Below are 55,091 nucleotides of genomic sequence, written 5' to 3'. Positions count from 1 at the left end.
CAGGCTCAGGAAGCCAGGACCTCGTCGAGGACGGTCGATGCCTTGTCCTCGTCGGTCTTCTCGGCCAGCGCGAGCTCGGAGATGAGGATCTGCCGGGCCTTGGCCAGCATCCGCTTCTCACCCGCGGAGAGCCCGCGGTCCTGATCGCGCCGCCAGAGGTCGCGGACGACCTCGGACACCTTGATGACGTCACCGGAAGCGAGCTTCTCGAGGTTCGCCTTGTAGCGGCGTGACCAGTTGGTGGGCTCTTCCGTGAACGGCGCCCGGAGGACCTCGAACACCTTGTCGAGTCCTTCCTTGCCGATCACGTCGCGGACGCCGACCAGGTCGACGTTGTCCGCCGGGACCTCGATCGTCAGGTCACCCTGCGTCACCCGCAGTTTCAGGTAGACCTTTTCCTCGCCCTTGATGACGCGAGTCTTGACTTCAGAGATGGTTGCCGCCCCGTGATGGGGGTAGACGACGGTCTCGCCGACCTCGAATTGCATGTATCAGGCTCCGTTCCCAGACATCCAGTTTACCACAAGGGCCGTTCCGGTAAGGGGACCCTCAACGCTCACCCCTCCCGGTGATCGCTAGGATGGGCGCGGGGACCGCCCGGTCTCCATCGTGACTTACGGAGGAATCTCTTGCGACCTCGGGTACTCGTGTCCGTCGCCGTTGCGGCAACCATCGCGCTCGGCGCCACCGGGTGCGAGTTCATGTCGCCGGCCCACACCGTCGACATCAAGCAGATCACCGACGGCGTGGACGTCTCGACCGGCAAGGTCGACGTGCGGAACGCCCTCCTGATCTCGGACGACGGTGAGAGCGCCCGCTTCATCGGCACGCTGGTGAACAACGACGACCAGGACGACTACACCGTCTCGATCGAGATCGGCGGCGACACCCAGACCGTCGACGTGCCGGCCAACACCCACGTCGACCTCGCCATGGCCGCGGGTGCGGGCAGCGACGACGAGTCGAGCGTGCAAGAGGGCGACACCACGCAGGGCACGACCGCCGGTGACGCCGAGCCGATCGTGTTCGACAACGCGGACGCCAAGCCCGGTTCGCTCGTGAAGGTCTACTTCAGCTACCCCGACGCCGAGGGCACCTCGGCCAACGTGCCGGTGCTGACGAGCTCGCAGGAGGAGTACCAGACCCTCGCGCCGAGCCCGACCCCGACGCCCACCTCGACGTCCCCGTCCGAGAGCGGCGCACAGTCGACCGGCGAGGCCGTGCCCGGCACGCAGCCGACGGACTCGCAGACGGATTCGTCCGAGGGCGACAACGGCACGAACTGACGCCGACGGGCGCGGCTGACACCGCGCCCGGACCGTTCGCACAGGAGGCCCGGTGCGAGTCCCAAGGACTCGCACCGGGCCTCCTGTCCGTCCGCCTCAGGCCTCGATGCGGTACCCGAGACCGCGGACCGTCACCAGGATCTCGGGGGTCGACGGGACCCGCTCGATCTTCGAGCGGATGCGCTTGATGTGCACGTCGAGGGTCTTGGTGTCGCCGAAGTAGTCGGAACCCCACACCCGGTCGATGAGCTGCCCGCGGGTCAGGACACGGCCGGCGTTCCGGAGCAGCAGCTCGAGGAGCTCGAACTCCTTGAGCGGCATCGGGGTCTCGGACCCGTCGACCGACACCGTGTGCCGCTCGACGTCCATCCGGATGCCGCCGACCTGCAGGATGCCGCTGTCCGCCGGGTCGTCCTCGGTCCGGCGACGGAGCACGGCACGGATCCGGGCCAGGAGCTCCCGGGTCGAGTACGGCTTCGTCACGTAGTCGTCGGCGCCGAGCTCGAGCCCGACGACGATGTCCACCTCCGAGTCCTTCGCGGTCAGCATGATGATCGGCGCGTTCGACCGGGTCCGGATCTGCCGGCACACCTCGGTGCCGCTCAGGCCCGGCAGCATGAGGTCGAGGAGCACCAGGTCGGGGTTCTCCGCGTCGAACTTCGACAGCGCGGTGACGCCGTCGGCAGCAACGGAGGTCTCGTACCCCTCGCGCTGCAGCAGGAACTCCAGGGGCTCGCTCAGGGCCGGCTCGTCGTCGACGATGAGGATCTTGGTCACGATGGCTGCTCTTCCAGTTGCTCTTCGAGTGCTGTGGTCAGTTCGGGGTCTGCCTCGGGCAGACGGATGGTGAAGGTCGAGCCCTTGCCGGGCTGCGACCAGACGCGCACGTCACCACCGTGGTTGCTGACGACGTGCTTGACGATCGCGAGCCCGAGGCCGGTGCCCCCGGTGGCGCGCGACCGTGCGGGATCGACACGGTAGAACCGTTCGAAGACGCGGTCGAGGTCGGCCTCGGGGATGCCGACGCCCTGGTCGGTGATGGCGATCTCGACGAAGCCCTTCGACGACCGGACGCCCACGCCCACGCGGGTGTTGTCCGGCGAGTACTTCACCGCGTTGGCGATGAGGTTCGACACCGCGACCTGCAGCAGCCCGCGGTCGCCCATCACCCGCAGCTTCGACTTCTTGGCGCGGATGATCTCGATCGAGCGGGCGCGGGCGACGACCTCGTTCGCGTCGATGGCGGCCTGCACGATCTTGTCGATGCCGGTCTCCTCGCTGTTCTCGAGCGCGTCGACGGACTGCAGCCGGGACAGCTCGATGATGTCCTTCGTCAGCGCTCCGAGCCGCTCGGACTCGGTGATGAGCTGCGCGGCGAACTTCTTCACGTGCACGGGGTCGTCGGCGGCGAGGACGAGGGTCTCGGACAGCAGGCCGATGGCGCCGATCGGCGTCTTCAGCTCGTGCGAGATGTTGGCGACGAAGTCGCGGCGGACCTCGTCGATGCGCCGGCTCTCGGTCAGGTCGTCCGCCGTGAGCAGGACGTACCGGTTGCCGAGCTGGGCGGCACGGAAGCTGAGGTAGCCGATGAGCTCCCCGTGGCGACCACGCGGCAGCTCGAGGTCCTCCGACCCCATCTCCCCGCTCTTGCGCACCCGGTCGATGAGCTCGAGCAGTTCGTGGTGCACCAGGCGCCGGCGCACGACGAGCCCCGCCGTGAGGGCCTGGGGGGATGCCGCGACGACGGTGTTCGACGGGTCGATGACGACCGCCGGGTTGTGCATCGTCGCGATGACCGCTGCGACGCCGTCCGGCAGGGTCCGCTCCGCCACGTCGGCAGCACGTGCCGTCCGCTCGGCGGTGATGATCAGCACCACGACGCCCGCGCCGAAGACCCCGCCGAGGAGCATCGACAGTGGCACGAGCCACGCGTTGTCCATGCCGCCAGTGTAGGGATGGTCATGCGGGGTTCCGGTACCGTTCACCGTCTGCGGAAGGCCAGAACGCGAAGCGTTCAGCCCCGCGTCACCGTTCGTTCACCTGGGCTGACGACACTCGTCCGGTACGCAGAGAGAGGTACTCCCCCATGCGCGAAGTCTTCCAGCAGGAACTCCAGGACGTCCAGGAGCGACTGACCGAGATCGCCGGGCTCGTCGAGTCCGCCATCACCCGAGCCACGCAGGCCTTCAGCGACTCCGACGTCGCCCTCGCCGAAGAGGTGATCGCCGACGACGAGAAGATCGACCTCGCCGCGAACAGCCTCGACGAGATCGCGATCGACATCCTCGCCCGCCAGGCCCCGGTCGCCCGCGACCTGCGCGTCGTCGTCACGGCCCTGCGCGTCAGCTCCTCGCTCGAGCGCATGGGCGACATGGCCGAGCACATCGCGCAGCTCGCCCGCCAGCGCTTCCCCGAGAAGGTCGTGCCGAAGGGCCTCCGCAGCACCTTCAAGGAGATGGGCCGGCACGACGTCGCGATGGCGCAGAAGCTCACGCGGCTGCTCGCCACCGAGGACATCGCGCTGTCGGCCGAGATCCGCGACGAGGACGACGCCGTCGACGAACTGCACGCCAGCGTCTTCGACTTCGTGCTCGGCGAGGCCTGGAAGGGCGGTCCGATCGACACCGTCGACGCCACCCTGGCCTCCCGCTACCACGAGCGCTTCGCCGACCACGCGGTCTCGATCGCGAAGAAGGTCGAGTACCTGGCCACCGGCGACTGGACCGGCGCGTCCACCTCGACCGCGGCGGTCTGACCCGGCCCGATCGGTCTGACCCGGCCCGATCGGTCTGACCCGGCCCGATCGGTCTGCGAGGATCGTGGCATGGCCCAGGTCGCGATCATCGTCAACGGCATGCCCGGTTCCGGCAAGAGCAGCATCGGCACGGCACTCGCCGAGGTGCTCGGCTGCCCGTTCCTGTCGAAGGACCGCATCAAGGAGCCCCTCGCCGACGTCGTCGGCCCGATGATCGCCTCGCGGCCGCTCGGCGGTATCGCGATGGACACGATGTGGTCCATGGCGCGGGCCGTCGAGAACGGGGTCGTCCTCGACGCCGTCTGGCTGCCGTCCCGTGACCGCGACCTCCTGGAGGCCGGACTCGCGTCCGCGGGGTCGCCTCGCGCCGTCGAGGTGTGGTGCGACACGGACCGCGCCACCGCCGAGGAGCGGCTGCGCGACCGGTACGAGCCGGGCACCGTGCCGGTGCGGCACGAGGTGCACGGGGACCTGGCCGACGTGCTGGCCTTCTGGGACGAGCACGGCGACGACGCCCGGCCCGTCGGTCTTCCCGGCGTGCCGGTGATCCGGGTCGACACGACGAAGCCCTACGACGTCGGGGCGCTGGTGCAGGAGATCGCGTCGCACTTCGTCTGACCAGCCACGGCTCGTCGGGCCGACCACGCTGCCGAAGCGACAGGTCGTCGACGGGGCGATCCGTTCCTCCTGGCAGAGCGACAGGAGTCGGCGGAACGTTCGCGGCCCACTGTCGCTTCCGCGAAGCCCCGCACACGCACGAACGCCCCGCCCGGATGCCGGACGGGGCGTTCTGCGTGGGTGCTACTTCTTGGCGCCCTGGGCGGCCACGGCGGCGGCGCCGGCTGCGGCGGCCTCGGGGTCCAGGTAGTACGCGGGCTTCGTCGGCGTGAAGTCGTCGTCGAGCTCGTACACCAGCGGGATGCCGGTCGGGATGTTCAGGCCGGCGATGTCGTCGTCGGAGATGCCGTCGAGGTGCTTCACGAGCGCCCGCAGCGAGTTGCCGTGGGCCGTCACCAGCACGGTCTTGCCGGCGGCGAGGTCCTTCGTGATGTCGGACTCCCAGTACGGCAGCAGACGGTCGATCACGAGTTTGAGCGACTCGGTGCGGGGCAGCCGGTCGCCGAGCTCGGCGTAGCGGCGGTCACCGAACTGCGACCACTCGGCGTCGTCGGCGATGGGGGGTGGCGGGACGTCGAACGAGCGGCGCCACTCCATGAACTGCTGCTCGCCGTACTCGGCCAGGGTCTGGGCCTTGTCCTTGCCCTGCAGGTCGCCGTAGTGGCGCTCGTTGAGGCGCCAGTCGCGCTTCACCGGCAGCCAGGCCAGGTCGGCCTGCAGCAGCGCGATGTCCGCCGTCTGGATCGCACGGGTCAGGAGCGAGGTGTACAGGACGTCGGGGACGATGCCGGACTCGGCGATGAGGTCGCCGGCGCGCTTCGCCTCCTTCTCGCCCAGCTCGCTGAGCCGGACGTCGACCCAACCGGTGAACAGGTTCTTCTGGTTCCAGTCACTGTTGCCGTGACGGAGCAGGACGAGCGTGGAGGTCATGCCTCCGAGTCTACCGAGCGGTACCGGCCCCGTACCCTTGACGCATGCCCATCGGGAACGTGACGCGCGGGACGACCGGGTACAACCGGCTCCGCCGCGTCGACCGGTGGATCGCGACCCTGCCGGTGCTGCGCCGGACGGACGACCCGCTCGTCGCCGACGTCGGCTACGGAGCCTCACCGACCACCACGCTCGAACTGCGCGACCGGCTGGCGGCCGTCCGACCCGACGTCGAGGTGACCGGCATCGAGATCGAGCCCTCGCGGGTCGCGCTCGCGAACGCAGGCACCCGCGACGGCGTGACGTTCCGCCTGGGTGGCTTCGAGACCCCGACGCCCGGGCAGCGCCGGCCCGCCGTCATCCGGGCCTTCAACGTGCTGCGGCAGTACGACGAGTCCGCGGTGGTCGGGTCGTGGCGGATCATGCAGGACCGGCTGCAGCCCGGCGGTGCGCTCGTCGAGGGGACCTGCAACGAAGTCGGTCGGGTCGCATCGTGGGTGACGCTCGACGACGTCGCGCCGCGGACCTTCACGGTGTCGCTCCGGCTCGCCGGGCTCGATGTGCCCTCGATCGTCGCCGAGCGGCTGCCCAAGGCCCTGATCCACCGCAACGTGCCCGGCGAACGGGTGCACGCGTTCCTGCGCGACCTCGACCTGTCGTGGGCGGTCGCCGCTCCGCTCGGCACGTACGGGCCCCGGCAGCGGTGGATCGCCACGGTGCGCGGGATGCGTGACCGCGGCTGGCCGGTGCTGCACGGGGTGACGCGCTGGCGGCTCGGTGAGCTCAGCGTCCCGTGGGCGGCCGTCGAGCCCGCCTGACGCTGCGACGCAAGACACCGGTGTTCGCGCTCCGAACACCCGCAAACCGCGGTGCGACCGGCGAACACCGGTGTTTTGCGACCGTCAACGGGGAGCTAGGAGCGCTTGACGGCTCCGAGGCGGGGCAGCCGCGGGACGTTCGCCGTCGCACCGGCCTCGGGCGGGACGATGGTCTCCTGCGCCGCGGTCACCACGACGTCGTCGGCCTCGAGCCGCAGGGTCGCGGTGGGGTCGAGGGAACGCTTCACCACGGCGAGCCCGATCGGACCGAGCTCGTGGTGGATCGCGGACGCCGAGAGCCGACCGACCTGCTTGTCGTCGAGCAGCACCGGGGTTCCGGGCACTGGCAGCACGCCGTCGGACCCGTCGAGGTGCAGCAGCACGGCCCGACGCGGCGGGTGCCCGAGGTTGTGGACCTTGGCGACGGTCTCCTGCCCGCGGTAGCAGCCCTTCGACAGGTGCACGGCGGAACGCAGCCAGTCGAGCTCGTGCGGGATCGTCCGCTCGTCGACGTCGGACAGGGTCGGGCGCCAGGCGGCGATCCGCAGCGCCTCGTACGCGAGCAGCCCCGCGACGGGCACGTCGGACGCGGCGATCGCGGTCGCGGTGCCGGGGGTGACCACGGCGATGCGGAGGGTCCAGTCGGAGCCGGGGTGGGCCTCCTGGTCGGCGTAGCCCCATCCGCCCGGCGTGACGGCGCCCCACGGGTCGACCCACTCGGCGACGGGCGGTTCCGGCAACTCGACGGACGCGAACGGGGCGTCCGCCCCGAACCAGCCGAGGGTGACGAAGTCGTCGGAGCGGTCGGCGACCTCGACCCGGAGCATGAAGCGCATCGAGTCGAGCCACCCGGCGAGCGGCGCCGCGTCAGCGCGCTCGGTGAGCAGCCAGACCGTCGCACCGTCGTCGACGACGCGGGCCGCGTGCTCGACGCGTCCGGCCTGGTCGAGGACGAGCGTCTCGGTGCTGACGCCGGTCGACAACCCGGTGAGCTGCTGCGAGGTGATCGAGTTGAGCCACGACAACCGGTCCGGTCCGGAGACGGTGACGACACCGAGTCCGAGCTCGACGACGGCACGCCCCCGGGTCAGCAGGCGCTGCTCCCCGATCGGGTTGCCGAAGTGCGCGGCGACCGAGTCGGCCGCGACGAAGCCGTCACGCGCGGCGAACACCGACATCAGTCGACCTTCGCGAGCTGCCCCGAGGCGTGCGAGGTGAGTTCGCGACCGAGCGCGGCGATGTCCCACGCCCAGAAGAGCTTGCCCTCGACCAGCCCGTACAGGCGGGTCGCGGCGGAGTAGTCCTTCGCGTTCGGCGAGCGCAGCACGGCATCGGTCGACAGGTCGATCCGGCCCTTCAGCACACGGCCGACGTAGAGCTCGTTGACGCCCGTCGGGTGGATGATCGCGGCCTCGACGTCGAAGCCGTCCGTGGTGTTGCGGAGCGCTTCGACGCTCTCGACCGTGCTGAAGGGCGTCGGCCCGTCACCCAGGAGCATCGCGGGGCCGCGGTCGCCCGGCTCGGTCGGACGGTCGATCCGCCAGTAGCCCATCTCGGCGGCGAGCGGGGTGTGGTCGTCGTCGAGCAGCCACGTGGTCGACGAGTAGTTCAGGTACGGCAGGCCGTCGTGGCTGAAGCTGACGCGCTGGCCGAACTCGTAGTTCCGGACCTCGTCGTCGTCACCGACCGGGTACTCGACCACACCGGTGCCTTCCCACACGCCGACCAGCCACGACAGCGGGACCAGTTCGGGGGCGAGGCCCTCGGGCAGCTCGATCAACGCTGGCCCTTGAACAGCTTCACGACGACGACCACCGAGATGAACGCGATCGCGAGCGACGCCAGGCCGAGGAGGCCGACGTAGAAGAGCTCGAGCGCAAGCAGCGAATCCATGCTCGGAGTCTACGCGGCTCGGCTCAACGCGCCAGGAGCACCACCGCGGTGACGAGGACCACGACGAACGCCCCGGACGAAGCGATGCTGATCCGTTCGACCAGACCGTCCTTCGTGGCGGTGATGAGCTGCAGCACGAAGCTGACCATCACGCAGGCGACGAAGACGAGCAGCAGCCAGGCGAAGGCGTCGCGCTCGGCCACGGTCAGCACGAGCACGGCCCCGACGACCGCCAGCACCCAGACCGGCAGGACGGACGTCAGCCGAAGGCGACGCTGGTCGGTGGGGTGCACGGGCTCGGTCACGCGCTCCATCATGTCAGGGACGTGCGGAACGCACGCATCGTGCAGTGCGGTGCTCGCGCCGAGCGGTGCGCTGCTCGCGCCGTGCGGTGCGGGATGACGCGCAATCCGTCCGGCCGGATGAGTCCTTCCCGAGCATCACTAGGATGTCTCCACGACGTCATCCACCTCCGGAGGTCCTGTGGCACAGCTCCTGGTACTCACCTCGACCGCGCCCGGAGACGTCCTGCCGAGCCTGGGCCTCCTGAGCCACCGGATCCGCCACGTGCCGGCCGAGGCCGCACAGCTGGTCAACGCCCCGCAGAGCGACCTGATGTTCGTGGACGCCCGCACCGACCTGGTCAGCGCGAAGGCCCTGTGCAAGATCCTCGCCTCGTCGGGGTCGACCACGCCGATCGTGCTCGTCGTCACCGAGGGCGGGCTGACCGCGGTGAACAGCGACTGGAACGTCGACGACGTCGTGCTCGAGAGCGCGGGACCGGCCGAGATCGACGCCCGCATCCGGCTGTCGGCCGGTCGTGCGGCGAAGGGCCAGACGAGCTCGAAGATCCAGGCGTCCGGTGTCGTCATCGACGAGGCCAGCTACTCCGCCAAGGTGCGCGGCCGGCCGCTGGACCTGACGTTCAAGGAGTTCGAGCTCCTGCGCTTCTTCGCCACCCACCCGTCACGCGTCTTCACCCGCGAGCAGCTGCTCAGCGAGGTCTGGGGCTACGACTACTTCGGCGGCACCCGCACGGTCGACGTGCACGTCCGACGACTGCGTGCCAAGCTCGGCGACCTCGAGTCGCTCATCGGCACCGTCCGCAACGTCGGGTACCGCTTCAACGTCTACGACGACGAGGCCGAGCGCCTGATGGGGCAGTAGTGCTGCCCGACCTCGGCAGCTTCGTCGCCCCCGGCGAGGCTCCCCCGTTCTCCGACCAGACCCTGGTGGACGTCCGCGCGGGGCGCGCGACCGTCCTGACCGTCGACCACGGGGTCACGGTGGTCCGTGACGGCGAGCTGGAACTCGTCGTCGCCCAGGAGGCCCGTGGCCAGGGCATCGGCACGGCCCTGGTGACGCAGGCACTCGCGCTGGGCGGCGGGGCCGCTCCGCGGCTCGCGTGGGCGCACGGGGACCACCCGGCAGCGCAAGCGCTGGCCGACCGGTTCGGCTGGCGCGCGGTCCGCACGCTGCTGCAGCTCCGGGCGCCCGTCGCCGACTCCGATGTGGACGTCGCCGCCGACGCTGATGCCGACGTGGCGCTGCCCGACGGCTACTCGCTGTCGGCGTTCCGCCCCGGCACCGACGACGAGACCGACTGGCTCGCCCTGAACGCCGCCGCCTTCGCCCACCACCCCGAGCAGGGGCGGATGACGCTCGACGACCTGCACGCCCGCGAGGCCGACGACTGGTTCTCCGGCGAGGACCTGCTGCTGCTCCGCGACGCCTCTGGGCAGCTCGCAGGCTCGTGCTGGCTCAAGGTCGAGGACGGCATCGGCGAGTTCTACGCCGTCGCCGTTCGGCCCGACCTGCAGGGGCAGCGGCTCGGCGGAGTGCTCATGCGTGCGGGCACCGCTCGGCTGCGCGGCCGCGGGCTGACCGCCGCCGCGCTGTACGTCGAGGGGGACAACGAGCCGGCGCTGGCGCTGTACCGGCGCTCGGGGTTCACGCAGCACGCGATCGACGTGCAGTACGCGGCGCCGGAGCAACCCTCAGGTCACTGATACGCTGCGCCCATGATCCAGGGGGACCAGGGCGGATCGCCCATCGAACGACGACGTCCCGACGCACGGTCGGGGGCAGGGCGGTGAACTTCAACCCGTCGCCGGTGTTCCTCGCGATGGCCGCGATGGTCGCCATCCCCGCCGTCGTCACCGCACTCGTCCGCCAGAGCGACCGGAAGCGCCCCCCGTCGGCGGTCGTCGGGGACGAGGCGTACGGCGTGCTCTTCACCGTCCGCGCTCGCCGGTGGAACTACCTGCTGCTCCGGATCATCGGGATCGTCTTCATCGTGGTCGGCGGGTTCTTCCTGCTGGCCGCACTCGCCCTGCTCGACGACCCCGAGGCGATCGGGATGCTCCTCGGCGGTCTCGGCATCGGGCTGTTCGGGCTGCTGTTCGTCTACCTGGGCGTCGGGCAGAAGCGGCGCCGGGTCGAGGCGTACGACTCGCAGCTGGTCGTCACGCCGATGTTCCGTGCCGCCCGGACCGTCGACCCCGCTGCCATCAAGCACATCCGGCCCACGACGAACCGCTTCGGCGGCCTGGACGTCAAGGTGCACGGCCAGCGCGGGGTGATCAGTGTCCTGTCCATCGATGCCGCCTACCCCGAGTTCTGCGCGTGGCTCGAGCAGCGGGCGCCGGCGCAGTGGGGCGCGTTCGTGCAGGTCTTCGCGCGCTGAGCGCAGCACCTCGGTCCGTCGCGGCCGTTCCTGCACAACCGAACGGTTCACCGCCGGTTTCCACAGCGTCCACCGAGGCCCCTCCGGTGGCAGGGGCCGGGTGGCAGGATGTGGGGATGGACACCGAACCGCAGCTCGACGGCGAATCCGTCGCACCCGACCTCGACGACTTCGACGAAGTCGTCGAGATCGAGCACGAGTCACTGCCGACGGACCGCTACTTCGACCGCGAGCTCAGCTGGCTCCGGTTCAACCAGCGTGTGCTCGAGCTGGGCGAAGACCGCACGCAGCCCCTGCTGGAGCGGGCGAACTTCCTGGCGATCTTCGCGTCCAACCTCGACGAGTTCTTCATGGTCCGCGTCGCCGGCCTGAAGCGCCGCATCGACACCGGCATCGCCGTCCCGACCAACGTCGGCCGTGCTCCCAGCGACGTCCTGCGGGACATCGCGAAGAAGGCCCACGAGCTGCAGGACCGGCACGCCCAGGCCTTCATCGGGTCGCTCAAGCCCGACCTGGACGCCGCGGGCATCCACATCGAGCACTGGTCCGACCTCGACGAAGCCGACCGGCAGCGGATGCGGGAGTACTTCAACGAGCAGATCTTCCCGGTGCTCATGCCCCTGGCCGTCGACCCGGCGCACCCGTTCCCCTACATCTCCGGGCTCTCGCTCAACCTGGCGGTGCGGGTCCGCAACCCGAAGTCGCAGCGCCAGGAGTTCGCGCGTCTCAAGGTGCCGCAGAACTTCTCCCGCTTCATCAAGCTCCCCGACGACAACTCCGGCCGGATGCGCTTCATCCCGCTCGAAGACCTCATCGCGAACCACCTCGACGACCTGTTCCCGGGGATGGAGGTCCTCGAGCACCACGTGTTCCGGGTCACCCGCAACGAGGACGTCGAGATCGAGGAGGACGAGGCCGAGAACCTCATCCAGGCCCTCGAGCGCGAGCTCCTGCGGCGTCGGTTCGGTCCGCCGATCCGCCTCGAGATCACCGAGGACATGGACCCGGTGACCCTCGACCTGCTCGTGCGTGAACTCGACATCACCGAGGAAGAGGTCTTCCGGCTGCCGTCGCCGCTCGACCTCGGCGGACTGTTCGAGATCTCCAAGATCAACCGTCCGGACCTGCACTACCCGAAGCACGTGCCGACCACCCCGGTGCAGTTCCAGCCGGGTGAACCGAACACGAAGCCCGACCTGTTCCGCGCGATCAAGGCGAACGACGTCCTGGTCCACCACCCCTACGAGTCCTTCGCCACGAGCGTGCAGGCGTTCCTCGAGCAGGCCGCGGCCGACCCGAACGTCCTGGCGATCAAGCAGACCCTGTACCGCACCTCCGGCGACAGCCCCATCGTCGAAGCGCTCATCGACGCCGCGGCCGCCGGCAAGCAGGTCCTCGCCCTGGTCGAGATCAAGGCCCGCTTCGACGAGCAGAACAACATCACCTGGGCCCGGAAGCTCGAGAAGGCCGGCGTGCACGTCGTCTACGGCCTGGTCGGGCTGAAGACGCACTCGAAGCTGGTGCTCGTCATCCGGCAAGAGGGCGGGACACTCAAGCACTACAGCCACATCGGCACGGGCAACTACAACCCGAAGACCTCGCGCATCTATGAGGACATGGGGCTCTTCACCTCGGACGACACGGTGGGCAAGGACCTCACCCGCCTGTTCAACGAGCTGTCCGGCTACGCCATCGAGAAGAAGTTCAAGCGCCTGCTCGTGGCACCGCTGCACCTGCGGAAGGGCCTGCTCAAGCGCATCCAGACCGAGGCCGCCAACGCCCGTGCCGGCAAGCCCTCGGGCATCCGGATCAAGGTCAACTCGATGGTCGACGAGCAGATCATCGACGCGCTGTACCTGGCGAGCCAGGCCGGGGTGCCGATCGACGTGTGGGTGCGCGGCATCTGCTCGCTCAAGCCGGGCATGGAAGGTGTCAGCGACACCATCCGCGTGCGGAGCATCGTCGGGCGCTACCTCGAGCACTCCCGTGCGTTCGCGTTCCACAACGACGGCGACCCCGCGGTGTTCATCGGCAGCGCCGACATGATGCACCGCAACCTCGACCGACGCGTCGAGGCGCTCGTGCGGCTGGTCGCCCCGGACCACATCAACGAGGTCCAGGAGATGTTCGACCTGGCGATGGCCGACACCGCCAGCTCGTGGCACCTGGAGTCCGACGGCGAGTGGACACGGCACTCCACGGACGATGCGGGCCGTCCGCTCGAGGACGTGCAGAATGTGACCATGCGGAAGATCTCGGCCCGGAAGCGCTCGACTCGGTGAGCGGCGGTCCCTCGGGCCCCGTCGTCGCTGCGGGTGCGGTCGTCTGGCGCGAACAGGACGGCACGCCCCTCGTGCTGCTCATCCACCGCGACCACCACAAGGACGTCTCCTTACCCAAGGGCAAGGTGGACCCGGGCGAGGCCGTCCCGACGACCGCCGTGCGCGAGATCGACGAGGAGACCGGGTACCGCGTCCACCTCGGCGCACCGCTCGGCACCGCCGAGTACGTGCTGCCGAACGGCCGCGACAAGGTCGTGCACTACTGGGCGGCCCGGGTCTCGGCCAAGGAGTACGCCCGCGCCGGTGCCTTCGTGCCGAACCACGAGGTCGCCGCGCTCGAGTGGGTCACGATCGACGACGCCCGCAACCGCCTGACGTACGAGCGGGACGTCGCGATCCTCGACCGGTTCGCCGAACGCGCCGCCGCCGGACAGCACCGCACGTTCGCCCTGATCACCCTGCGCCACGCGAAGACGGTGCCCGGCTCGGACTGGGACGGCCCCGACGCCACCCGTCCGCTGCTGCCCGTCGGCCGTTCGCAGGCCAAGGCCGCCGCGGCACCGGTCGCGGCGTTCGGCCCGAAGAAGATCGTGAGCAGCACGGCGGCGCGGTGCCTCGCGACCGTCGAGCCGCTCTCCGCCGCGACGAAGCTCGGGGTCTCGAGCACCGCCGACATCAGCCAGGACGCCCACGACCGCGGTGCCGCCGACGTCAAGGGCGTCGTCCGGCGCCGGCTCGACAAGGGCAAGACCGCCGTGCTCTGCTCGCACGGTCCGGTGCTGCCCGACATCATCGCCCGGATCGCCACCGCGACCGCCGACGACTCCGGCCGCTTCGACCTGCGCCGCACCGCGATGCTGTCCGTCGGGGACTTCTCCGTCATGCACATCGCGGGGGACACCCTCGTCGCGGTCGAGACGCACCGCAACACGATCCCGGCGTAGCCGGCCACGCGACGGGGCCGCGCCGCGCCCGGGAACGCGATCCGGGCCTCTCGGCCGCTCGTCCGCGATCATGCGTGCGCATCTTCCGAACGAGCGCACAGTGCCCCCGATCCTGCTCCCTGCGCGGGAGCGGCGCACGCCGCCCCGACGTGGACAACCCCTCGTTCACCTCCCGTTCACCAGCGGGGGTGATTGCGGTCACCTCGCGTCCCTACAGTCGCTCCCGGGTCGGCACCGGCCCAGGGACCGCAGTGGTCCCACTGCATTCCATTCCCGAAGGGACCCCTGTGAACATCAAGCGAATCGGTTCGATCGCAGCAATCGCGATCGCCGGCGCAGTCGTGCTCTCCTCGTGCGCGGCGAACGAGGACGCGGGCAGCACCGAGTCCTCCTCCACCAGCGGCAGCGACTACTCGAAGCTCTCCGGCACCCTGACCGGCTCCGGCTCGTCGGCACAGCAGACCGCGCAGGCCACCTGGGCCGCCGGTTTCCAGAACGAGGCCTCGGGCGTCACCGTGAACTACACCCCGGACGGCTCGGGCGCCGGCCGCGAGAACTTCATGTCGGGTGCCGCGGACTTCGCCGGCTCGGACGCCGCGCTGAAGGACGAGGAGCTCTCGGGCAAGTTCGAGTCCTGCAAGGCGGACACCAAGGGCATCGACATCCCCGTCTACATCTCCCCGATCGCCATCGCGTACAAGGTCGACGGCGTCAGCGACCTGACCCTCGACGCGAAGACCATCGCGGGCATCTTCTCGGGCAAGATCACCAAGTGGGACGACTCCGAGATCGCCGACCTGAACAAGGACGCGAAGCTGCCGGACGCCGACATCACGGTCGTCCACCGCTCCGACGACTCGGGCACCACGCAGAACTTCTCGGAGTACGTCTCCGCGAACGCTTCTGACGTCTGGACCGAAGAGCCCAGCCAGACCTTCCCGTACTCGGTCGGTGACAGCGCGAAGGGCACCTCCGGTGTCGCCTCCGCGATGGGCAACGCCACCAACGCCATCACCTACATCGACGACTCCGGTGCGGGCGACCTCGACCGCGCGAAGCTGATGGTCGGCGACAAGGCGACCGAGATCTCGGCCGACGGCGCCGCGCAGGTCGTCGCCGACTCGAAGATCGCGACCGGCCGCGAGGACAACGACCTCGCGATCGACATCGACCGCAAGGACACCGCTGACGGTGCCTGGCCGCTGGTCCTCGTCTCCTACGCCATCGCGTGCCAGGAGTACAAGGACGCCGACAAGGCCGAGCTCGTGAAGGGCTACCTCGACTACGTCGTCTCGAGCGCCGCTCAGGACGCCGCTGCCAAGGAGGCCAAGTCGGCCGCCCTCTCCTCCGACCTCGCGTCGAAGGCCAAGGACGCGGTCGCTTCCATCAAGTAAGGCCCCCTGAGCGCCCGGACGCCGGTCCCACCCACTCGACCGGCGTCCGGGCACTCAGCCGTCCAGGACACCACCCGGACGCGCACCCGTCCAGGACCCACCCGGACGCGCACCCGTCCGGGCCCACGGCCCGGACACCGCACCACCACCCCAGAACCCGTCGCCTCCCCCGGCGTTCCTCCGACAGGAGTACCCCATGACGACCGCACCGGCCCAGCCAGGGGCCACCGTCACCCCGACCAAGCCGAAGCCCGTCGTCCGTGTCGGCGACCGCGTCTTCTCCGCCGCCTCGGTCATCGCCGGCGGCCTCATCCTCTTCGTGCTCGTGCTCGTCGCCGCGTTCCTCGTCTGGCAGAGCATCCCGGCCTTCTCCGCCAAGGTCGGCGAGCTGCCGGGCAAGGCCACGAACTTCTGGGACTTCGTCGGCCCCCTGGTCTTCGGCACCGTCTGGTCCGCGCTCATCGCGCTCGTGATCGCCGTGCCGCTGTCCCTCGGGATCGCCCTCTTCATCTCGCACTTCGCGCCGCGTCGACTCGCGCCGGTCCTCGGCTACGTGATCGACCTGCTGGCCGCGGTGCCGTCGGTCGTCTACGGCCTCTGGGGCATCGCCGTGCTGGCGCCCCTGGTGAAGCCGTTCTACGTGTTCCTGAACGAGTACATCGGCTGGTTCCCGCTGTTCTCCGGCCAGGTGTCCGGCACCGGTCGTACGATCCTGACCGCGTCGATCGTCCTCGCCGTCATGGCGATCCCGATCATGACCGCGGTCATGCGTGAGATCTTCCTGCAGGCCCCGACCCTCAACGAGGAAGCGGCCCTGGCCCTCGGCGCGACCCGCTGGGAGATGATCCGCCTGTCGGTCCTGCCGTTCGCGAAGTCCGGCATCGTCTCCGCGATCATGCTCGGCCTCGGTCGTGCTCTCGGCGAGACGATGGCGATCGCACTGGTGCTGTCGGTCTCGACGAACGTCACGTTCCAGATGCTGACGTCGCAGAACCCCTCGACGATCGCAGCGAACATCGCCCTGCAGTTCGCCGAGGCATCCGGCACGGCCCTGAACGCGCTCATCGCGTCGGGTCTGATCCTCTTCGTCATCACCCTGGTCATCAACATGCTCGCGCGGTACATCGTCCGCAGCCGAGTCAGCTGAGAGGTCGCACCCGATGTCCCTCGCGCTCCGTCAGACCGGCACCGCCGGCAACGTCTACGCCAACGGCAAGCTGCACGCCTCCGTCCCGTGGCTGCTCCTCGTCGGCAGCTGGGTCGCCCTCGTCCTGGTCTTCGCCCTGCTCAACGCCGGTGGCGCCGTCAAGGACTTCAACGTCGTCGCCGCGATCTTCCTCGGCACGGTCCTGTTCGACGTCCTCATCGTCGTCATCTCGCGCATCGTCGAGGGTGGCCGCAAGGCGGTCGACCGTCTGGTCACCTCGCTCGTCATCACGGCGTTCGTCATCGCGGTCCTGCCGCTGGTGTCGCTGCTCTGGACGGTCATCGCCAAGGGCGTCGCCCGCTTCGACGCGAACTTCTTCTCGTACTCGATGCGCGGGGTCATCTCCGAGGGCGGCGGCGCGGTCCACGCCCTCATCGGCACGCTCGAGATCACGCTGTTCGCGGCGCTCATCTCGGTGCCGATCGGCCTGCTCACCTCGATCTACCTGGTCGAGTACGGGCGCGGCGCACTGGCGAAGGGCATCACGTTCTTCGTCGACGTCATGACGGGCATCCCGTCGATCGTCGCCGGTCTGTTCGCCTACGCGCTCTTCGCGCTGTTCCTCGGCCCGGGTGCCCGCTTCGGCCTGGTCGGCTCCGTCGCCCTGTCGGTGCTGATGATCCCGATCGTCGTGCGCTCCACCGAAGAGGTGCTGAAGATCGTCCCGATGGAACTCCGCGAGGCCTCGTACGCCCTCGGGGTGCCGAAGTACCTCACGATCCTCAAGGTCGTGCTCCCCACCAGCCTCGCCGGCATCACCACCGGCGTGATGCTCTCGATCGCCCGCGTCATCGGTGAGACCGCCCCGCTGCTCGTCACGGCCGGCTTCACCGCGAGCATGAACTACAACCTGTTCCGTGACCCGATGATGACCCTGCCGGTGTACGCGTACACGCAGTACTCGCAGCAGGGCGCCAACCCGGTGCCGTTCGTCGACCGGGCCTGGACCGCGGCCCTCGTGCTCATCCTGATCGTGATGCTGCTCAACCTGCTCGCCCGGTTCATCACCCGTCTCTTCGCCCCCAAGCTCAGCCGCTGACCCTCCGCCCCCGCGGAACCAGCGACACCACCCACCCAGAAGGATCAACGTGTCCAAGCGCATCGAGGTCGACGGCCTCAACGTCTACTACTCGAAGTTCAAGGCGGTCGAGGGTGTCGACATCACCATCGAGCCCCGCACCGTCACGGCCTTCATCGGCCCGTCGGGCTGCGGCAAGTCCACCTTCCTCCGCACCCTGAACCGCATGCACGAGGTCATCCCCGGCGCATGGGTCGAGGGCTCGGTCAAGATCGACGGCGACGACCTGTACGGCGCCGGCGTCGACCCCGTACTCGTCCGTCGTCAGGTCGGCATGGTCTTCCAGCGTCCGAACCCGTTCCCCACGATGTCGATCCGCGACAACGTGCTGGCGGGCGTGAAGCTCAACAACAAGCGCGTCTCCCGCTCCGAGGCCGACGACATCGTCGAGCGCTCGCTGCAGGGTGCGAACCTGTGGAACGAGGTCAAGGACCGCCTCGACAAGCCCGGCATGGGTCTGTCCGGTGGGCAGCAGCAGCGTCTCTGCATCGCCCGCGCGATCGCGGTCGAGCCGGACGTGCTCCTGATGGACGAGCCCTGCTCGGCCCTCGACCCGATCTCGACCCTCGCCATCGAGGATCTGATCGAGGAGCTCAAGAAGGAGTTCACGATCGTGATCGTGACCCACAACATGCAGCAGGCGTCGCGCGTCAGCGACAAGACGGCGTTCTTCAACATCGCCGGCACCGGCGCCCCCGGCAAGCTCATCGAGTTCGACGACACCGCGACGATGTTCTCGAACCCGTCCGTGCAGGCCACCGAGGACTACGTCTCGGGCCGCTTCGGTTGATCGGCATCCGTCCGTCGCACTGACGGACGGCCTGGAGGCCCGGTGCACGTCCGCCACGGACGCGCACCGGGCCTTCGTGGTTGCGCCGGAGAGCCGTGCGGACGAAGAACGACGAAGCCGCTGTCGTGTGACAGCGGCTTCGTCGTTCTGCGTCGGTGGCAGTCCAGCAGGACCGCCCGAGGCGTCAGGCCGTGGTGGTGGGGACCGCCATGATCGGCGAGGTGGTCGGCTGCTCGGAACCGCCCTCGGGCTCGACCGTCATCCCGATCGTCGCGCCCTCGGACATCGCGCCCTTGAGCACGGCGGAGTGCACACCGTCAGCCGCACCGTCGACCAGGCCGGCCGACTTGATGGTGCCGCCCTGCTCCTCGGAGCCGATGTACCAGAGCTCGTACGTCTTGCCCTTCGGCGCCTGCTCGACACCGTCGAGGATCACCGCGGACTTGCCGAGGTCGTTCGACCACACGACCGTCGCCGAACCGCCGCCCGCGACCTTGGTCGTCGTGCGCTGGAAGTCCGAGGCGGCGTAGATGCGGTCGAGGCCGCTCGAGGCCTGCGTGGTGCCGGTGCCGGAGCCGTTCGGGTCGAAGATCGACCCGACGCCGAGTCCGCCGAAGAAGACCGCGGCGACGGCAGCTGCGGCCGTCAGCATGACCGCCGGACGCTGGAACCAGCGGCGGCGGGCCTCGGACGATGCCCGGCCACCGGCGGTGGGGCCGTCGGCGATCGAGGCGACGTGCCTGGCGGGCTCGGGACGGGCCTCCTGGACGGAGGTGGTCTCGGCGACCGGAGTCTGGTCGACCGTCCTGTCGGCGAGGGGCGCGGCCTGGGGGGTCGTCGCGATCCGGGCCAGCAGCGACGCCTTCAGCGACGCGGGGGGCTCGATCGGTGCGACGGCGTAGGCGAGCTGCAGCGCGGTCTCGCGCAGCGAGTCGTTCTCGGCCTGCAGCTCGGGGGACGTCCGGAGGGCGTCCTCGAGGAGCGCGCGCTCGTCGTCGGACAGCGCGTCGAGTGCGTGGGAACCCGTCATCAGTGCGGGGTCGTCGTGGCGTTCGGTCATGAGGTCACCCCCATCTCGTCTCGGAGTCGGATCATCCCGTCACGGAGACGGGTCTTGACGGTGCCGATGGGGACACCGAGGTGTTCGGCCATCTCGCTGTGCGAGTAGCCGCCGTAGTACGCGAGTTGCACGGCCTGCCGCTGGAACTCGGTGAGTTTCGCCAGCGCTCGGCCGACGCGCTCGTGCTCGATGCGGATCTCGACGGACTCGGAGACCTGGTCGAAACCGGCCTCGAGGTCGCGGATGCCGATCTTGGTGTCGCGGTCGTGCGACGACTGCGAGGCACGGACCCGGTCGACCGCTCGGCGGTGGGCCATGGTGAGGACCCAGCTGGCGGCCGTCCCACGCTTCCGGTCGAAGCGGGTGGCCTGCTGCCAGACCTCCAGGAAGACCTCCTGTGTGACCTCTTCCGACTGCGCGCGGTCCCGGAGGAGGCGCGTGATCAGACCGAGGACCCGACCGGAGAGTGCGTCGTAGAGGTCCGCGAAGGCGGCTTGGTCACCGGCGGCGACCCGGGCGAGGAGGTCGTCCGGCGATGCCTGAGCTGGCTCTGACGAGCTCCAGCGTTCGGTGTCGCTATCCACGAGGGCAAGCATTGCAGGTTTCCCTCCTCTCGGTTGCTTTCGTTGACCAGGCGGGTAGCACGAAGCCTCCGCATGGGCGGTCGAGACGAGGGGCCGGCGTGACCCACAGGGAATTGACCGGCGGTGCCGGTCCGGGTCACACCGGGCCTCTCGCTTCGTGACGGGCATTCCGTCCGTCACGCAGATGATTCGGTGCCGTCCCCGCTGTGGATTGGATGGGGGTCGGGATTTCTCGGCGGGATGGGCGCGGCGGGCCTGCACAGGGGTGCGCGCGGGCACGCCCGGGGCCGGTTCTGTCCACCATGAGTGAACAGGGTCGAGGGATCAGCCGACGTCTCGTAGACTTGGTCTCGCCGGGCCGCAGCAAGCCCCGGGCTCCAAAATTCGCCGCTTCGAGCGGCCTCGCGCCGAGAGGCGCTTCTGCGGCCCGGTCTTTTTGTGCCCGGACGCGGTCGCGTCCGGGTTTTCTGCTGCGCGGCCCTTGGCCTGGCGCGGCATCGCGCTGCTGCGCGGCCCTGGCCTGGAGGCCCGGTGCGGGTCCGCCCCGCCGCTCGTTCAGTCCAGGCTGTCGCGGCGCCAGAGCGCCGCAGCCTCGGTCAGGTCGGCCGCCAGCTCCGTCAGGCGGAGCGCCCGCGTCGTGAGTTCGCTCGCGCGCTCGGACGCCACCAGGTCGGACTCGTCCGCCACGGCGGTCGCGCCGGCGGCGGTCAGACGGCAGAACGACGCCCCGCGGTCGAGCGCCACCGCGAGGTCGCCCGTGTACAGGCCGTGCAGGATGCGGTCGGCGAGCGTCAGGATCTCCGCCGGGCCCGTCGGTTCCTCGGCACCCGCGACCGCCTGGTCGATCGTGCCGATCTGCGCCGTGCCCCGCTCGAACAGGTACGCGATCTCCTCCGGGTTCTGCCGGATGACGATGCGCACCAGGTACACCCGCCAGAGCGCCCCCGGCAGGGTGTGTGCCCCGACCCGTGCCCACAGTTCCGCGATGGCGTCGATGCCGTGCACGTCGGTGTAGGTGACGAGCCGCTCGACCACGGCCGGGTCCGGGTCCTCGCGCACCCGGTGCAGCAGGGCGTTCGCGGTCTCGTGCGCGACACGGTTCACGAGCGCCGGGTCCTCACCGCCCTGGATGGCGGCGAACTCGGCGTCGGTGAAGTGGACGGGACGGTGGTGATCGCGAGGCACCGCAGCAGTGTAGGCGCGGCCGGTGACACGCCCGCGTCCCGTTCGCCCAGAACGCAACCGCTGCGCCACGCGTACCGTGTTGCGGCAGGGAGGCGCTCCTCCCTGCACGTGAAGGAGAGGACCATCCATGAACGCCCTGCTCATCATCCTGGCTGTGATCGCAGTCATCCTGCTGTTCGTCGGCGGTTTCGCTGCGAGCCTCAAGTTCCTGCTCTACGTCGGCATCGTGCTGCTGATCATCGCGGTCATCGCGTGGCTGCTGCGGACGCTCACCGGACGCCGGGGCTGACCCGGTCAGACGGTTCCGTCCCGGAGGCCCTCACCCGCTAGCCTTGCGGGTGAGGGCCTCTAGCTCAGTTGGTAGAGCACCGGACTTTTAATCCGAGGGTCGTGGGTTCGAGCCCCACGGGGCCCACACCTTCCTGAACGCCGGCTTTTCATCCGAGGGTCGTGGGTTCGAGCCCCACGGGGCCCACCCACTAGCTCCTGTCTAGAATGTCCTCGATGGGCCGACGATCGCAGCGCGAGCGGCCGGGCACCCCCACCGGCCCGGCGACGATGCGTCGACGCCGCCGGAAGCTGGTACCGGCCCTCGCCCTCGGCGCGATGGCACTCGGGGTCTCCGGACTCCTGCTGATCCTGCCGAGCGTCTCGAGTGCCTGCCAGCCGGTGTCCTCGTCGACCTCGGCCTCGGCCGTCGCTGCCCCCGGCGTCTCGGCCGATCGCGTCGCCGCGGCGATCGAGCCCGGGTCACGCGTCCTGATCGTGGGTGACTCGTACACCTCGGGTCGGGGCTCGGCCAGCGGACTCCGCGGTTGGGCGCAGGACCTCAGCGAGGACCGTGGGTGGACGGCCAAGATCGACGGGTACCCGGGCACCGGCTACGTCGACACCGGTCGGACCGGTTCGTCGCACTACACGTACGGGCCACGCCTCGAGCGGCACGCTGCGTTCGACCCCCAGCTCGTGATCGTGCAGGGAAGCCAGAACGATTGGCTCGTCGACTCGGACACCCTCCGCGCCACGGTGGAGCGGACCCTCCGCACGGCGCAGCAGACCTGGCCGGACGCCGTCGTCGTCGCGCTCGGCCCGTCAGCACCGCTGCCGTGGGCGAACTCGACCGTCGGCGTTGCCGCGTCGGTCTCCGCGGGTGCCGCCGCCGCCGGTGTGCCGTACATCGACGCCCTCGCCGGCAGGTGGTTCACGTCGAGCAACAGCCCAGGGTACTCCGCCGTCGACGGCGGCCACCCGAACGACGCCGGCTACCAGTACCTGGCGGACCGCGTCAGCGAGTCCCTCGACGCCCTCGGCGGACCCGTCGGCAGCGCCCGCTGCGTCTGAGGGACGCCGTCTGCTCCCGAACGGGGTACAACCCGTCCCCAGCGGGCTCATGGGAGATCCCCTGCCCACCACAGCCCGCCCTCAGCGGATTGTTGGGCTGCCGCCGATAGTGTCGTTCCCGGATCCGATCACCGGATCCTGCAGCACAGCACCATCACGAACGAACGGGGTACACCGTGATCGAGCCCATCGAAGCCACGCAGACCAGCACCACCGGTGACGCGCGCCGCATCGTCGAGCTCGCAGCAGCGACCAACACGACGATGAGCAACGAGCTCCTGCTCGACACGCTCCGCCGCAACGCCCAGGTCACGACCCGCCACATCCGCAAGGACTTCATCGAGGTCGCGACGGCCACCGCCGTGCTCGGCTACGTCTGCCGGCAGCGCAAGGACTTCATCGCGCTCCGTGGCGACGACCCGGCGTGGGCGCACGAGGTCGGCCGGTACGCGACCGAGTCCCTCGCGGTCGAGGCACTCCGGATGCGCCGCGGCTGACGCCCGGCGTCCGACACGAACACAGAAGGCCCCGCCGGACACCCGGCGGGGCCTTCTTCGTGTCGGTGGTGGCGCCGACCGGAGTCCTCAGGACCAGACGCGGCGGATCCCCCACGAACCGGTCCAGGTCTCGTCCGGCTCGAGCCAGCGCAGGCCCTCGCCCGAGTTCAGGGCGTTCGCGGGCGCCGTCATCGGTTCGACCGCGACGGCGAGGCCCTTCCCGTCGCCCCGCGGGTACTCGCGCGAGGTGAAGACCTGCACGTAGGGGAACGAGGCGTCCTGCCAGAGCTCGACCCCGTCGCCCTCCGGCCCGTGCATCGTCGTGTGGCGGATCCCGTCGGCGTCGGGGGTGACGTCCGTGTAGGCGGTGTCGAGGTCCGAGTCCCCGGCACGTCGCCCCTGGCGCAGGTCGTACGGCGTGCCCTCGACCGGCACCGAACCGTTCGGGACCTTCTGCTCGTCGACGGTGAAGGCGGTCGCGGCGTCGAGCGTGACGACCAGGTCGTCGGCGGGGGTGTCACCGGCACGCAGGTACGGGTGCGCGCCGACAGCGAAGGGTGCGCGCACGCCCGAACGGTTCGTGACCTCGTGCGTGACACGGATGCCGTCGTCGACGAGTTCGTGCAGCACGCGCGTCTCGAGGGTGAAGGGCCACCCGTGCTGCGGGTGGATCGTCGCTTCCTGCTGGATCGACGTCTCGGTCTGCGACACCACCCGGTACGGGGCGAACCGGAGCAGTCCGTGCGACGCGTTGCCGTACTTCGGCTCCGAGACGTCGAGCTGCTGCCGCTTGCCGTCGAGCTCCCACACACCACCGGCGACGCGGTTCGGCCAGGGCGCCAGGACGATGCCGTTCGCCCCCGGCGGCTGCTCGGTCACGGGGAACGGCTCGGTGATGTCGAAGCCGGCGACGCGGAGTTCGCGGATGCCCGCGGCGACCTCGGTGACCACGGCTTCGACGACCCCGTCGGGTCCGGCGTGGTGGAGGCGGTACTGGCCACCCGTGGGTGCTGCGGTCATGGGGTGTTCTTCCTTCCGGCTGGTTCGGTGTGCTGCTCGCCGTCGGCGACGATCACCTGGGCCCCGGCCGCCCGGATCGTGGCGACCGCGGCAGCGTCGGCCTCGGCGGTGACGACGACGTCGATGTCCTCGAGCGCGCGGACGACCCCGATGTGGGCCCGGCCGAACTTCGACCCGTCCGCGACCACGACCGTACGCCGGGCCGTCGCCGCGAGCATCCGCTTGGCCTCGGTCTCGGGCAGGTTCACGTTCGTCAGGCCGTGGTCGACGTCGAGTCCGGTCCCGCCGAGGAACACGAGGTCCGCGGCGATCATCGGCAGGACCGCGCCGTTGAAGGGGGCGACGAGCGAGTGCTGCAGGGGCCGGAGGGTGCCGCCGGTGACGATCACGGTGAAGCGCGGGACAGCTCGCTCGAGCGCGAGCGCCGTGGTGAGGGAGTTCGTGACGACCGTGACGCCGGTGAGCTCGGTGCGCGCCACGAGGGCCTCGGCGACGGCGGCCGGCGTGGTGCCGACGTCGAGGACGACGCACTCCCCCGGGCGGACCAGCGCAGCGGCCGCACGGCCGATGGCGGCCTTGGCCACCTGGTGCTCGACGGCGGTCTCCTCGAAGGGGCGCTCGGTGGACCCGGCCCCGAGGCGGACCGCGCCTCCGTGCACCCGCCGGATCCGGGCCTCCTGGTCGAGGACGGCGAGGTCCTGGCGGACCGTCACCTCACTGGTGCCGAGGGACGCGGCCAACGCGGCCGTCCGGACCATGCCGGGGGCGCCGTCGACGATCGCGACGATGCGGTCCTGCCGCAGGGGCGCGGGCAGCGCGCCGGCGAGGAAGGAGAGGTCGGCGTCCGTCATGTGGACAGTTTCGCTTGCTTCCGATGTCTTTCGCAACGCTTCGGATGGGCGCTAGGCTGTTCCGGTGATCACCAAGCGCGTGACGAAGCTCGCGGACGGCCGCGACCTCTTCTACTTCGATGACGCCGACTCGACGCTGCCCGCAGAACGCAGCATCGACGAGCGCGTGCTCGACCCGCGGCCCGAGACGGCGCGGATGCGGCAGGACGTCCTGACGGGCGAGTGGGTCTCGATCGCGGCGTCCCGGCAGAACCGGGTGTTCCTGCCGCCGGCCGACCAGGACCCGCTCGCGCCCCAGAGCCCGGCCAACCCGTCCGAGATCCCGAGCCGCTACGACGTCGCCGTGTTCGAGAACCGCTCGCCGTCGTTCGGCCCGCTGCTCGAAGCCGACGACGCTCCCGAGTCGCTCGAGTCCCTGAGCGACGTCGGCCTGAACCGCCAGCTCCGCTCGGTCGGCCGGTGTGAGGTCGTGTGCTTCTCGCCCGAGACCTCCGGGTCCTTCGCCTCCATCTCCGAGTCGCGTGCCCGCACCGTCGTCGAAGCCTGGGCCGACCGTACCGCCGCACTCTCCGCGATGCCGGGCATCCAGCAGGTGTTCCCCTTCGAGAACCGGGGCGAGGCGATCGGCGTCACGCTGCACCACCCGCACGGGCAGATCTACTCGTACCCGTACATCACACCGCGCACCCAGCGCCTGCTCGCGAGCATCGAACGGTTCGGTCCGGACCTGTTCGAGCAGCACCTCGCGAACGAGCGGGGTTCCGAGCGGGTCGTCCTCGCTGGCGAGCACTTCACCGCCTTCGTCCCGTTCGCCGCGCGCTGGCCCATCGAGATCCACATGCTGCCGCACCGCCACGTCCCCGACTTCGCGGGCCTGACCGACGCCGAGAAGGACGAGCTGGCCCACATGCACCTCCGGCTCACGCGTGGGCTCGACGCGCTCTACGGCGACCCGACGCCGTACATCGCCGCGTGGCACCAGGCACCGGTGCACACCGCCCGCGACACCGTGCGGCTGATGCTGCAGATCACCTCGCCGCGACGTGCGGCGGACAAGTTGAAGTTCCTGGCCGGCAGCGAAGCCGCCATGGGCGCCTGGATCGGGGACCTCGTGCCCGAGAAGGCGGCCGAGTTCATCCGACAGGGAGTCGAGCGCGCATGACGTTCCAGCAGGTCTACGGGTACGAGCCGACGGTGCGGTACTCCGCCCCGGGTCGCGTCAACCTGATCGGTGAGCACACCGACTACAACGACGGCTACGTGCTGCCCTTCGCGATCGACCGTCGCACCACCGCCTCCATCGCGCAGCGTGACGACCGGACGATCCGCGTCGCCTCCGCCTTCGACGCCTCGAGCGAGCCGATGGCGCTGTCCCTCGACGACCTGTCGCCCGAGGCCATGGACGGTTGGTCGGCCTACGTCTTCGGGATCGCCTGGGCCCTGCGCGAGCAGGCCGGTGCCGATCTGGACGACAAGACCGGGTTCGACGTCTTCATCGAGTCCGACGTGCCGGTCGGTGCGGGCCTGTCGTCCAGTGCGGCGATCGAATGCGGTGTCGCGCTGGCCTTCAACGACCTGTGGGAACTCGGCCTCGACCGGAAGACCCTGGCGCGCGTCGGGCAGTACTCGGAGAACCACGCCGTCGGTGCCCCCACCGGGATCATGGACCAGTCCGCCTCGCTGCTCGGCGAGCAGGACGCCGTCGTGTTCCTCGACTGCCGCACGCTCGACACCGCCGTCGTCGACCTGGCGCTCGAGGCGAACGGGCTCGAGGTCCTGGTGATCGACACCCGCGTCGAGCACGCCCACGCGACCGGTGGCTACGCGGCTCGTCGGGCCTCGTGCGAGAAGGGTGCGCGGGTGCTCGGTGTCGAGGTCTTGCGTGACGTCAGCGTCGAGGACCTGCCTCGTGCGCAGGAGCTCCTGGACGACGAGACCTTCCGCCGCGTACGGCACATCGTGACCGAGGACCAGCGCGTCCTCGACACCGTCCGCACGCTGCGCGAACAGGGCCCCCGGGCGATCGGTTCCCTGCTCGTCGCGTCGCACGAGTCGATGCGCGACGACTTCGAGATCTCCGTGCCGGAGCTCGATCTGGCCGTCGCGACCGCGGTCGAGCAGGGTGCCGTCGGTGCGCGCATGACCGGTGGTGGGTTCGGCGGTGCGGCGATCGCGCTGGTCGACCAGGAGTCACGCGGGGCGATCACCGCCGCCGTCACCGTCGCCTTCGCCGACGCCGGGTTCCGCGAGCCGAACGTGTTCACGGTGCACGCCGCGCAGGGCGCCCGGCGCGACTGACGGGTGCAGCGCGCGCGTGCGCGCTCAGCCGCTCGCGCGCTCGACGTTTCGCGCTCAGCGACAGTTCACGCGGCGATCAGCCCGTGGACTGTCGCTCAGCGCGAAAGAACGGCAGCGCCCGGCCGCGCCCGCGCCGACTCAGCCGAGGTAGTCCGCGTACCGGACGTACTCCACCACGTTCCCGAGCACGAACGGGTGCGTCCGACCGTGCTCCACGGCCCACTCCACCCACGCAGTCTGCGCCGGCATGAGCAACCACACCACGGCGGTGGTCCCGAGCACGGCGGCCAGGGTCAGGCCCATCACGGTGTGCTCGTCGAACCGGGCTGCACCACGGCGGGCGATCGCGACGACGAACCCGGCGACCGCGAACCCCACCGTCGCGAGCGTCCACCCGAACCAGGGGCCCGACGTGAACGTGTACTCCTGGCCGGCGTGCGCGAGTGTCATCGACCAGGTCGACCCCGGAGCCTGGAACAGCGCGCAGAGCACCACGATGACGACCAGCCACCGGGCGTCCTTGGTCAGTTGCGACGGCTCGGGCCGGGCTCGCATCACCGGCGCCGTCTGCAGTCGTTCGTCCCCCATGCCGCGACCGTAGCACCGGCGGGCCGCACTTCGTGAGCAGCAATGGTCGGGTGCGACGACGCCACCCGACCATTGCTGCACACCATCGGCACGCGCGACCCCGCGCGCTACGACAGCTGGCGCTCGGCGGCCTCGACGACGTTCTTCATGAGCATCGCGCGGGTCATCGGCCCGACGCCACCGGGGGTCGGCGACAGGAAGCCCGCGACCGACGCGACCGCGGGGTCGACGTCGCCGTGCAGCTTCGCCTTGCCGGTCTCCTCGTTGACCACGCGGGTGATCCCCACGTCGATGACGGCGGCTCCGGGCTGGACCCAGTCCGGCTTGACGAGCCCGGCGACCCCGGCTGCGGCGACGATGATGTCGGCGCGACGGCACTCCGCGGCGACGTCGGCGGTCAGCGAGTGGGTCAGGGTCGCGGTCGCCTCGAGCCGCGTGAGCAGCAGGCCGAGCGGCCGTCCGACGGTCAGCCCCTGCCCGATGATCGTGACGTGTGCGCCGCGGATCGGGATCTCGTACGCGTCGAGCATCGCGACGATGCCCCGCGGGGTGCAGGGCAGCGGTGCGTCGATCGTGCCGGCACCACCGGGCACGGCGAGCACGAGCTCGCCGAGGTTCGTCGGGTGCAGGCCGTCGGCGTCCTTCGACGGGTCCATCAGCTCGAGCATCGGCGTCGGGTCGATGCCCTGCGGCAGCGGGAGCTGCACGATGAACGCGGTGACCCGGGGGTCGTCGTTCATCTGCAGGATCGCGGCCCGGATGTCGGCAGCGGACGCCGTCTCGGGCAGGTCGATGCGGTGCGAGTCGAGCCCGATCGACGCCGAGTCGCGGTGCTTGCCCGCGACGTAGGACATCGAGCCGGGGTTCGAGCCGACCATGATCGTGCCGAGGCCCGGACGGATGCCGTGCTCGTGCAGGCGGTCGATCCGGCCCCGGAGTTCGTCGAGCGTCCGGGCGGCGAGGGCCGTGCCGTCGATGCGGACGGCACTCCCTTCACCGGCCCAGAGCTCGCGCGGGAGCGCCGCGCTGACCGAACCGCTCACGCGTAGAGCGGGAACGCGTCGGTCAGGACCTTCACGCGGGCCGAGAGCGCTGCGACGTCCGGGTTCGGCATGAGGGTCAGCGCGATGATGTCGGCCACCTCGGTGAACTCGGCGTCGCCGAAGCCGCGGGTCGCCAGCGCCGAGGTGCCGATGCGGACACCCGAGGTGACCATCGGCGGGCGCGGGTCGAACGGCACGGAGTTGCGGTTCACGGTGATGCCGACCTCGTGCAGCAGGTCTTCGGCCTGCTTGCCGTCGACCTCGGACGCGCGCAGGTCGACGAGCACCAGGTGCACGTCGGTGCCGCCGGTGAGCACGTCGATGCCCGCGGCCTTGGCGTCGTCAGCGGTCAGACGGGCGGCGAGGGCCTGGGCGCCGCGGATGGTGCGCTCCTGACGGTCCTTGAACTCCGGGGTGCCGGCGAGCAGGAACGCGGTGGCCTTCGCGGCGATCACGTGCATGAGCGGGCCGCCCTGCTGGCCCGGGAAGACCGCGGAGTTCAGCTTCTTGAACAGGGTCTCGTCGTTCGACAGGATGATGCCCGAGCGGGGGCCGCCGAGGGTCTTGTGGACCGTCGACGAGACGACGTGGGCGTGCGGCACCGGGGACGGGTGCAGCCCGGCGGCGACGAGGCCGGCGAAGTGCGCCATGTCGACCCAGAGCTTCGCGCCGACCTCGTCCGCGATCTCGCGGAACTTCGCGAAGTCGAGCTGGCGCGGGTAGGCGGACCAGCCGGCGATCAGGACCTTCGGCTGGTGCTCGATGGCCTTGGCGCGGATGTCGTCGTAGTCGACCAGGAACGTCTCCGGGTCGACGCCGTACGCCACGGCGTTGTAGATGCGGCCCGAGAAGTTGAGCTTCATGCCGTGGGTCAGGTGACCGCCGTGCGCGAGCTCGAGGCCGAGGATGGTGTCGCCGGCCGAGGCGATGGCGTGCAGGACGGCCGCGTTGGCCGTGGCACCGGAGTGCGGCTGCACGTTCGCGTACTCGGCACCGAAGAGCGCCTTGGCACGGTCGATGGCGAGCTGCTCGGCGACGTCGACGTACTCGCAGCCGCCGTAGTAGCGCTTGCCCGGGTAGCCCTCGGCGTACTTGTTGGTGAGCACGGAACCCTGCGACTCGAGCACGGCGCGCGGCACGAAGTTCTCGGACGCGATCATCTCGAGGGTGTCGCGCTGGCGGCCGAGCTCCTGCTGCAGGACGGCGGCGATCTCGGGATCGACCTCGGCGAGCGGGGCGTTGAAGGCGGCGCGTGCGGCGGCCTGCTCGGCCACCTCGGCCGAGTCGGAGACGAACGGGGGCAGATCGGCAATGGACACGGGACTCCTACGGTGTGCGGACGACCAGCTGGTCGCACTCGGACGGTCGGTCGGTGCAGCCCAGGCGTACGGCCGCGCACCGTGTCTTTGTCGCTCCCCGATGGTGACCCATCCAACGCCAGTCGCGACCTGACGATCGTACCGAGCCACCGCACCCTGTGTCACCCTGGATGCATGACGCTGCTCTCGCCCGACGTGGACGAACGGACCACCACGGACGAACGGACCAGTGCGCGGGCGGACACCCCGTGGGTCACGGTGGTGTGGGACGACCCGGTGAACCTGATGTCGTACGTCACCTACGTCTTCCAGCGGCACTTCGGGTTCTCACGCGAGCAGGCCGAGCGGCTCATGCACCAGGTCAACGACGACGGTCGGGCGATCGTGGCGACGGGCCCGCGTGAGTCGATGGAGGCCCACGTGCAGTCCATGCACGGCTACGGGCTGCAGGCGACCGTCGACAAGGCCCCCGAAGCGTGATCCCGTTCGTCCGCCGCGCCGACGGCGTCCACCTCGGCCTGTCCTCCGGCGAGCGCGACCTGCTCGCCTCGCTCACCGAGCAGCTGCAGCAGGTGCTCGGCGGTGACCTATCCACCGACCCGATCAGCGAACGGATGTTCCCGGACGCCTACCCCGGCGACGACGCGGCGAGCGCGGAGTTCCGGAAGTACACGGAGTCCGACCTGCTCACGCAGAAGACGACGAACGCCTCGATCGTGCACGACTGGCTGACGGGTACCCGCGACGGTTCGCTCGACGCCGAGGACGAGCAGGCGTGGCTCCGCACCCTCACCGACCTGCGGCTGACGATCGCCGACCGGCTGGGCATCGAGGACGCCGACGACGAGGAACGCTCGGTCGAGGCCGACGCGGGCGTCGGCCTACGCGACGTCTACGACTGGCTCGGCTACGTGCAGGAACACCTGGTCGTCACGCTCACGTCGCGCTGACGGCCCACGGCCTGGAGGCTCGGATCACCTCCGGTGCGGCGGGTCACCCCAGCAGGTCGTCGCGGTGGGCTCGCGCCCAGTCGGCCAGGCTCCGGGGTGCGGTGCCGGTGATGCGTCGGACGTCGTCGCTCATCACGTCGACGCCGTCGAGGCCGCGGCGGACGACCCGGCCGAACTGTTGCCGGAGCCCCTCGGCCTGCCACGCGGGCACGCCGCTCAGGCGCAACACACCGGCGTAGACCCGGCTCGGCAGGTGCAGGGCGCGCACGGGTCGGCCGAGCCCGGTGGCGAGCGCGGCGGCGACACCGCGCGCGTCGAGCAGGTCCGGGCCGGTGAGCACCGGTTCGGTGCCGTCGTGGCCGTCCTCCATCAGCACCCGGGCGGCGGTCCGGGCGATGTCCTCGGTGTCGATCCAGCCGATCACCCCGCGGCCCGTGGTGTGCGGGAACCACCCCCGTCGGATCGCCGGCGCCGAGGGCTGCACGTTCGTCATGAACGACGAAGGATGCAGGATCGTCCACGCCAGCCCGCTCTCGCGCACCAGCCGGTCGATGTGCCAGGCGGCGCTCGCCCACGACATCGGGGAGTGCTCGGCGGCGTCCCCGCCCGACAGCTGCACGATCCGGCCGATCCCTGCACGCTGCGCCGCACGGACCCCGGTGGTGCCCTGCTCGCGCTGCCGCTGGCTGACCGGCGTCACGAGGAAGAACCGGTCGACCCCCTCGAGCGCCGCGGTGAGCGCGTCCTCGTCGTCCAGGTCGGCCAGACGTCCGTCGATGCCCCGCGCCCGGAGCGCGTCGACCTGTTCGGGCCGTCGGACCACGGCACGCACCGTCACCCCGGCCGCCCGCAGCAGCTCCGCAGTCTTGCCCCCGACGTCCCCGGTCACGCCGGTGACCGCCACGATCTCGCCCATGTCTGCTCCTCGTCCCGCTGACCCGTTCTGGTATCAGTTTTCTGATACCAGAACGTACGCCGGTACGATCACCCCGTGCCCCAGGAACTCCCAGCCCCGCGCGACGACGTCGACGGCATCGTGGCGTGGACGGTGATCCGGGCCGCACGGACGCTCTCCCGCCGGCTCGCGGCCGAGCTGGCGCCGCTCGGGTTGACGCCCGTGGAGTTCGGGGCGCTCATCCAGCTCGCGGCGGCGGGCGAGCTCAGCCAGGCCGACCTGGCGCGGGCGGTCGGCGTCCGACCGCAGAGCATGACGACGCTCGTCGGGGGGCTCTCGACGCGGGGACTCGTGGAGCGGGGTGCTGCACCGGGCCGGGGACGGGCCTCCCGGATGCAGCTGACCGACCAGGGCGAGGCGCTGCTGGCACGCGCCCATCCGATCGTCCGGGCGAGCAACGCGTGGTTCGGCGACGGTGCGGAACCGGTCTCGGCGACCCTGCTCCCGCTGCTCGAGCCGGACGCGGGCGACGACGGGTCCGCCGTTCCCTGAGCGATATCAGAAGGCAAACTTGCAAGGTGGGCTGATGACGGACTAGCCTCCGGGCGTGACCGACGCACCGGAGACCGACCCGACCGACCTGGCCGACGCCGTGCTGACGATGCACGGACGACTGCGGCGGTCGTTGCTGGCCTCGAAGTCGGACGACGTCACGGCGTCGCAGACCGCCGCTCTCGGACGCCTGCTGCGGCACGGGCCGGCCACCATCGCCGACCTGGCCCGAGCCGAGGGTGTCCGACCGCAGTCGATGGGCGCGACCGTCCAGGCCCTGGTCGACCTCGGCCTGGCCGAGCGGCAGGCAGACCCGACGGACGGCCGGCGATCGATCGTCAGCGCGACGGCGGCCGGTCGGGACGCGCGCCAGACCGCCTGGGCCGCGCGGAACCGCGAGCTCGCCGAGCGGCTCGCGACCCTGCCCGAGACGGACCGCCGCGTCGTCGCGCGGGCGATGGACCTGCTCGGGCCGATCGTCGATCCCTGACCCGCACCCCTCGCCCAGTCCTGCAACCGGAAGAAGCACTCTCACGTCCACCACCACGACCCCCGACACGACCACGGGCAGCGGCTTCGGCCCGAAGCTCCTCATCCCGGTGCTCGTCGGACCCCTGCTCAACCCGATCAACACCACGATGGTGTCGGTCGCCCTCACCCCGATCTCCCGCGACCTGGGCATCGGTGCGGCGCAGGCGATCTGGCTCGTCGCGGCCCTGTACCTGGCGAGTGCGATCGCGCAGCCCACGATGGGCAAGCTCGCCGACCGGTTCGGCCCGAAGAAGGTGTTCCTGACCGGGCTCGTCATCGTCGGGATCGCCGGGGTGGTGCCCGAGGTGCTGACCGGGTTCGGCGGGGCCGTGTTCGCCCGGGTGCTCATCGGCATCGGGACGTCGTCGGCGTACCCGGCGGCACTCACCACCCTCCGGCAGCACTCCGCCCGGATCGGGAAGCCGACGCCGCCGCTCGTGCTCGGGGCGCTGTCGATCACGTCGCTCGTGTCCGCCGCCGCCGGCCCACCGCTCGGCGGGGCGCTCATCGCCGCGTTCGGCTGGCACGCGATCTTCCTGGTGAACGTGCCGCTCGCGGTGTTCGGCATCGTCGTGGCGACGCTCTGGCTGCCGTCCGACCGGCTGCGCCCGCGGGACGACGCTGACCTGCCGGTGCTGCAGGCGCTCGACCCGCTCGGCATGGTGCTGATGACCGGGACCGTCTCGGCGCTGCTCGTCTTCCTGCTCGACCTGTCCGCCGGGCTGTGGTGGCTGCTCGCGGTGGCCGTCGTGCTGCTCGTCGCCCTGGTCGCGTGGGAGCTGCGGGCCGTGCGACCGTTCGTCGACGTGCGGCTGCTCGCCCGGAACGGCGCGTTGTCCCGCACGTACGGCCGCCTGTTCCTGACGTACCTGCTCGCCTACACGATGACCTACGGGTTCTCCCAGTGGGTGCAGGACGTCGCGGGCTACCCGAGCGACGTCGCCGGCTACATCCAGCTGCCGGCCGCGATCGTCGCCGGGGTGGCCTCGTTCGTGGTCGCACGCAAGACCGCGATCCGCGGGCCGCTCGTCGTCGCCGCGCTGGTACCGATCGTCGGTGGCGTGCTCCTGCTCTTCCTGCACACCGGGTCGCCCGTCGTCCTGCTCGCACTGACCCCGGCGCTGTTCGGGGTGCCGCAGGCCCTGGCGTCGGTGTCGAACCAGGCGGCGCTGTACCGGCTCGTCCCCGCGGAGTACATCGGCACCGCGGCCGGGCTGTCGCGCACCGCGGTGTACATCGGGGCGATCGCGGCGTCCTCGCTCATCGGTGGCGTGTTCGGCCAGGCCCCAACGACGCCGGACCTGCACGTGCTGGGGTGGGTGATCCTCGGCGTCGCGGTGCTCCTGACCGTGCTGACCCTGGCCGACCGTCGCCTGCGGGACGCCGACGCCGGGTGCGCCGCCGCCGCGCCCGCGCCCGACGCCGAGTGAGCAGAAGATGACGGGTCGCACCCCCGCACCCGACGTCTTCTGCTCACTCGGCGGCCTCCGGACGTCCTGGAGCACCTCGCCACCCGCGGACCGGTAGCGTCGCGGGCATGGCGAACGGCGGCGGGTTCAGCAGCGACACCAAGGCAGGCGCGATCTGGAACGTGGTGATCTGCGGCATCCTCTGCATCGGCATCCCGATCGCGGCGATCGTCAACGCCGACCGGGGCTCCGCGTACGTCGGCATCGGCATCGCGGCGACGGTCCTGGCCCTGTGCATGGAGGTCTACTTCGTCCGTCGTCTGCTCGCGCGCCGGCGCTGACGCCGGGCGCGCCACCGCCGCCGCGCCCGCCACTGACGGTTCGTGAGCACAAATGGTCGAGTCGCCGCGGCACACTCGACCATTCCTGCTCACGAAGCACCTCCCCCGCGGCCGGTACCCTGATCCGGTGACCGACCCGACCCCCACGCACTGGACCCTGACGCTCGTCTGCGACGACCAGCCCGGGATCGTGCACGCCGTCTCCGGAGCGATCGTCGCCGCCCAGGGCAACATCACCGAGTCGCAGCAGTTCTCGAGCGCCGACACGAACACGTTCTTCATGCGCCTGCAGGTGATGGCGCCGGTGGACCGCGCCGCCTTCGAGGCAGCACTCGCCCCCGTCGCCGCCCGCTACGACGCCCGCGTCCAGCTCGACGTCGTCGGTCGTCCGCTGCGCACCCTCGTGCTCGTGTCGAAGGCGGGCCACTGCCTGAACGACCTGCTCTACCGGCAGCGCGGCGGACAGCTGCCGATCGAGGTCCCCCTCGTGCTGTCGAACCACGCGGACCTGTCCGAGCTCGCCGCGTTCTACTCCGTGCCGTTCGAGCACCGCCCGGTCACCGACGCCGAGTCGAAGGAGCAGATGGAACGGCGTGTGCTGCAGGCGGTGGAGGAGCACGACATCGAGCTCGTCGTCCTCGCCCGCTACATGCAGATCCTGTCGCCCGAACTCTGCGCGGCACTCGAGGGGCGTGCCGTGAACATCCACCACTCGTTCCTGCCCGGCTTCAAGGGCGCGAACCCGTACCGGCAGGCGCATGCCCGCGGGGTGAAGCTCATCGGTGCGACCGCGCACTTCGTGACGAGCGACCTCGACGAGGGCCCGATCATCGAGCAGAACGTCGTCCGCGTCGACCACACCAAGGAACCGGCAGAGCTGGTGTCCATCGGGCAGGACGAGGAGTCCCGCACGCTCACCCAGGCGGTGCGCTGGATCGCGGAGGACCGCGTCCTGCTCGACGGCGCCCGCACCATCATCTTCAAGTAGGCAGCACCATGACCAACGCCCCGCAGTCCCCCGTCGACTGGGAATCGGTCCCCGACCCGGCAGCCGTCCGGCAGCCGCGACGGCGGTTCGAGGCCTGGATGATCCTGCGGATCGCCGTGATGGTGTTCGGCCTGCTGTCCCTGGCCTTCTGGGGCTACTGGTCGTGGCAGCTCCCGCTCCCCGGCTACCTGTTCATGGTCGGGGCTCCGCTGTTCGCCGCGGTCGTCTGGTACTTCTTCCGGTCGCCGCGCTCCCCGATCGAGACCGACATCGTCGGCAAGACCATCGTCGAGGTCGCCCTGGTCGTCGCCGCAGGCGCGACCTGGATCTCCATCGGCCACCCGGTTGTCGGGATCGTCTTCATCGTGATCGCCGCCCTGAGCGGCGTGATCGCGTTCCGCAAGGAGACCGCATGAGCACCACGGGCCTCCAGACCGGCCAGGAGGCCCAGCGCACGCTGGTCCGCGCAGCCCGCGTCGTCGACGCGGCCGGCACCACGGCCGACGGCTGGGTCCTGGTCGTCGGCGACACGATCCACGCGACCGGCTCCGGCCCCGAGGCCCCCGTGGCCGACCGGGTCGTCGACCTGGGCGACGCGGTCCTGACGCCCGGCTTCGTGGACCTGCACGGGCACGGTGGGGCGACCGAGGCGTACGAGGACGACTCGTTCGACCGTTCGCTCGCGATGCACCGTTCGCACGGCACGACCCGCTCCGTCCTGTCGCTCGTCGCGAACCCGGTCCCCGCCCTCGCGGCGTCGCTGGCCCACGTCCGCGCCGTGATGGCGACCGACCCGCTCGTGCTCGGCGTGCACCTGGAGGGACCGTTCCTGTCCCCGCACAACAAGGGCGCCCACAACGAGTCGTTCCTGATCGAGCCGACCCCCGCCGCGGTCGACGCCCTGCTCGAAGCGGGCGAGGGTGTCATCCGCCAGGTCACGATCGCGCCCGAGCTGCCCGGAGCGCTCGACGCCGTCCGCCGCTTCGTCGACGCCGGCGTCACGGTCGCCGTCGGCCACACGGTCGGCACGTACGACCAGGCGCGGGCCGCGTTCGACGCCGGCGCGACGATCCTGACCCACGCCTGCAACGCGATGCCCGGGCTGCACCACCGCGCACCGGGGCCGATCGGCGCCGCCGTGTCGGACGACCGCGTGACGCTCGAACTCATCCTGGACGCCGTGCACGTGCACCCGGTCGTGGCGGACACGCTCTTCCGGGCGACGCCGGGTCGTGTGGCGCTGATCACCGATGCGATGGGTGCCGCCGGCGCTGCGGACGGCTCGTACCGGCTCGGGTCGCTCGACGTCACGGTGACCGACGGCGTCGCACACGTGGCGGGGACGGAGACCATCGCGGGGTCGACGCTGACGCAGGACGTGGCGCTCCGCAACGCGGTCTCGCTCGCCGGGCGGACCCTGCCCGAGGCCGTGGCGGCGCTGACGAGCGTGCCGGCCGGCGCGCTGGGGCTCGGCGACCGTCTGGGTCGGCTGGCGCCGGGGTTCGCCGCCGACATGGTGGCGCTGACGCCGTCGCTCGAGGTCGAGCGCGTCTGGGGCGGCGGGCGCGAGCTGCGCTGAAGCGCGCACGGCGCAGACGGCTCGCTCGGACACGTCACGGCAGGTCGGTCGGGCGGGGGTTGAGGGGCTCACCGAACCGTGGGGCCCGGCCCGGGACGCAGTGCCCGTAGATGGACACGTCCGCATGGGACTCGTACGCCTGGAACAGGACGGCGAAACCGTCCCTTGCCGTCCCACCGAGGTAGCCGTTCGGGTAGCTGACGACGGTGCGCTCGGGCGTCAGCGTGTCGTCGTGCTGCACGCGGGCTCCGTCGTACCCGATCGCAGCGAGCGCCTTCGTGACGCGCTGGGCGACCTGGTCGGGCGTGCCCGGGAGCGGGAGCCTGCGTGCGGCCGAGTACGAGTACTGGGCGGCTTCCTGGTCGCCGGTGCCGCAGATGAACCACGCGGGTTCGTCGTCGCCCCAGCCGTCCTGCCCGACGACCGAGCGCACGGCGGCGAAGATGTCCAGGACGTCCTGGTGCGACTGTTCGACGTTCATCGACGTGTCCTTCTGCATCGGGGAGTCCGGGGCGGGGCCGGTGCACCCGGTCAGGAGTGCGGTGACCACCAGGGGTCCGGCGAGTGCCGCCCACGACCGTTCAGAGCGTCGGGTCACCGGTGCCCCCGGTCTGCCAGCCGTACATGAGCCAGTCGTCCTTGGTCTGCTGCCGCATCCGGTCGAAGGGGCGGCCTCGCTCCGGGATCTCGTCCCCGTGTCCCATCGCCGCTCGTGCAGCGTTGTGCTGGGCGGTGGTCCCGTTGTCGAAGTACGAGTACCGGCCGTCGTCGTCATCGCCGTCGTACGGCCCGTGGCGGGTGACGCCGTGCAGGGTGTCCGACCCACGGCCCTCGGTCTCGGAGCTGAACGCGTGCGCGTCCCACGTGGACTCGGTCGGGTCACGCCGACCGGACAGGTTCTGCCCGGTGACGGCCCAGCCGTCCTTCGCGCCCTGGCTGGCGAAGACCTGCCCCTCGGGCACGTGCAGCATGGACGCGTTCGGTACGGCGTCCGTCACACCGGCCGAGCCGAGCAGCACCACGTGGTCGGCGTGGGTCTTCGTCAGGGCGATGGTCGCCACGGTCGTGCCGTAGGAGTGCCCCATGACGGTCAGGTCGGCGTCCCGCCCGGCGACCGCTCGTGCCGCGTGGAACCCGTCGAGGTCGGCGACGAGTCGCTCGGCGCCCGCTCGCGCGCGGTCGTTCGCCAGGACGGACCGGAACGACGGGTCGTCGGCCATCGGCGGGTGGTAGCCGATCCAGGACAGGACGGCCACGTCGCCCGCGCGGGCACCGGACACCCGAACCTGCGCAGCACGCATGCCGATGGCGATCGCGCTGTAGTCCTGCACCGTGCCGTCCTGGTACGTCGCGGTGTTCATGCCCGGCACGATGACGCTGACGTGCGTGGCACGGTCGAGGTCACCCGCGACGATCTGCGCGAGCGGGGGACGGTCGTCGACGAGTGCCACCAGCGAGACCGGTGTCGTGGCGAGGGTGTCCTGGATGTTCCGGTAGGCGTCGCGCTGCCGTTCCCAGACGAGCAAGTGCTCCCGTGCCGTCGCCGCTTCGGCCGGGTTCCGGGCGGCGTCGTGCCGCTCGCGCCAGTGGCGGACCTGCTTCCGCGCGTGTGCGAGCCGGTCAGCCAACACCGTCGTGTTCGCCCGTGCCCGCGCCCAGGAGGCGACACCGTTCAGGTTGCCGATGACCGCCGGCATCGCCTTGACGAACGCCCGCTGGACCGCGGACGGCACACCGTCGACGCCCGACATCGCCTGCCACCACCCGGCCACGTGCGCAGGGTCGACTCCGGCGAGCCGCTTGGCGACCCGTGCGTCGTCACCGAGCGCGGCGACGGTCTCCGGGTCGAGGGTGCCGAGCCAGGTGAGGAACTGCCCGTCGCTCATCGCGGACACGACCGTGGCGGAGACCAGCTTGCCGAGCACCGACCGGTCCTCGAGCGCGGAGGACGCCGCTCGGTCGGCTGCGGCTCGGCGGGCGACGAGCTCGTCCCACTGCGCCGTCAGCCGAGCGTCCAGCGCTGCCAACCACTCGCCGCTGCGCTCCAGCTGCTGCAGGAGCGCACGGTCCGACTCGACCGCATCCGGTCCGGACGCCACCACGGTGGCATCGCGGATCGCCCGCTCGTTGGCCGCGATGTCGTCCGCAGTGTTCCGCCGGGTCGTCTGCAGGCTCGCGGCGTCGTCCTGGATCTCCCGCACCTGGCGCGCGTAGGTGGCGAGTGCGGCCGACGCCGCGTCCAGCCGCGCCGCGACGCGCTGGGCACTCGCCGGCATCGCCGCCGCCGTCACGAGGAACCGCTGTTGCGCCCGCCCCGCCCAGCCGGACGCCGCGTGCTCCGCAGCGACGAGCACGTGCCGGGCGCCGTCACGGACCGCGTCCGAGTGGTCGTCGTGCCGACGGGCGATCCGCTGGATGCCGTCCGGGTCGCCCGCGACCGGGTCCGCGCTCACCGGACCCGCCGGGCGAGGTCGGCATCCGCACGCAGGACCGCTTCGGCGGCGGCGGTCACGTACTCGCGCAGCGTGTCCGCGTCGTCACCAAGGGACCGGATCATCGCGTCGTGCGCCCTGGCCGACGCGACGAACGCGGACTCGACCGCCCCCGAGCCGAACGCACCGCCGTCCGAACCGGACAACGGGCGCTCAGAGCGGAGGTCGGTGACCGCCTGCCCCGCCGCTCGTGCGACCGCCTGCACCGTCGGCAGGTCGACCGTCAGATCCCCCATGGTGCCCCCTCGTGTTCCCCGAGGAGGTCAACATATCACCGCTGAAGTACGGTGTGTCAAGCAGTGTTCAGCGGTCGATCGGGCGCCCCCGCTCGCCGCTCGCCCAGCTCGTGTCCGCCGTGTCCCCGACCCGCAGGGACAACGTTCCACCCCGCGTCACGAAGGACGCCGGCACCCAGGACCGCTCGTGCGTCCACCCGTTCAACCGGGCGCCCTGCACGTACGGCTCGGTCCCCGAGGACCGGATGACGATCCGCTCGCCGCTCGACCGCCGGATGTCGACCGTGCTGAACGTCGGGCTGCCGATGAGCATCTCCGCTCGCCCGGGCGTCTGCGGGAACAGACCGATCGACGCGAAGACGTACCAGGCGCTCATGGTGCCGAGGTCGTCGTTGCCCGGCAGGCCGCCGGGACCGGTCGAGTAGGCGTCATCCACGACCTGCCGCACGGTCTCCTGCGTCTTCCAGGGCTTGCCGAGCGCGTTGTACATCCACGGCGTGTGGATGTCGGGCTCGTTCGTCGGGTCGAACTTCGTGGCGTCTCCACCGGTCACCGCGAACGCACCGGTGCTGTCGTGGAAGAAGTCGTCGAGCCGAGCGGTCGCGGCGTCGTCACCGCCGAGCGCGCTCGACAGCCCCTGCACGTCCTGCGGCACGAGCCAGGTGTACTGCGCGCTCGTGCCCTGCGCGAACCCGGTGCCGGTCGAGGGCGACCAGTCCGGCGTCCACGATCCGTCGGCCTGACGAGCAGCCTGGTACCCGACGGCGGCGTTGAAGGTGTTCTTCCAGTAGGTCCCCCGCTCCGCGAACATCCGGGCGTCCGACCGCAGCCCGAGGGAACCGGCCCAGTACCCGAGCGCGCTGTCGGAGATCGAGTCCTCGAGGGTCTCGGCCGCACCACCCCAGCAGGAGCAGTCGTCGTTCGCCGCGTACTGGCGCTCCAGGTACTCGTCGAGTGCGGGCCGCTGCGCCAGGCACTGCCCCGGGCACCCGATGTCGCTCTCGGCGTCCGCGTTCTCGACCGTCGCCTGGTGCTTGAGCGAGGCGTAGGCGGCCCGGACGTCGAAGTTCCGGACGCCCATGGCGTACCAGGTGGCGAGCGTCGCGGCCGAGGGGTCTCCGGTCATCACGTGCGTCGGCGCTCCGAGGTGCAGCCACCGGTCCCACACGCCGCCGTTCTGCTCGGCGAACCGCAGCATCGACTGCGCCATGTCCCCGGCGACGTCCGGCCGCAGCAGCGCCAGCAGCTGGATCTGCGCCCGGTACTGGTCCCACCCGGAGTACGTGCCGTAGACGGCCCGGTGTCCGCGGTCCATCCGGTGCACCCGCAGGTCCGGGCCGAGGTAGCGCCCGTCGCGGTCGTTCAGCGTGTTCGGCTGCATGAGTGCGTGGTAGACCGACGTGTACAGCTGGGTGGTCCGGTCAGCCGTGCCGCCACCGACGCGCAGGCGCGACAGTTCACGGTTCCAGGAGGCCCGTGTGCCGGCCGCCACGCTGGCGACGGTCGAGCGCCCGGTCACCTCGCCGTCACGGTTGGCGACCGCACCGGCTGCGCTCACGTACGAGATGCCGATCTTCGCCTGCACCGTCGCTCCGCGACGCGCATCGAACCCGACCCACGCGCCGGACCCGCGTCCGGCGCGGTCGGCGCCGGTCAGGTACCCCTCCCCACCGGAGGAGGACGTGCCTCCAGGCTGGACCGTGCCGTCCTTCCAGGTGCCGGTGCTCGCGAACGCCGTGTCGAAGGTCGCGGTGAAGTAGAGGCGGTAGTAGCTGCGGCGGTCCGGGTTGGTGGCGCCGCCACCGTTCGCGCGGCGGCTGCAGAAGCCGCCGGTCAGGACGCTGCCGCTGACCGTGCGGGTGCGGGGGTCGACGCGGGTGGTCGCGGCCTCGCTGCCGTTGATCGAGTTCGACGTGCGGAAGAGCAGGTTCGCGTCCTTGCCGGCCGGGAACGTGAACGCGCCGACGCCGGCACGGGTGGTCACGGCCAGGTCGGTGCGGACGCCGTTGTCGAGCGTGACGCCGTAGCGGCCGGGGCTCGCGGACTCCTGGTCGTGGGAGTACCCGGCGGCGTAGACGGCGTCCTTCGAGTCGGCGGACGGCGAGGTCGTGACCGGGGTCGTGACCGGCATGATCGGCACGTCGCCGGCAGCCCCGGGAGCACACCCGGCACCGTTCAGGTGCGTCAGGCTGAAGCCGCGCAGCCGGTTCACGTCGTACGAGTAGCCGTTCGCGACCGGGGTCGACGTCTGGTCGCCCGCGGTGCCCGTGGGGCTCCACTGCATCATGCCGAACGGCGCGGTGGCCCCGGGCCAGGTGTTGCCGTTGTTGCTCGTGCCGATGAAGGGGTCGACGTACCGCGCGGGATCGCTGACGGCGCGCCCGGCCTGCGTCGACGGCGAGGCCACGGCCGGCGCGGCGACGATCGCCGTGCCCAGCAGTGCGGCGATCGTGGCCACCGCGGCGAGCGGGAGCGGACGGACGAGCGGGCGACGGTGCACGCGAGATCGGTTCACATCGGTGACGCTAGCCCCCTCGGACGGGGGACGCCGCCCGCGTCACCGAGCGCTCTCCCGCTGTTCACGTCGGGTTCGGCGACGGGCCCGGCCCCGCCCGGTCAGACGACGGTGCGGGCGGCGACCTCGTCGACGAAGGTGCGGACCCGCTGCCGGAACACCGGGTCGGTGGCGGCCCCGCGGACGGGCACGACGTGCAGCCGCCGGTCACCACGTCGCAGCGCCGGCCCGACGAACACCCCCTCGGCGACGTCCGGCGCGGTGGCCGACCAGAGCGTCGAGCGGGCGCCGTCCTCCGCGGTCCGGGCCATGCTGCGGGCGATCATGCCGCCGAGGCGCTGCGCGAGGGTCTCGGCCTGGTCGTTCATCCCCGTCGCCGCGATGCCGGGGTGTGCGATGACCGAGCGGACGTCCGAGCCGGCCGCGCGGAGCCGCTCACCGAGGTCGACCGCGAGCGCCGTCGCCGCCGTCTTCGAGTCGGTGTACACGGTGAGCTGCGAGTAGTCGCTCGGATCGTCGACCCCGCCCGGTGCGGGCACGCGGCGGGTGCGCTGCGACAGGTTCGACCCGACGAGGACGACCCGGGGCGACGGTCCGCCGAGCAGCGGGAGCATCGCGTCGGCGAGCACGGCCGGGCCGACGACGTTGGTGGCCCAGGTGCGTTCGATGCCCTCGTCGGTCAACCCGAACGCGCCCAGCGTCGCGCCGGCGTTGTTGACGAGGGCGTCCACGACGATGCCGTCCGCCACGAGCTGCCGGGCGAACGCCGTGACCGAGGCGACCGACGCGGTGTCGACGACCCGCGCCTCCAGGCCGACGGGCAGGACGCGAGCCGCCTTGTCGGGGTTGCGGACCGCCGCGATGACGCGCGCTCCGGCGGCAGCGAGTCGGGTCGCGACCACCAGCCCGAGTCCGCCGGTCGCGCCGGTGACCACCACGGTCTGGCCGCGCTGGTCGGGCATCGCGGACGGTTCCCACTCGAAGGTGTCCATTGGTCGTCTCCTGCTCACTCGTCGCCTGGAATCGGATGATCCATCCGGAACGGTAGCACAAGCGGATAGAGTGTCCGTATGACGATCGCGATGGCCCGGCCGGAAGCGCTGCGCTCCGATGCGCAACGCAACCGGACCGCGCTGCTCGACGTCGCCCGGTCGTTCGTCGAGCGGGGCGAGCAGCCACTCCTCAACGCCGTTGCACACGAGGCCGGTGTTGGTGTCGGGACCGCCTACCGGCACTTCCCGTCGCAGCAGCACCTGCTCGAGGCACTCGCGATCGATGCGCTCGAGGACATGCTCGACCTCGTCCGTGTCGCCGTCGCGCTGCCCGACGCGGCGGACGCGCTCCGGGGGGTCGTGACGGCTGCGTTCGGGAGCATGGTCGACGACGCGGCCCTCGGCGACCTGCTGACGAACGGCGGCTTCTCGTGCGCCGACACCGCGGCGCTCGCGGGCGACCTGGTCGAGTCCGTCGACGCGCTGCTCGCACGGGCACGGGCCGAGGGGCTCGTGCGTGCCGACGTCGACGCGGACGACCTGCGACGACTGCTGTGCGGGATGCGGGCAGCCGCCGTCGCCGGTGGCTCCCGGGTGCACGACCCCGAGCGCTACGTCGAGGTGCTGCTGGCGGGCCTCCGCCCGGCCTGACCACCACCCTCGCGCCCCGCGTGCCTCGCTGTCAGGATGGGCGCATGAGCGTCATGGTGTCCGTCTTCGATGCGTACCGGTCCCGCACGAGCGAGAAGTACACGGCCTACCCGCCGGACGTGCTCCCCATGTTCGTCGCCGAGATGGACAGCATGCTCGCCGAACCGATCCGCGACGCCCTGGTCACGGCGGTGACGAACGGCGACACCGGGTACGTCGGGCACGGACGGGCCCTGCCCGAGGCGTTCGCCGACTTCGCCGAGAGCCGGTGGGCATGGCGGGTCGACCCCGACCTGGTCCGCACCACCACGGACGTGTCGGTCGCGGCGGTCGAGGTGCTGCGCCGGGTCATCGAGCCGGGCGACCAGGTCGTCATCATGCCGCCCGTGTACCCGCCGTTCTGGGAGTACGTGTCCGAGGCCGGCGGCACCGTCACCGAGGTCCCGCTGCTCGCACCCGCGGGCCCGGCCGACCCCTTCGACACCACGGCCGGCTGGCGGATGGACCTCGACGGCATCGCGCAGGCGTTCGCCGACGGAGCCCGCACGGTGCTGCTCTGCAACCCGCACAACCCCCTCGGCCTGGTGCACGACCGCGCGTCGCTCGTCGCACTGGCGAAGCTGGCCGCCGAGTGGGACGCCGTCGTGGTGTCCGACGAGATCCACGCGCCGCTCGTGCACGCCGACGCGGTGTTCACGCCGTTCCTGGAGTCCTGCCCCGAGGCCGCGTCGCTCGGCGTCGCCCTGACGAGTGCGAGCAAGGCCTGGAACCTCGCCGGCACGAAGTGCGCGATGATGATCGGCGCCTCGGAGCGGGCCCGCGCCTGGTTCGACGGCCTGCCGACCGAGGTCGTCGAGCGCACCGGCATCCTCGGCTACACGGCGAGCGTGGCGGCCTTCAGCGAGGGTGGGCCGTGGCTGGCGTCACTGCTCACCGAGCTCGCGGCGAACCGGCGCACCCTGGCCGAGCGGATCGGCGACGTGCTGCCCGGCGCCGAGTACCGGCAGCCGCAGGCGTCGTACCTGGCGTGGCTCGATCTGCGGGCGCTGCCGTGGGGCGACGACCCCGCAGCGGAGCTCGTCGACCGGGCGAAGGTTGCGCTCGGCTCCGGCCCGGCGTTCGGACGGCAGGGCCGGGGCTTCGCGCGGCTGAACTTCGGGTGCTCGGCGGAGACCCTCGACGAGGGGCTCAGCCGCCTCGCCGCAGCCGCCAGGGGCTGAGCCCGAGCCCGACGCCTACTCGAACCGCTGCCAGGCCGGCTTGTTCGCGTACGTGTAGCGGTAGTAGTCGGCGAGCTGCAGCCCGGCGGCGGCTTCCTCGTCGACGACGACGGTCGCGTGCTCGTGCAGCTGCAGGGCAGAACCGGGCACGAAGGAGCTGAGCGGCCCCTCGATCGCAGCGGCGACGGCCGCGGCCTTCGACGGTCCCTGGGCGACGAGGACGAGCTCGCGGGCCTCGAGGATGGTGCCGAGCCCCTGCGTCATGCAGTGCGTCGGGACCTGCTCGGGCGAGTCGAAGAAGCGCGCGTTCGCGTCACGGGTCGACGGCGCGAGGGTCTTGATGCGGGTGCGCGAGGCGAACGACGAGGTCGGCTCGTTGAACCCGATGTGGCCGTTGGCCCCGATGCCGAGGATCTGCACGTCGATCCCGCCCGCGGCACGGATCGCGGCGTCGTACTCCTTGGCCGCGAACTCCAGGTCGGCGGCACGGCCGTCCGGCACCCGCACGCGCGAGGCGTCGAAGCCGAGCGGTGCCACGACGTCGCGGGCGATCACGGCCGCGTACGACTCGGGGTGCTCGAGCGGGATGCCGACGTACTCGTCGAGGGCGAACCCACGAGCCTCGGCGAACGAGATCTCGCCAGCCTGCACCCGGCGCTGCAGGTCGGTGTAGATGCCCTGCGGGCTGGATCCGGTGGCGAGACCGATGACGGCGGACGGCTTCTTGGCGACGACGGACGCGATCTTGGCCGCGGCGACGCGACCGACCTCGTCCGGCGTGGGCAGGATGATGATCTCCACACGGCAAGCCTACTGGTCATGACCAGTCTGCGACAGGGGTCGCATGGGTAGCGTGGAGGCATGCCGACCCCCGACTTCGTCCTGTCCCTGCGCGAGAAGATCGGCACGGCGCCGCTCTGGCTGTCGGGCGTGAGCGCCATCGTGACCCGCGGCTCCGGCACCGATCGCGAACTGCTCGTGGTGCGGCGGGCCGACACGGGCGCGTACACGCCGGTCACCGGGATCGTCGACCCGGGCGAGGAGCCCGCCGTCGCCGCCGAACGCGAGGTCCTGGAAGAAGCCGACGTCGTCGCCGTCGCCGAACGCCTGGCCTGGGTGCAGGTGCTGCCCGAGATGACCTACCCGAACGGCGACCGGTCGCAGTACCTCGACCTGGTCTTCGCCTGCCGGTACGTCTCCGGCACGCCGAACCCCGCCGACGGCGAGAACACCGAGGCGTTCTGGGCTCGGCTCGACGCCCTGCCCGACATGTCGGAGAACATGCGGGCACGCGTCGAGGCAGGGCTGGCCGACGAGCGCGAGACGCGCTTCCAGCGCTGACCCCACCGGCCTGGAGGCGCGGTGCCAGACCGCCACGGGCCTCCCGTCCGCCGTCGGTCGCGCCCACCCCGCCAAAGCGACAGAAGTCCGCGAAGCATCCGCGCCCATCTGTCGCTTTCGCGACGGTGAGCGCGGTCGCGAGCGCGATCTGTCGCTTTCGCGGGGGGGTGGAGCTACGCGAGCGGCGCGACCGCGACCGGTGCGCCGAGCAGGCGCACGGCGACGGGGTCGCCGGTGGCCCGGCGGTCGCCGACCTCGTGCTGGACGGTCACGACGGTGTCGTCGTCCAGGCGGACGGTGGTGCGGCGGATCGACCCGAGGAAGCTCGAGGTGACGACGGTGCCGGTGATGCCCTCGGGGGCGAAGGCGATGTCCTCCGGCCGGACGTAGGCGAGCACCGGCCCGTCCGGAGCCGAGGAGTCGAGAGCCGGCACCCGGAAGCCGTACACGAAGACGTCGCCCCCGCGCAGGTCGCCCTGCAGCCGGTTCGACTGACCGACGAAGTCCGCCGTGAAGGCCGACGACGGGGTGCGGTAGAGCTCCTCGGGCGTGCCGACCTGCTCGATGTCGCCCGCCTGCATCACGGCGATCCGGTCGGAGACGGCGAGCGCCTCCTCTTGGTCGTGCGTCACGAACACGGTGGTGATGCCGAGGTCGCTCTGGATGCGGCGGATCTCGTCGCGCAGCGACACCCGGACCTTCGCGTCCAGGGCCGACAGCGGCTCGTCGAGCAGGAGCACCCGGGGGCGGGTGACCAGGGCACGGGCCAGGGCGACGCGCTGCTGCTGCCCGCCGGAGAGCTGGTGCGGGTACCGCTCGGCGAACTCGCCGAGGCGGACCATGTCGAGGGCCTCGACCACGCGGCTCTTGCGCTCTGCGGCGGGGACCTGGCGCATCTCGAGGCCGAAGGCGACGTTCTGCCGCACCGTCATGTGCGGGAACAGCGAGTACTGCTGGAACACCATGCCGATGTCGCGCTTGTTGACCGGGGTGTCGGCGACGTCCTGGCCGTCGATGCGGATCGAGCCGGCGTCGATGGCCTCGAGGCCCGCCAGCGCGCGGAGCGCCGTCGTCTTGCCGCAACCGGATGGGCCGAGCAGTGACACGAACTCCCCCGGCTCGACACGGAGGGACAGTCCGGCGAGTGCACGGTGTGCGCCGTAGTGCTTCTCGACGGCGTGGAGTTCGACGACGGCACCGGTGGTGGCGAGGGACGCCGGGGCTGCCGGAGCGGTGACGGTCATGCGGACTCCTCGAGGCGGGGACGACGGGTGGTGCGGGTGCGGCGGACGCGGCCCGTGCGACGGGTTCCGATGCGGCCGATGAGGACGAGCAGCACGAAGCCGAACGCGAGCGCGGCGACCGAGAAGATCGCGGCGACGTACGGGTCGGTCCCCTGCACGAGCACGAGCCCGGTCTGGAACGTGCTGCGGGAGAGGAACGCCGCGAGGGTGTACTCGCCGAGGACCACGGTGATCGTGAGGAAGCACGCGGCGGTGATGCCCCGGCGCAGGTTCGGCAGGAGCACGCGCCAGGTGACGGTCCACCACGAGGCACCGAGTGAGCGGGCCGCCTCGGACAGGACGATCAGGTCCGTCGCGGTGATGGCAGCGGCGATCGGGCGGAACGCGAACGGCAGCGTGATGATCCCGATCGCGAACGCCAGCGTCCAGGAGCCGGACCCGAAGACCTGCGAGACGACCTGGTACACGGGGATGAACCCGACGACGAGCACCACGACCGGCACGGTGATCGGCACGATGCAGACGAACTCCAGGACGCTCCGGAGCCTGGGGTAGCGGAGCGCGGTGATGATCTGGGCGGGCAGCAGCACGAGCAGCACGATCCCGACGGTGATCACGGCGATGAGCAGCGACGCCCCGAGCCCGTCGAACACCGGCTGGTAGGTGAACGCGTTGGCCGGGTCACCGATCGCCGCCCAGTGCGCGAAGGTGAGCCCGCCGTCGGTGCCCTGCCGGAAGGTGAACTGCAGCAGGGCGACCAGCGGCACGGCGAACAGGAGCCCGATCACGGTGAGCACGATCGCTGCCGCACCACGGGACGGGGCCGTGCCGAAGCGGCGGACGCGGGACGGGCCTCCGAGCCGAACCGGCTTCGCCGGGCGGACCGGACGGACCGGGGCCGCCGCGCTCATCGCTGCCACCTCGCGGCACGGCGCTGCAGCAGCGAGTACGCGCCCATCACGACCGCCATCACGACGACCATGCCGAAGGCGAGCACCCCGGCGACGTTCTGTAACCCTGCGAGCGTCTCGCTGGTGAGCTGCGTGCGGATCGTCAGCGGCACGATGCCGCCCTGGGAGATGAGGGCCGCGGCGGTGGCGAACGACGAGAAGCCGTTCGCGAAGAGCAGCAGGAGCGACCCCCAGAACGCCGGCGCCAGGACCGGCAACGCGATCCGGCGCCAGTACGTCAGGCGCGAGGCGCCGAGGGTCGCGGCGGCCTCGCCCCACTGGGCCTTGACGCCCTCGAGGGCGGGCATGAACGTGAGGACCATGAGCGGCACCTGGAAGTAGACGTAGGGGATCACGAGCCCGGGCACCGTGTAGAGGAAGGCGCCGTCCGCGTTGAGGTCGACGTGGAAGACCGTGACCAACCACGTCGTGACGAGGCCTTGCACGCCGATCGTGGCGATGAACGCGAACGCGAGCATGACCCCGCCGAACTGGGCGAGGACGCTCGCCGCCGAGTCGATCATCGACCGGACCAGTCCGTCCGGCCGCAGTGCCGAGAGCGCCCAGCAGACGACCGCGCCGAGCACGGCACCGATGACCGCGGAGGCGGCGGACAGGCCGAACGACCCGCCGAACGCCCGCAGCACGGACGGGTCGGCGAAGGCCGCGAGGTTCGCGAACGTGAAGGCTCCGGAGCCGTCGAAGAAACCGCTGCCGATCGCGATCACGGCAGGGACGGCGAGGAACAGCAGGACGTAGGCGGCGAAGGGCGTCAGCCCCAGCCAGGCGAGGCCGACGCGGCGCCGGACACGGGGTCCGGCGCCGCGGCGGTCGGCATCGGCGGACGCTCGTGCGGACGTCGGGCGCACGGGGCTCGTCGCGCTCGTCGCGCTCGTCGCCGGTGCGGCGTCGGTCGCGGCTGCGCCGCTCGCCGCGGGCGCGTCTGCCGATGCGGTGGTCATGCTGCTCAGGACCCCATCGTCGAGGACCACTTGGCCTTGAGCACCTTGGCGGCGTCGGCGACCTGCGCGTCGGTCAGCTCGACGTAGTCCTTCGGTGCGCCACCGGCGGCGTCGAGGGCGTCCTGGTCGACCTTGCCCGACTTCGTCAGCGCGGCGAGGGTGGACGGGAAGGCGCCGGCCTGCAGGTACAGGTTCTGGACCTCGGGGCTGGCGATGTACTCCTCCCACAGGCGGGCGGCCGCGGGGTGCGGGGCGTCCTTGTTGATGGCCTGCGAGTAGTACGACCCGAGCGCCTGCCCCTTCGGGACGACGGTCTTCCAGTCCTGGTTGCCACTCGCGCCCGCCGCCGGGCCCCAGGCCAGGTTGTTGTACGACCACTGGACGACGACCGGGGTCTCACCCGAGGCGACGGTGGCCTGCGTCGGCAGCACGTTCTGGAAGTTGCCGGCCTGCTTGAGCTTGCCGAAGAAGTCGACGCCCTTGGTGATGTCGTCGGCCGAGCCGCCGTTCTCCAGCGCCGCCAGGTACACCGCGGACGCGGCCTGGTTCGCCTGCGTCGGGTCGCCCCCGATCGAGACCTTGCCCTTGTACTCGGAGCCGAGCAGGTCCGTCATGTCCTTCGGGGCGTCGGAGATCTTCGACGAGTCGTACCCGATCGACATCAGGCCGGTGTAGTCGCGCGTCCAGGCGCCGTCCTCGTCCTTCAGGTTCGTGGGGATGTCGTCCCAGTTCGCGACCTTGTAGTCGGCGAACAGGTCGAGGTTCTCCTGCAGCACGGCGTTGCCGAGGTCGAGCACGTCGGGGGCGGTGGACTGGCCCTTCTGCGACTTGACCGCGGCGACCTCGTCGGCGCTCGAGCCGTTCGGGTTCGCGGAGTTGATCTTGATGCCGTACTTCTTGGTGAAGCCGTCGATGATCTTGCCGTAGTTGGCCCACGTCGGCGGGAGCGTGATGACGTTGAGCTGGCCCTCGGCCTTGGCGGCCTTGACCAGGGCGTCCATGCCGCCGGCGGACTCGGCGCTGGTGGTGGTCTTCCAGTCGGCGTCGCCCTTGCTCGTGCTGGCGGAGCTCGTCGAGGAGCATCCGGCGAGGGTGACGACTGCGGCGGCGGCCAGGGCGATGCCGGCCAGGGTGCGCTTGTGCTGCACGGGTGGGCCTTTCGGGTGGGGGAAGGTGCTGCGGGGACCGGGTGTCCGGGTTCTGCTCGATCGTGGACGCGGCCGGTTTCCGGCCCGTGCTCCGGTGGTGAACGACGGCGGAACAGCGGGTGCGGCTGTACGCTTTGCTCGTTCTGGGCGCAGGGTCGCGCCCACACCAGGCCTGGAGGCACGGATGCGGTTCACGACGACGGTCCTGCAAGCGCGGAAGACGGCGACCGGACTCCCCGTCCCGGAGTCCGTCATCGAGGCACTCGGATCCGGCAAGCGCCCCGCGGTGGTCGTCACGATCCACCGGGGCTACACCTACCGGTCCACCGTCGGGGTCATGGACGGGCAGTTCCTGGTGCCGCTGTCGGCCTCGCACCGTGCGGCCGCCGGGATCGCCGCCGGGGACACCGTCGAGGTCTCGCTCGAGGTCGACACCCTGCCCCGGACCGTCGACCTGCCGGAGGACCTGGCCGCCGCGCTGCAGGAGGCCGGCGTGCGTGCGGCGTTCGACACCCTGTCGAACTCACGGCAGCGGGCGCTCGCCGACCCGGTCACGCAGGCGAGGGCCCCGGAGACCCGGGCCCGGCGGATCGCGAAGGCCGTGGAGTCGCTGCGGGGGTAGGGGTCGGGCGGCCTGGTCGTTCCGGGCGTACCTGGTCGATTCGGGCGTACCTGGTCGGAAGTTCTCGCCAGGTATGCCCGAAAACGCTAGGTATCGCGGGCGTTCTGGGAAAGAACGGGCGCGCTCAGGCCCCGAGCTCGACCAGGACCCGCGGGATCTCGGTGACGAGTTCGCTCGCCAGGTACCCGAGCGGCCCGACCTGCACCGCGAGTCGGTCACCCGCGGCAGCGTGCACGTAGGACGCCCACGCCACGGCCTGTGCCGGATCGGCGCCGCGGGCGAGCAGCCCGGTGACCGCACCGGACAGCACGTCGCCACTGCCACTCGTGCCGAGACCGCCGGAGCCGGTGCCCTTGAGCCACGCCCGGCCCTGCGGTGTGGCGATGGCGTCGCCGAGGGCCACGACCGCTCCGAAGCGGTTCGCGATCGCCACGGCGTCGGCCACGTCGTCGTCGCTGCACTCCCGCCCGAGCAGGCGTTCGGCCTCGCCGGAGTTCGGCGTCATCACGAGCCGTCCACGCAGCGGTTCGAGGCGGTCCCGCACGTCGGCAGCCACCCCGAGGGCGAAGGCGTCGAGCACGACGGTGGTCTGCGGACCGACGACGTCGGCGAGCCCGGCCACGAGGTCACGCGAACCGTCCGGCTCGTCGAGCCCCGGCCCGACAAGCACGGCATCGGCGCTCGAGGCGCTGTCCGCGATGCCCTCGATCGCACCGACGGCGATGTGTCCGTCCTGGTCCTCGTCGAGGGGTTCGACCCCGGACTCGGGCACGGCGACCGCGACCTCGTTCGCGACGCTCCGGCCGACCGCCAGGGTGAGTCGACCGGCGCCGACGCGGAGTGCGGCGAGCGCGGAGAGCATCGCGGCGCCGGGGGTCCGAGCGGCGCCGCCGACGATGAGCACCTGCCCGCGGCCGTACTTGCCGGCACCGGGTTCGGGCAGTGGCCAGTCCCGCAGGAAGTTCGGGGTGACGGGTTCAGTGGACATGTTCGTCGTCCTTCCGGCCGGTGTGCTGGGTGACCTCGTCGTCGTCCAGGTGTCCGATGGAGGAGAACTCCTCGAGCACCCACGGCGATCCGGCATCATCACGACGGAGTCGGGTGAGGGAGGCGTTCGCGACGGCGTGGGTCCGGGCGAACTCCATGAGCGCCGGCTCGTCGAGGTCGAGGCACACCGCGACGGCGAGCATCACCACGGCGTCGTGCGCGGCGATCACCAGGCGCTCGGCGCCGTCGACCCGCTCGACATCGCCGAGGAGCGACCGGAGCCGGAGCATCACGTCCGCCCACGACTCCCCGCCCGCCGGCCGGTGGTAGTACTTGCCGAGCCACTGCCGCCGGCGTTCCTCGTCCGGGTACCGGTTGCGGACGCCCTGCAGGGTCAGTAGGTCGAGGACGCCGAGTTCACGGTCGCGCAGCCGCTCGTCCACCCGCTTCTCGGGTTCGGTGATGCCGGCTGCCTCGAGCGCGATCGCGATCGTCTGCTGCGCACGGAGGTACGGCGACACCCACAGCGCGACGGGGACGTCGTCGATCCCGCGGTCGGCGAGCTCCTGGCCGAGGGCACGGGACTGATCGGTGCCGAGCGGGCTGAGCGGGACGTCGGCGTCCCGGAACTCGACGTCGATCACGTCGTCGCCCGCGGCTTCGGCCCGAGCCGCTGCGACGTTCGCGACCGATTCGCCGTGACGGACGAGCCAGATCTCCTGCACTGCCATGCCGCCACGCTAGCCAGAGCGTGCTGTGCCGGTTCACCGGCGCCGGACGGTCACTCCGCGCGGCGCCGGAGGGTCACCCCGCGCGGCGCCGGACGGTCACCCCGTACGGAGCCGAGCGCTCCGGACCGGTCGGACGGCACACGGGAGCCCCGCCGCCCGGAGTCGCAGCGCCAGCGCATCGAGGTCGAACAGGTCTCGCCACTCGAGCCGGATGATCGTCCGCACACCCGGCACGGTGAGCAACCGACCGTGCCGCCGCTTCTCGTCGAGGAACACCTCGGTCGGACTCCGGCCGCCCAGGTAGCGCTCCTGGGAGTACTTGGCCCGCCCGTCGATCTCGACGATGACCCCGTGGTCCGGGAACCAGAAGTCGACTGTGGACCGACGTCCGTCGACGACGAACTCCTGCTGCAGCACCGGGTCCGGAAGCCCGAGCTCCCGGAACACGACCCGAGCGAGCGACTCGGCCGGTGACCCGGAGCGAGCATCGGCCAGGTCGAGCACCTGCTGCGCCAGGGCTCGGGCGCGGGCCTTCGGAGGAACCGCTCGTCGGAGGTCGGCGTCGTCGAACCCACGTCGCAGTGCGGCGTCCGCGATGACGACGCCCGCCCGCAGGTCGCCGGTCATCGCCACGTCGACGACGGTCCGGGGGACGGAGGTGACCGCGATCGCACCGACCGTGGCCCGTTCGCCCCGGCCGACGGGTCTCGTGTGCAGGACCAGCTCGGCGCTCCGGCCCCGGTACATCGACTCGGGCACCGTCGCGTGCACCGGGACGTCCCACCCGCCGAGCGCTGGGAGGCCGTGCAGGGCCGCCGCGGACAGGTGCGAGGCCGTCGCCCGCGTGCCGAGTCGACCGAGCCGCGCGAAGACCCGGGTGACGTACCGCTGACGAGGCCCGGCGGCGTCCCACGCGGCACCGTCGACGAAGGCGTTCGGTCCGACCCGGACCAGGCGGCCGACACCCTGGGTCCGGGTCCGGCGGCGCAGGGTGGTGGCGTCGAGGCCGGCCTCGTGCATGGCGGAGGCTCGGAGGATGGGCAGCGACTCGTTCATGCACGTGACGATGCCGGACCGGCCATCCGTTCCGGAGGCCGATGTCGGGAACTGTGGACGGGCCTCCAGGCCTGGACGGTTGTGGAGGGGAGACGTTCCTTCCCAGAACGGCCGCGATGCCAAACGAAATCGGGCATACCTGGCCAGAAGTTCCGACCAGGTACGCCCGATTCGACCACCTACGCCCGATTCCACCCGGCCCGGCCCGCGCCCGCACCCCACACCCGCACCC

At 71.2% G+C, this 55,091-nt stretch carries 60 protein-coding genes, 1 tRNA gene and 1 riboswitch; of the genes, 32 read left to right on the top strand and 29 right to left on the bottom strand.

The features are described 5' to 3' along the window. Positions 1-5 precede the first annotated feature (5 nt). A complete protein-coding gene (locus DEJ09_RS15350; RefSeq protein WP_017888066.1) occupies positions 6-488 on the bottom strand; it encodes a CarD family transcriptional regulator in 483 nt (160 codons plus the stop codon). Between the two features lie 141 nt (positions 489-629). Here DEJ09_RS15350 and DEJ09_RS15345 point away from each other — a divergent pair, with 141 nt between their 5' ends. After that, positions 630-1,286: a hypothetical protein gene (locus DEJ09_RS15345; protein WP_128780543.1), complete on the top strand. Its 657-nt coding sequence runs from the start codon at positions 630-632 to the stop codon at positions 1,284-1,286. A gap of 96 nt (positions 1,287-1,382) precedes the next feature. On the opposite strand, the gene DEJ09_RS15340 is transcribed toward DEJ09_RS15345, so the two are convergent. Together DEJ09_RS15340 and DEJ09_RS15335 are read right to left on the bottom strand one after the other, a co-directional pair. Further along, complete coding sequence (locus DEJ09_RS15340) at positions 1,383-2,063, bottom strand: response regulator transcription factor (RefSeq protein WP_027466611.1); 681 nt, start codon at positions 2,061-2,063, stop codon at positions 1,383-1,385. Continuing rightward, positions 2,060-3,226: a cell wall metabolism sensor histidine kinase WalK gene (locus DEJ09_RS15335; protein ID WP_071404724.1), complete on the bottom strand. Its 1,167-nt coding sequence runs from the start codon at positions 3,224-3,226 to the stop codon at positions 2,060-2,062. The genes DEJ09_RS15340 and DEJ09_RS15335 overlap by 4 nt, the downstream gene beginning before the upstream one ends. Positions 3,227-3,372: 146 nt before the next feature. Here DEJ09_RS15335 and phoU point away from each other — a divergent pair, with 146 nt between their 5' ends. Next, positions 3,373-4,041: a phosphate signaling complex protein PhoU gene (gene phoU / locus DEJ09_RS15330; protein WP_027466613.1), complete on the top strand. Its 669-nt coding sequence runs from the start codon at positions 3,373-3,375 to the stop codon at positions 4,039-4,041. A gap of 69 nt (positions 4,042-4,110) precedes the next feature. Beyond that, positions 4,111-4,659, top strand: a complete 549-nt coding sequence (locus DEJ09_RS15325) for an AAA family ATPase (protein WP_111047015.1) — start codon at positions 4,111-4,113, stop codon at positions 4,657-4,659. 183 nt (positions 4,660-4,842) lie between these two features. Here DEJ09_RS15325 and DEJ09_RS15320 read toward each other — a convergent pair whose 3' ends face one another. Beyond that, positions 4,843-5,589 (bottom strand): phosphoglyceromutase, encoded by a 747-nt coding sequence (locus DEJ09_RS15320; protein ID WP_111029059.1) that lies wholly within the window; start codon positions 5,587-5,589, stop codon positions 4,843-4,845. A gap of 44 nt (positions 5,590-5,633) precedes the next feature. Here DEJ09_RS15320 and DEJ09_RS15315 point away from each other — a divergent pair, with 44 nt between their 5' ends. Continuing rightward, entirely contained in the window at positions 5,634-6,407 is a 774-nt protein-coding gene (locus tag DEJ09_RS15315) for a class I SAM-dependent methyltransferase (protein WP_111089143.1), read from the top strand. A gap of 95 nt (positions 6,408-6,502) precedes the next feature. Here the strand turns inward: DEJ09_RS15315 and DEJ09_RS15310 are convergent, their stop codons facing one another. From DEJ09_RS15310 to DEJ09_RS15300, 3 genes are all read right to left on the bottom strand, one after another. Continuing rightward, positions 6,503-7,585 (bottom strand): folate-binding protein YgfZ, encoded by a 1,083-nt coding sequence (locus tag DEJ09_RS15310; RefSeq protein ID WP_111089142.1) that lies wholly within the window; start codon positions 7,583-7,585, stop codon positions 6,503-6,505. Beyond that, entirely contained in the window at positions 7,585-8,187 is a 603-nt protein-coding gene (locus tag DEJ09_RS15305; RefSeq protein WP_027466617.1) for an FABP family protein, read from the bottom strand. The genes DEJ09_RS15310 and DEJ09_RS15305 overlap by 1 nt, the downstream gene beginning before the upstream one ends. Positions 8,188-8,323: 136 nt before the next feature. Then, positions 8,324-8,605 carry a hypothetical protein gene (locus DEJ09_RS15300; protein ID WP_128780538.1) on the bottom strand — a complete coding sequence of 94 codons (282 nt, stop codon included), beginning with the start codon at positions 8,603-8,605 and terminating at the stop codon, positions 8,324-8,326. 178 nt (positions 8,606-8,783) lie between these two features. On the opposite strand from DEJ09_RS15300, the gene DEJ09_RS15295 reads away from it, so the two are divergent. The 9 genes from DEJ09_RS15295 (at position 8,784) to pstB (ending at position 18,681) form a co-directional block, all read left to right on the top strand. Beyond that, a complete protein-coding gene (locus DEJ09_RS15295; protein ID WP_017888078.1) occupies positions 8,784-9,467 on the top strand; it encodes a response regulator transcription factor in 684 nt (227 codons plus the stop codon). Further along, on the top strand, positions 9,467-10,309 hold the full coding sequence (gene mshD, locus DEJ09_RS15290) for a mycothiol synthase (protein WP_111089141.1): 843 nt from the start codon (positions 9,467-9,469) through the stop codon (positions 10,307-10,309). Before DEJ09_RS15295 ends, mshD begins: the two co-directional genes overlap by 1 nt. An 83-nt stretch (positions 10,310-10,392) precedes the next feature. Then, entirely contained in the window at positions 10,393-10,986 is a 594-nt protein-coding gene (locus tag DEJ09_RS15285) for a hypothetical protein (protein WP_111029055.1), read from the top strand. Between the two features lie 116 nt (positions 10,987-11,102). After that, entirely contained in the window at positions 11,103-13,268 is a 2,166-nt protein-coding gene (locus tag DEJ09_RS15280) for an RNA degradosome polyphosphate kinase (RefSeq protein WP_071404719.1), read from the top strand. Then, positions 13,265-14,212: an NUDIX domain-containing protein gene (locus DEJ09_RS15275; RefSeq protein ID WP_111089140.1), complete on the top strand. Its 948-nt coding sequence runs from the start codon at positions 13,265-13,267 to the stop codon at positions 14,210-14,212. Before DEJ09_RS15280 ends, DEJ09_RS15275 begins: the two co-directional genes overlap by 4 nt. Positions 14,213-14,499: 287 nt before the next feature. Next, positions 14,500-15,606 (top strand): phosphate ABC transporter substrate-binding protein PstS, encoded by a 1,107-nt coding sequence (gene pstS / locus DEJ09_RS15270; RefSeq protein ID WP_071404717.1) that lies wholly within the window; start codon positions 14,500-14,502, stop codon positions 15,604-15,606. Between the two features lie 196 nt (positions 15,607-15,802). Next, positions 15,803-16,753 carry a phosphate ABC transporter permease subunit PstC gene (pstC, locus tag DEJ09_RS15265; protein ID WP_071404716.1) on the top strand — a complete coding sequence of 317 codons (951 nt, stop codon included), beginning with the start codon at positions 15,803-15,805 and terminating at the stop codon, positions 16,751-16,753. Between the two features lie 13 nt (positions 16,754-16,766). Continuing rightward, the gene (pstA, locus tag DEJ09_RS15260) at positions 16,767-17,852 is read left to right on the top strand and encodes a phosphate ABC transporter permease PstA (protein ID WP_111024123.1); all 1,086 of its coding nucleotides are present in this window, start codon (positions 16,767-16,769) and stop codon (positions 17,850-17,852) included. A gap of 49 nt (positions 17,853-17,901) precedes the next feature. After that, complete coding sequence (gene pstB / locus DEJ09_RS15255) at positions 17,902-18,681, top strand: phosphate ABC transporter ATP-binding protein PstB (protein ID WP_027466631.1); 780 nt, start codon at positions 17,902-17,904, stop codon at positions 18,679-18,681. A 184-nt stretch (positions 18,682-18,865) separates the two neighbouring features. On the opposite strand, the gene DEJ09_RS15250 is transcribed toward pstB, so the two are convergent. The 3 genes from DEJ09_RS15250 to DEJ09_RS15240 form a co-directional block, all read right to left on the bottom strand. Next, on the bottom strand, positions 18,866-19,741 hold the full coding sequence (locus DEJ09_RS15250; protein ID WP_111047020.1) for an anti-sigma factor domain-containing protein: 876 nt from the start codon (positions 19,739-19,741) through the stop codon (positions 18,866-18,868). Next, positions 19,738-20,337 (bottom strand): ECF RNA polymerase sigma factor SigK, encoded by a 600-nt coding sequence (gene sigK / locus DEJ09_RS15245; RefSeq protein ID WP_027466633.1) that lies wholly within the window; start codon positions 20,335-20,337, stop codon positions 19,738-19,740. Before sigK ends, DEJ09_RS15250 begins: the two co-directional genes overlap by 4 nt. Before the next feature lie 543 nt (positions 20,338-20,880). After that, the gene (locus tag DEJ09_RS15240; protein ID WP_027466634.1) at positions 20,881-21,510 is read right to left on the bottom strand and encodes a hypothetical protein; all 630 of its coding nucleotides are present in this window, start codon (positions 21,508-21,510) and stop codon (positions 20,881-20,883) included. Positions 21,511-21,637: 127 nt separating this feature from the next. Between DEJ09_RS15240 and DEJ09_RS17965 the strand changes: the two genes are divergently transcribed. From DEJ09_RS17965 to DEJ09_RS15225, 4 genes are all read left to right on the top strand, one after another. Then, positions 21,638-21,799, top strand: coding sequence for a hypothetical protein (locus DEJ09_RS17965; protein WP_017888098.1), 162 nt, complete (start codon positions 21,638-21,640; stop codon positions 21,797-21,799). Between the two features lie 53 nt (positions 21,800-21,852). After that, a tRNA-Lys gene (locus DEJ09_RS15235) sits at positions 21,853-21,925 on the top strand. 89 nt (positions 21,926-22,014) lie between these two features. Beyond that, positions 22,015-22,851, top strand: coding sequence for an SGNH/GDSL hydrolase family protein (locus DEJ09_RS15230; protein WP_181433379.1), 837 nt, complete (start codon positions 22,015-22,017; stop codon positions 22,849-22,851). A 176-nt stretch (positions 22,852-23,027) separates the two neighbouring features. Next, complete coding sequence (locus tag DEJ09_RS15225; protein WP_027466636.1) at positions 23,028-23,348, top strand: hypothetical protein; 321 nt, start codon at positions 23,028-23,030, stop codon at positions 23,346-23,348. 87 nt (positions 23,349-23,435) lie between these two features. Here the strand turns inward: DEJ09_RS15225 and DEJ09_RS15220 are convergent, their stop codons facing one another. Beyond that, on the bottom strand, positions 23,436-24,368 hold the full coding sequence (locus DEJ09_RS15220) for an aldose 1-epimerase family protein (RefSeq protein ID WP_111089138.1): 933 nt from the start codon (positions 24,366-24,368) through the stop codon (positions 23,436-23,438). Continuing rightward, positions 24,365-25,219, bottom strand: coding sequence for a DeoR/GlpR family DNA-binding transcription regulator (locus tag DEJ09_RS15215; protein ID WP_110863128.1), 855 nt, complete (start codon positions 25,217-25,219; stop codon positions 24,365-24,367). The genes DEJ09_RS15220 and DEJ09_RS15215 overlap by 4 nt, the downstream gene beginning before the upstream one ends. A gap of 64 nt (positions 25,220-25,283) precedes the next feature. Here DEJ09_RS15215 and galT point away from each other — a divergent pair, with 64 nt between their 5' ends. Both galT and galK read left to right on the top strand, forming a co-directional pair. Next, the gene (gene galT, locus DEJ09_RS15210; protein ID WP_027466639.1) at positions 25,284-26,381 is read left to right on the top strand and encodes a galactose-1-phosphate uridylyltransferase; all 1,098 of its coding nucleotides are present in this window, start codon (positions 25,284-25,286) and stop codon (positions 26,379-26,381) included. Beyond that, entirely contained in the window at positions 26,378-27,517 is a 1,140-nt protein-coding gene (gene galK / locus DEJ09_RS15205) for a galactokinase (protein ID WP_111089137.1), read from the top strand. Before galT ends, galK begins: the two co-directional genes overlap by 4 nt. A 138-nt stretch (positions 27,518-27,655) precedes the next feature. On the opposite strand, the gene DEJ09_RS15200 is transcribed toward galK, so the two are convergent. The 3 genes from DEJ09_RS15200 to glyA form a co-directional block, all read right to left on the bottom strand. Further along, a complete protein-coding gene (locus DEJ09_RS15200; protein WP_111089136.1) occupies positions 27,656-28,105 on the bottom strand; it encodes a hypothetical protein in 450 nt (149 codons plus the stop codon). A 107-nt stretch (positions 28,106-28,212) separates the two neighbouring features. Beyond that, on the bottom strand, positions 28,213-29,148 hold the full coding sequence (locus DEJ09_RS15195) for a tetrahydrofolate dehydrogenase/cyclohydrolase catalytic domain-containing protein (RefSeq protein ID WP_071404707.1): 936 nt from the start codon (positions 29,146-29,148) through the stop codon (positions 28,213-28,215). Beyond that, the gene (gene glyA / locus DEJ09_RS15190) at positions 29,145-30,422 is read right to left on the bottom strand and encodes a serine hydroxymethyltransferase (RefSeq protein ID WP_111089154.1); all 1,278 of its coding nucleotides are present in this window, start codon (positions 30,420-30,422) and stop codon (positions 29,145-29,147) included. The genes DEJ09_RS15195 and glyA overlap by 4 nt, the downstream gene beginning before the upstream one ends. 96 nt (positions 30,423-30,518) lie before the next feature. Then, positions 30,519-30,603: riboswitch (ZMP/ZTP riboswitch) on the bottom strand. A gap of 38 nt (positions 30,604-30,641) precedes the next feature. On the opposite strand from glyA, the gene clpS reads away from it, so the two are divergent. Both clpS and DEJ09_RS15180 read left to right on the top strand, forming a co-directional pair. Continuing rightward, positions 30,642-30,947: an ATP-dependent Clp protease adapter ClpS gene (gene clpS, locus DEJ09_RS15185; protein ID WP_071404706.1), complete on the top strand. Its 306-nt coding sequence runs from the start codon at positions 30,642-30,644 to the stop codon at positions 30,945-30,947. After that, on the top strand, positions 30,944-31,417 hold the full coding sequence (locus DEJ09_RS15180) for a DUF2017 family protein (protein ID WP_111089135.1): 474 nt from the start codon (positions 30,944-30,946) through the stop codon (positions 31,415-31,417). Before clpS ends, DEJ09_RS15180 begins: the two co-directional genes overlap by 4 nt. A 43-nt stretch (positions 31,418-31,460) precedes the next feature. Here the strand turns inward: DEJ09_RS15180 and DEJ09_RS15175 are convergent, their stop codons facing one another. Then, positions 31,461-32,333 (bottom strand): NAD(P)H-binding protein, encoded by an 873-nt coding sequence (locus DEJ09_RS15175; protein WP_111089134.1) that lies wholly within the window; start codon positions 32,331-32,333, stop codon positions 31,461-31,463. A gap of 75 nt (positions 32,334-32,408) precedes the next feature. Between DEJ09_RS15175 and DEJ09_RS15170 the strand changes: the two genes are divergently transcribed. The 7 genes from DEJ09_RS15170 (at position 32,409) to nagA (ending at position 37,712) form a co-directional block, all read left to right on the top strand. Beyond that, positions 32,409-32,864 carry a MarR family winged helix-turn-helix transcriptional regulator gene (locus DEJ09_RS15170; RefSeq protein WP_111089133.1) on the top strand — a complete coding sequence of 152 codons (456 nt, stop codon included), beginning with the start codon at positions 32,409-32,411 and terminating at the stop codon, positions 32,862-32,864. A 55-nt stretch (positions 32,865-32,919) separates the two neighbouring features. After that, positions 32,920-33,354: a MarR family winged helix-turn-helix transcriptional regulator gene (locus DEJ09_RS15165; protein WP_204166160.1), complete on the top strand. Its 435-nt coding sequence runs from the start codon at positions 32,920-32,922 to the stop codon at positions 33,352-33,354. 109 nt (positions 33,355-33,463) lie between these two features. Beyond that, complete coding sequence (locus DEJ09_RS15160) at positions 33,464-34,825, top strand: MFS transporter (protein WP_220034949.1); 1,362 nt, start codon at positions 33,464-33,466, stop codon at positions 34,823-34,825. Positions 34,826-34,932: 107 nt separating this feature from the next. After that, positions 34,933-35,145 (top strand): hypothetical protein, encoded by a 213-nt coding sequence (locus DEJ09_RS15155; protein ID WP_111029042.1) that lies wholly within the window; start codon positions 34,933-34,935, stop codon positions 35,143-35,145. 127 nt (positions 35,146-35,272) lie between these two features. Continuing rightward, entirely contained in the window at positions 35,273-36,133 is an 861-nt protein-coding gene (gene purU, locus DEJ09_RS15150; protein WP_110861849.1) for a formyltetrahydrofolate deformylase, read from the top strand. Positions 36,134-36,141: 8 nt separating this feature from the next. Beyond that, entirely contained in the window at positions 36,142-36,549 is a 408-nt protein-coding gene (locus DEJ09_RS15145) for a YrdB family protein (RefSeq protein ID WP_084740750.1), read from the top strand. Continuing rightward, positions 36,546-37,712 carry an N-acetylglucosamine-6-phosphate deacetylase gene (gene nagA / locus DEJ09_RS15140; protein ID WP_111089132.1) on the top strand — a complete coding sequence of 389 codons (1,167 nt, stop codon included), beginning with the start codon at positions 36,546-36,548 and terminating at the stop codon, positions 37,710-37,712. The genes DEJ09_RS15145 and nagA overlap by 4 nt, the downstream gene beginning before the upstream one ends. A 34-nt stretch (positions 37,713-37,746) precedes the next feature. Here the strand turns inward: nagA and DEJ09_RS15135 are convergent, their stop codons facing one another. The 5 genes from DEJ09_RS15135 to DEJ09_RS15115 all read right to left on the bottom strand — a co-directional run bounded on the left by DEJ09_RS15135 (position 37,747) and on the right by DEJ09_RS15115 (position 43,947). Continuing rightward, a complete protein-coding gene (locus tag DEJ09_RS15135) occupies positions 37,747-38,310 on the bottom strand; it encodes a hypothetical protein (protein ID WP_258373925.1) in 564 nt (187 codons plus the stop codon). After that, positions 38,294-40,165 carry an alpha/beta hydrolase gene (locus DEJ09_RS15130; protein ID WP_111089130.1) on the bottom strand — a complete coding sequence of 624 codons (1,872 nt, stop codon included), beginning with the start codon at positions 40,163-40,165 and terminating at the stop codon, positions 38,294-38,296. The genes DEJ09_RS15135 and DEJ09_RS15130 overlap by 17 nt, the downstream gene beginning before the upstream one ends. Continuing rightward, entirely contained in the window at positions 40,162-40,440 is a 279-nt protein-coding gene (locus tag DEJ09_RS15125; protein ID WP_111089129.1) for a hypothetical protein, read from the bottom strand. Before DEJ09_RS15125 ends, DEJ09_RS15130 begins: the two co-directional genes overlap by 4 nt. 67 nt (positions 40,441-40,507) lie before the next feature. Continuing rightward, the gene (locus DEJ09_RS15120; RefSeq protein WP_258373924.1) at positions 40,508-42,955 is read right to left on the bottom strand and encodes a GH92 family glycosyl hydrolase; all 2,448 of its coding nucleotides are present in this window, start codon (positions 42,953-42,955) and stop codon (positions 40,508-40,510) included. 101 nt (positions 42,956-43,056) lie between these two features. Continuing rightward, positions 43,057-43,947, bottom strand: coding sequence for an SDR family NAD(P)-dependent oxidoreductase (locus tag DEJ09_RS15115; protein WP_111089127.1), 891 nt, complete (start codon positions 43,945-43,947; stop codon positions 43,057-43,059). A 78-nt stretch (positions 43,948-44,025) separates the two neighbouring features. On the opposite strand from DEJ09_RS15115, the gene DEJ09_RS15110 reads away from it, so the two are divergent. Further along, positions 44,026-44,598 carry a TetR/AcrR family transcriptional regulator gene (locus tag DEJ09_RS15110; RefSeq protein WP_111089126.1) on the top strand — a complete coding sequence of 191 codons (573 nt, stop codon included), beginning with the start codon at positions 44,026-44,028 and terminating at the stop codon, positions 44,596-44,598. A 44-nt stretch (positions 44,599-44,642) separates the two neighbouring features. Beyond that, positions 44,643-45,818 (top strand): MalY/PatB family protein, encoded by a 1,176-nt coding sequence (locus DEJ09_RS15105; RefSeq protein ID WP_111089125.1) that lies wholly within the window; start codon positions 44,643-44,645, stop codon positions 45,816-45,818. A 15-nt stretch (positions 45,819-45,833) separates the two neighbouring features. Here the strand turns inward: DEJ09_RS15105 and nagB are convergent, their stop codons facing one another. After that, entirely contained in the window at positions 45,834-46,619 is a 786-nt protein-coding gene (gene nagB / locus DEJ09_RS15100) for a glucosamine-6-phosphate deaminase (RefSeq protein WP_110895274.1), read from the bottom strand. A 60-nt stretch (positions 46,620-46,679) separates the two neighbouring features. On the opposite strand from nagB, the gene DEJ09_RS15095 reads away from it, so the two are divergent. After that, entirely contained in the window at positions 46,680-47,159 is a 480-nt protein-coding gene (locus DEJ09_RS15095; RefSeq protein WP_111089124.1) for an NUDIX domain-containing protein, read from the top strand. Positions 47,160-47,332: 173 nt separating this feature from the next. On the opposite strand, the gene DEJ09_RS15090 is transcribed toward DEJ09_RS15095, so the two are convergent. The 4 genes from DEJ09_RS15090 to DEJ09_RS15075 are packed head-to-tail and all read right to left on the bottom strand — an operon-like array spanning position 47,333 to position 51,463. After that, on the bottom strand, positions 47,333-48,403 hold the full coding sequence (locus DEJ09_RS15090; protein WP_111089123.1) for an ABC transporter ATP-binding protein: 1,071 nt from the start codon (positions 48,401-48,403) through the stop codon (positions 47,333-47,335). Continuing rightward, positions 48,400-49,314, bottom strand: coding sequence for an ABC transporter permease (locus DEJ09_RS15085; RefSeq protein ID WP_084740745.1), 915 nt, complete (start codon positions 49,312-49,314; stop codon positions 48,400-48,402). Before DEJ09_RS15085 ends, DEJ09_RS15090 begins: the two co-directional genes overlap by 4 nt. Beyond that, a complete protein-coding gene (locus DEJ09_RS15080; protein WP_258373923.1) occupies positions 49,311-50,315 on the bottom strand; it encodes an ABC transporter permease subunit in 1,005 nt (334 codons plus the stop codon). The genes DEJ09_RS15085 and DEJ09_RS15080 overlap by 4 nt, the downstream gene beginning before the upstream one ends. Positions 50,316-50,320: 5 nt before the next feature. Further along, the gene (locus DEJ09_RS15075) at positions 50,321-51,463 is read right to left on the bottom strand and encodes an ABC transporter substrate-binding protein (protein ID WP_111089121.1); all 1,143 of its coding nucleotides are present in this window, start codon (positions 51,461-51,463) and stop codon (positions 50,321-50,323) included. 184 nt (positions 51,464-51,647) lie between these two features. On the opposite strand from DEJ09_RS15075, the gene DEJ09_RS15070 reads away from it, so the two are divergent. Continuing rightward, complete coding sequence (locus DEJ09_RS15070; RefSeq protein ID WP_111089120.1) at positions 51,648-52,085, top strand: YdeI/OmpD-associated family protein; 438 nt, start codon at positions 51,648-51,650, stop codon at positions 52,083-52,085. Positions 52,086-52,209: 124 nt separating this feature from the next. Here the strand turns inward: DEJ09_RS15070 and DEJ09_RS15065 are convergent, their stop codons facing one another. From DEJ09_RS15065 to DEJ09_RS15055, 3 genes are all read right to left on the bottom strand, one after another. After that, positions 52,210-53,073, bottom strand: coding sequence for an NAD(P)H-hydrate dehydratase (locus tag DEJ09_RS15065; protein WP_111029028.1), 864 nt, complete (start codon positions 53,071-53,073; stop codon positions 52,210-52,212). Continuing rightward, positions 53,063-53,803: a histidine phosphatase family protein gene (locus tag DEJ09_RS15060; protein ID WP_111089119.1), complete on the bottom strand. Its 741-nt coding sequence runs from the start codon at positions 53,801-53,803 to the stop codon at positions 53,063-53,065. The genes DEJ09_RS15065 and DEJ09_RS15060 overlap by 11 nt, the downstream gene beginning before the upstream one ends. 96 nt (positions 53,804-53,899) lie before the next feature. Continuing rightward, positions 53,900-54,859 (bottom strand): hypothetical protein, encoded by a 960-nt coding sequence (locus DEJ09_RS15055; protein ID WP_111089118.1) that lies wholly within the window; start codon positions 54,857-54,859, stop codon positions 53,900-53,902. Positions 54,860-55,091 lie beyond the last annotated feature (232 nt).

It is taken from the genome of Curtobacterium sp. MCLR17_055, from assembly GCF_003234305.1.
GTDB classification, from domain to species: domain Bacteria; phylum Actinomycetota; class Actinomycetes; order Actinomycetales; family Microbacteriaceae; genus Curtobacterium; species Curtobacterium flaccumfaciens.
Note: the sequence above shows the minus strand (reverse complement) of the source record. Positions and strands in the feature narration are given on the sequence as shown.

Coding starts and splice junctions, on each gene's coding strand:
- DEJ09_RS15220 (WP_111089138.1), bottom strand. CDS start 24,368: ATGACCGCAGCACCCACGGGTGGCCAGTACCGCCTCCACCACGCCGGA.
- DEJ09_RS15110 (WP_111089126.1), top strand. CDS start 44,026: ATGACGATCGCGATGGCCCGGCCGGAAGCGCTGCGCTCCGATGCGCAA.
- DEJ09_RS15350 (WP_017888066.1), bottom strand. CDS start 488: ATGCAATTCGAGGTCGGCGAGACCGTCGTCTACCCCCATCACGGGGCG.
- DEJ09_RS15155 (WP_111029042.1), top strand. CDS start 34,933: ATGGCGAACGGCGGCGGGTTCAGCAGCGACACCAAGGCAGGCGCGATC.
- DEJ09_RS15125 (WP_111089129.1), bottom strand. CDS start 40,440: ATGGGGGATCTGACGGTCGACCTGCCGACGGTGCAGGCGGTCGCACGA.
- DEJ09_RS15325 (WP_111047015.1), top strand. CDS start 4,111: ATGGCCCAGGTCGCGATCATCGTCAACGGCATGCCCGGTTCCGGCAAG.
- DEJ09_RS15070 (WP_111089120.1), top strand. CDS start 51,648: ATGCGGTTCACGACGACGGTCCTGCAAGCGCGGAAGACGGCGACCGGA.
- DEJ09_RS15060 (WP_111089119.1), bottom strand. CDS start 53,803: ATGGCAGTGCAGGAGATCTGGCTCGTCCGTCACGGCGAATCGGTCGCG.
- DEJ09_RS15055 (WP_111089118.1), bottom strand. CDS start 54,859: ATGAACGAGTCGCTGCCCATCCTCCGAGCCTCCGCCATGCACGAGGCC.
- DEJ09_RS15230 (WP_181433379.1), top strand. CDS start 22,015: ATGGGCCGACGATCGCAGCGCGAGCGGCCGGGCACCCCCACCGGCCCG.
- phoU (WP_027466613.1), top strand. CDS start 3,373: ATGCGCGAAGTCTTCCAGCAGGAACTCCAGGACGTCCAGGAGCGACTG.
- DEJ09_RS15200 (WP_111089136.1), bottom strand. CDS start 28,105: ATGGGGGACGAACGACTGCAGACGGCGCCGGTGATGCGAGCCCGGCCC.
- pstA (WP_111024123.1), top strand. CDS start 16,767: ATGTCCCTCGCGCTCCGTCAGACCGGCACCGCCGGCAACGTCTACGCC.
- DEJ09_RS15080 (WP_258373923.1), bottom strand. CDS start 50,315: ATGACCACCGCATCGGCAGACGCGCCCGCGGCGAGCGGCGCAGCCGCG.
- DEJ09_RS15115 (WP_111089127.1), bottom strand. CDS start 43,947: ATGGACACCTTCGAGTGGGAACCGTCCGCGATGCCCGACCAGCGCGGC.
- DEJ09_RS15335 (WP_071404724.1), bottom strand. CDS start 3,226: ATGGACAACGCGTGGCTCGTGCCACTGTCGATGCTCCTCGGCGGGGTC.
- DEJ09_RS15215 (WP_110863128.1), bottom strand. CDS start 25,219: ATGACGGACGCCGACCTCTCCTTCCTCGCCGGCGCGCTGCCCGCGCCC.
- DEJ09_RS15250 (WP_111047020.1), bottom strand. CDS start 19,741: ATGACCGAACGCCACGACGACCCCGCACTGATGACGGGTTCCCACGCA.
- DEJ09_RS15310 (WP_111089142.1), bottom strand. CDS start 7,585: ATGTCGGTGTTCGCCGCGCGTGACGGCTTCGTCGCGGCCGACTCGGTC.
- DEJ09_RS15280 (WP_071404719.1), top strand. CDS start 11,103: ATGGACACCGAACCGCAGCTCGACGGCGAATCCGTCGCACCCGACCTC.
- DEJ09_RS17965 (WP_017888098.1), top strand. CDS start 21,638: ATGAACGCCCTGCTCATCATCCTGGCTGTGATCGCAGTCATCCTGCTG.
- clpS (WP_071404706.1), top strand. CDS start 30,642: ATGACGCTGCTCTCGCCCGACGTGGACGAACGGACCACCACGGACGAA.
- pstC (WP_071404716.1), top strand. CDS start 15,803: ATGACGACCGCACCGGCCCAGCCAGGGGCCACCGTCACCCCGACCAAG.
- sigK (WP_027466633.1), bottom strand. CDS start 20,337: ATGCTTGCCCTCGTGGATAGCGACACCGAACGCTGGAGCTCGTCAGAG.
- DEJ09_RS15065 (WP_111029028.1), bottom strand. CDS start 53,073: ATGTCCACTGAACCCGTCACCCCGAACTTCCTGCGGGACTGGCCACTG.
- nagA (WP_111089132.1), top strand. CDS start 36,546: ATGAGCACCACGGGCCTCCAGACCGGCCAGGAGGCCCAGCGCACGCTG.
- DEJ09_RS15090 (WP_111089123.1), bottom strand. CDS start 48,403: ATGACCGTCACCGCTCCGGCAGCCCCGGCGTCCCTCGCCACCACCGGT.
- DEJ09_RS15175 (WP_111089134.1), bottom strand. CDS start 32,333: ATGGGCGAGATCGTGGCGGTCACCGGCGTGACCGGGGACGTCGGGGGC.
- DEJ09_RS15145 (WP_084740750.1), top strand. CDS start 36,142: ATGACCAACGCCCCGCAGTCCCCCGTCGACTGGGAATCGGTCCCCGAC.
- DEJ09_RS15095 (WP_111089124.1), top strand. CDS start 46,680: ATGCCGACCCCCGACTTCGTCCTGTCCCTGCGCGAGAAGATCGGCACG.
- DEJ09_RS15085 (WP_084740745.1), bottom strand. CDS start 49,314: ATGAGCGCGGCGGCCCCGGTCCGTCCGGTCCGCCCGGCGAAGCCGGTT.
- DEJ09_RS15105 (WP_111089125.1), top strand. CDS start 44,643: ATGAGCGTCATGGTGTCCGTCTTCGATGCGTACCGGTCCCGCACGAGC.
- galK (WP_111089137.1), top strand. CDS start 26,378: ATGACGTTCCAGCAGGTCTACGGGTACGAGCCGACGGTGCGGTACTCC.
- DEJ09_RS15315 (WP_111089143.1), top strand. CDS start 5,634: ATGCCCATCGGGAACGTGACGCGCGGGACGACCGGGTACAACCGGCTC.
- DEJ09_RS15320 (WP_111029059.1), bottom strand. CDS start 5,589: ATGACCTCCACGCTCGTCCTGCTCCGTCACGGCAACAGTGACTGGAAC.